General features: G+C 65.4%; 53 protein-coding genes, 1 tRNA gene and 2 pseudogenes (2 of these 56 running past the window's edge). 18 read left to right on the top strand and 38 right to left on the bottom strand.

Features of this window, described 5'->3' with window-relative positions:
* The 6 genes from D5041_RS16310 to edd all read right to left on the bottom strand — a co-directional run.
* Positions 1-905, bottom strand: the 5' portion of a protein-coding gene (locus D5041_RS16310; protein ID WP_010110301.1) for an ABC transporter ATP-binding protein. 85 nt of this gene lie to the left of the window's left edge; the window shows 905 of its 990 coding nt (coding positions 1-905); it begins with the start codon at positions 903-905; its stop codon lies beyond the left edge, outside the window.
* 30 nt (positions 906-935) lie between these two features.
* The gene (locus tag D5041_RS16315) at positions 936-1889 is read right to left on the bottom strand and encodes an ABC transporter permease (RefSeq protein ID WP_265280742.1); all 954 of its coding nucleotides are present in this window, start codon (positions 1887-1889) and stop codon (positions 936-938) included.
* Entirely contained in the window at positions 1886-2851 is a 966-nt protein-coding gene (locus tag D5041_RS16320) for an ABC transporter permease (protein WP_265256770.1), read from the bottom strand. Before D5041_RS16320 ends, D5041_RS16315 begins: the two co-directional genes overlap by 4 nt.
* 12 nt (positions 2852-2863) lie before the next feature.
* The gene (locus tag D5041_RS16325) at positions 2864-4438 is read right to left on the bottom strand and encodes an ABC transporter substrate-binding protein (RefSeq protein ID WP_265285221.1); all 1575 of its coding nucleotides are present in this window, start codon (positions 4436-4438) and stop codon (positions 2864-2866) included.
* Between the two features lie 191 nt (positions 4439-4629).
* Positions 4630-5274 (bottom strand): bifunctional 4-hydroxy-2-oxoglutarate aldolase/2-dehydro-3-deoxy-phosphogluconate aldolase, encoded by a 645-nt coding sequence (eda, locus tag D5041_RS16330; protein ID WP_265285222.1) that lies wholly within the window; start codon positions 5272-5274, stop codon positions 4630-4632.
* On the bottom strand, positions 5265-7046 hold the full coding sequence (edd, locus tag D5041_RS16335) for a phosphogluconate dehydratase (protein ID WP_265285223.1): 1782 nt from the start codon (positions 7044-7046) through the stop codon (positions 5265-5267). The genes eda and edd overlap by 10 nt, the downstream gene beginning before the upstream one ends.
* 72 nt (positions 7047-7118) lie before the next feature.
* On the opposite strand from edd, the gene D5041_RS16340 reads away from it, so the two are divergent.
* The 3 genes from D5041_RS16340 (at position 7119) to D5041_RS16350 (ending at position 11067) form a co-directional block, all read left to right on the top strand.
* Positions 7119-8024, top strand: a complete 906-nt coding sequence (locus tag D5041_RS16340; RefSeq protein WP_265285224.1) for an SMP-30/gluconolactonase/LRE family protein — start codon at positions 7119-7121, stop codon at positions 8022-8024.
* A gap of 59 nt (positions 8025-8083) precedes the next feature.
* Entirely contained in the window at positions 8084-8722 is a 639-nt protein-coding gene (locus tag D5041_RS16345; RefSeq protein ID WP_010104077.1) for a nucleoside/nucleotide kinase family protein, read from the top strand.
* Positions 8723-8820: 98 nt separating this feature from the next.
* Positions 8821-11067: a PhoX family protein gene (locus tag D5041_RS16350; protein ID WP_265285225.1), complete on the top strand. Its 2247-nt coding sequence runs from the start codon at positions 8821-8823 to the stop codon at positions 11065-11067.
* Positions 11068-11458: 391 nt separating this feature from the next.
* Here D5041_RS16350 and D5041_RS16355 read toward each other — a convergent pair whose 3' ends face one another.
* The 6 genes from D5041_RS16355 to D5041_RS16380 all read right to left on the bottom strand — a co-directional run bounded on the left by D5041_RS16355 (position 11459) and on the right by D5041_RS16380 (position 17357).
* On the bottom strand, positions 11459-12754 hold the full coding sequence (locus tag D5041_RS16355) for a hypothetical protein (protein WP_265256778.1): 1296 nt from the start codon (positions 12752-12754) through the stop codon (positions 11459-11461).
* Between the two features lie 8 nt (positions 12755-12762).
* Positions 12763-13500, bottom strand: a complete 738-nt coding sequence (locus D5041_RS16360; RefSeq protein ID WP_265285226.1) for an outer membrane lipoprotein-sorting protein — start codon at positions 13498-13500, stop codon at positions 12763-12765.
* 17 nt (positions 13501-13517) lie between these two features.
* Positions 13518-14741: an ABC transporter permease gene (locus D5041_RS16365; RefSeq protein WP_265285227.1), complete on the bottom strand. Its 1224-nt coding sequence runs from the start codon at positions 14739-14741 to the stop codon at positions 13518-13520.
* Entirely contained in the window at positions 14738-15424 is a 687-nt protein-coding gene (locus D5041_RS16370) for an ABC transporter ATP-binding protein (RefSeq protein ID WP_265256780.1), read from the bottom strand. The genes D5041_RS16365 and D5041_RS16370 overlap by 4 nt, the downstream gene beginning before the upstream one ends.
* 3 nt (positions 15425-15427) lie before the next feature.
* A complete protein-coding gene (locus D5041_RS16375) occupies positions 15428-16102 on the bottom strand; it encodes a hypothetical protein (protein ID WP_265285228.1) in 675 nt (224 codons plus the stop codon).
* 244 nt (positions 16103-16346) lie between these two features.
* Positions 16347-17357, bottom strand: coding sequence for an alpha/beta hydrolase (locus D5041_RS16380; RefSeq protein WP_265285229.1), 1011 nt, complete (start codon positions 17355-17357; stop codon positions 16347-16349).
* 201 nt (positions 17358-17558) lie between these two features.
* On the opposite strand from D5041_RS16380, the gene D5041_RS16385 reads away from it, so the two are divergent.
* The 5 genes from D5041_RS16385 to D5041_RS16405 are packed head-to-tail and all read left to right on the top strand — an operon-like array spanning position 17559 to position 27495.
* Positions 17559-18920, top strand: a complete 1362-nt coding sequence (locus D5041_RS16385; RefSeq protein WP_265285230.1) for an efflux RND transporter periplasmic adaptor subunit — start codon at positions 17559-17561, stop codon at positions 18918-18920.
* 15 nt (positions 18921-18935) lie between these two features.
* On the top strand, positions 18936-22028 hold the full coding sequence (locus D5041_RS16390) for an efflux RND transporter permease subunit (protein ID WP_265285231.1): 3093 nt from the start codon (positions 18936-18938) through the stop codon (positions 22026-22028).
* Positions 22025-25186, top strand: a complete 3162-nt coding sequence (locus tag D5041_RS16395; protein ID WP_265256785.1) for an efflux RND transporter permease subunit — start codon at positions 22025-22027, stop codon at positions 25184-25186. The genes D5041_RS16390 and D5041_RS16395 overlap by 4 nt, the downstream gene beginning before the upstream one ends.
* On the top strand, positions 25183-26643 hold the full coding sequence (locus D5041_RS16400; protein WP_265285232.1) for an efflux transporter outer membrane subunit: 1461 nt from the start codon (positions 25183-25185) through the stop codon (positions 26641-26643). Before D5041_RS16395 ends, D5041_RS16400 begins: the two co-directional genes overlap by 4 nt.
* 27 nt (positions 26644-26670) lie before the next feature.
* Positions 26671-27495 carry an undecaprenyl-diphosphate phosphatase gene (locus tag D5041_RS16405; protein WP_265285233.1) on the top strand — a complete coding sequence of 275 codons (825 nt, stop codon included), beginning with the start codon at positions 26671-26673 and terminating at the stop codon, positions 27493-27495.
* Between the two features lie 397 nt (positions 27496-27892).
* On the opposite strand, the gene D5041_RS16410 is transcribed toward D5041_RS16405, so the two are convergent.
* Positions 27893-28528 (bottom strand): TSUP family transporter, encoded by a 636-nt coding sequence (locus D5041_RS16410; protein ID WP_265285234.1) that lies wholly within the window; start codon positions 28526-28528, stop codon positions 27893-27895.
* A 48-nt stretch (positions 28529-28576) separates the two neighbouring features.
* Between D5041_RS16410 and D5041_RS16415 the strand changes: the two genes are divergently transcribed.
* On the top strand, positions 28577-28936 hold the full coding sequence (locus D5041_RS16415; protein WP_456119848.1) for a recombinase family protein: 360 nt from the start codon (positions 28577-28579) through the stop codon (positions 28934-28936).
* Between the two features lie 38 nt (positions 28937-28974).
* On the opposite strand, the gene D5041_RS16420 is transcribed toward D5041_RS16415, so the two are convergent.
* The 3 genes from D5041_RS16420 to D5041_RS16430 are packed head-to-tail and all read right to left on the bottom strand — an operon-like array spanning position 28975 to position 29743.
* Positions 28975-29145: a hypothetical protein gene (locus D5041_RS16420; RefSeq protein ID WP_236610616.1), complete on the bottom strand. Its 171-nt coding sequence runs from the start codon at positions 29143-29145 to the stop codon at positions 28975-28977.
* A gap of 17 nt (positions 29146-29162) precedes the next feature.
* On the bottom strand, positions 29163-29489 hold the full coding sequence (locus tag D5041_RS16425) for a type II toxin-antitoxin system PemK/MazF family toxin (protein WP_265256788.1): 327 nt from the start codon (positions 29487-29489) through the stop codon (positions 29163-29165).
* Positions 29486-29743: an AbrB/MazE/SpoVT family DNA-binding domain-containing protein gene (locus tag D5041_RS16430; RefSeq protein WP_010100470.1), complete on the bottom strand. Its 258-nt coding sequence runs from the start codon at positions 29741-29743 to the stop codon at positions 29486-29488. Before D5041_RS16430 ends, D5041_RS16425 begins: the two co-directional genes overlap by 4 nt.
* A gap of 203 nt (positions 29744-29946) precedes the next feature.
* On the opposite strand from D5041_RS16430, the gene D5041_RS16435 reads away from it, so the two are divergent.
* The 3 genes from D5041_RS16435 (at position 29947) to D5041_RS16445 (ending at position 31855) form a co-directional block, all read left to right on the top strand.
* Entirely contained in the window at positions 29947-30549 is a 603-nt protein-coding gene (locus tag D5041_RS16435) for a recombinase family protein (RefSeq protein ID WP_029554040.1), read from the top strand.
* Positions 30550-30897: 348 nt separating this feature from the next.
* On the top strand, positions 30898-31143 hold the full coding sequence (locus tag D5041_RS16440; RefSeq protein ID WP_010100475.1) for a hypothetical protein: 246 nt from the start codon (positions 30898-30900) through the stop codon (positions 31141-31143).
* Positions 31144-31567: 424 nt separating this feature from the next.
* Positions 31568-31855, top strand: a complete 288-nt coding sequence (locus D5041_RS16445) for a hypothetical protein (RefSeq protein ID WP_010100476.1) — start codon at positions 31568-31570, stop codon at positions 31853-31855.
* Between the two features lie 37 nt (positions 31856-31892).
* Here D5041_RS16445 and D5041_RS16450 read toward each other — a convergent pair whose 3' ends face one another.
* The 8 genes from D5041_RS16450 to D5041_RS16490 form a co-directional block, all read right to left on the bottom strand.
* Entirely contained in the window at positions 31893-32942 is a 1050-nt protein-coding gene (locus D5041_RS16450) for a C45 family autoproteolytic acyltransferase/hydrolase (protein ID WP_265280760.1), read from the bottom strand.
* 1 nt (position 32943) lies between these two features.
* Positions 32944-33672 carry a glutamine ABC transporter ATP-binding protein GlnQ gene (gene glnQ, locus D5041_RS16455; RefSeq protein ID WP_265285235.1) on the bottom strand — a complete coding sequence of 243 codons (729 nt, stop codon included), beginning with the start codon at positions 33670-33672 and terminating at the stop codon, positions 32944-32946.
* A complete protein-coding gene (gene glnP / locus D5041_RS16460; RefSeq protein WP_265285236.1) occupies positions 33669-34325 on the bottom strand; it encodes a glutamine ABC transporter permease GlnP in 657 nt (218 codons plus the stop codon). Before glnP ends, glnQ begins: the two co-directional genes overlap by 4 nt.
* Before the next feature lie 41 nt (positions 34326-34366).
* A complete protein-coding gene (gene glnH / locus D5041_RS16465) occupies positions 34367-35104 on the bottom strand; it encodes a glutamine ABC transporter substrate-binding protein GlnH (protein WP_265256793.1) in 738 nt (245 codons plus the stop codon).
* Positions 35105-35119: 15 nt separating this feature from the next.
* Entirely contained in the window at positions 35120-36460 is a 1341-nt protein-coding gene (locus tag D5041_RS16470) for an aspartate aminotransferase family protein (protein WP_265285237.1), read from the bottom strand.
* A 155-nt stretch (positions 36461-36615) separates the two neighbouring features.
* A complete protein-coding gene (locus D5041_RS16475) occupies positions 36616-36789 on the bottom strand; it encodes an NAD-binding protein (protein ID WP_265256795.1) in 174 nt (57 codons plus the stop codon).
* Between the two features lie 123 nt (positions 36790-36912).
* Positions 36913-37383, bottom strand: a complete 471-nt coding sequence (locus tag D5041_RS16480) for a beta-eliminating lyase-related protein (RefSeq protein WP_407702285.1) — start codon at positions 37381-37383, stop codon at positions 36913-36915.
* A 76-nt stretch (positions 37384-37459) separates the two neighbouring features.
* Positions 37460-38002: a Bug family tripartite tricarboxylate transporter substrate binding protein gene (locus D5041_RS16490; RefSeq protein ID WP_265256797.1), complete on the bottom strand. Its 543-nt coding sequence runs from the start codon at positions 38000-38002 to the stop codon at positions 37460-37462.
* Between the two features lie 262 nt (positions 38003-38264).
* Between D5041_RS16490 and D5041_RS16495 the strand changes: the two genes are divergently transcribed.
* The 5 genes and pseudogenes from D5041_RS16495 to D5041_RS16515 all read left to right on the top strand — a co-directional run bounded on the left by D5041_RS16495 (position 38265) and on the right by D5041_RS16515 (position 42144).
* Positions 38265-39143 (top strand): LysR family transcriptional regulator, encoded by an 879-nt coding sequence (locus tag D5041_RS16495; RefSeq protein WP_265256798.1) that lies wholly within the window; start codon positions 38265-38267, stop codon positions 39141-39143.
* Positions 39144-39289: 146 nt separating this feature from the next.
* Positions 39290-39916 (top strand): helix-turn-helix transcriptional regulator, encoded by a 627-nt coding sequence (locus D5041_RS16500; RefSeq protein WP_265256799.1) that lies wholly within the window; start codon positions 39290-39292, stop codon positions 39914-39916.
* A pseudogene (locus tag D5041_RS16505) lies at positions 39906-40433 on the top strand (ornithine cyclodeaminase family protein); the annotation flags it as partial. The gene D5041_RS16500 and the pseudogene D5041_RS16505, both read left to right, overlap by 11 nt.
* Before the next feature lie 2 nt (positions 40434-40435).
* Positions 40436-41131: a transporter substrate-binding domain-containing protein gene (locus D5041_RS16510; RefSeq protein WP_265256800.1), complete on the top strand. Its 696-nt coding sequence runs from the start codon at positions 40436-40438 to the stop codon at positions 41129-41131.
* Positions 41132-41220: 89 nt separating this feature from the next.
* On the top strand, positions 41221-42144 hold the full coding sequence (locus tag D5041_RS16515; protein ID WP_265256801.1) for a LysR family transcriptional regulator: 924 nt from the start codon (positions 41221-41223) through the stop codon (positions 42142-42144).
* A 38-nt stretch (positions 42145-42182) separates the two neighbouring features.
* Here the strand turns inward: D5041_RS16515 and D5041_RS16520 are convergent, their stop codons facing one another.
* From D5041_RS16520 to D5041_RS16560, 9 genes and pseudogenes are all read right to left on the bottom strand, one after another.
* Positions 42183-42986 (bottom strand): enoyl-CoA hydratase, encoded by an 804-nt coding sequence (locus D5041_RS16520; protein WP_265285239.1) that lies wholly within the window; start codon positions 42984-42986, stop codon positions 42183-42185.
* Entirely contained in the window at positions 42973-43923 is a 951-nt protein-coding gene (locus D5041_RS16525; protein WP_265280774.1) for a Bug family tripartite tricarboxylate transporter substrate binding protein, read from the bottom strand. Before D5041_RS16525 ends, D5041_RS16520 begins: the two co-directional genes overlap by 14 nt.
* Positions 43924-44016: 93 nt before the next feature.
* The gene (locus tag D5041_RS16530) at positions 44017-45195 is read right to left on the bottom strand and encodes a CaiB/BaiF CoA transferase family protein (protein ID WP_265285240.1); all 1179 of its coding nucleotides are present in this window, start codon (positions 45193-45195) and stop codon (positions 44017-44019) included.
* Between the two features lie 135 nt (positions 45196-45330).
* A complete protein-coding gene (locus D5041_RS16535) occupies positions 45331-46728 on the bottom strand; it encodes an amidase (protein WP_265285241.1) in 1398 nt (465 codons plus the stop codon).
* Between the two features lie 16 nt (positions 46729-46744).
* Positions 46745-48235, bottom strand: a complete 1491-nt coding sequence (locus tag D5041_RS16540; RefSeq protein WP_029554614.1) for an ABC transporter substrate-binding protein — start codon at positions 48233-48235, stop codon at positions 46745-46747.
* A gap of 77 nt (positions 48236-48312) precedes the next feature.
* Positions 48313-49203 carry an ATP-binding cassette domain-containing protein gene (locus D5041_RS16545; protein ID WP_265285242.1) on the bottom strand — a complete coding sequence of 297 codons (891 nt, stop codon included), beginning with the start codon at positions 49201-49203 and terminating at the stop codon, positions 48313-48315.
* Complete coding sequence (locus D5041_RS16550) at positions 49200-50219, bottom strand: ABC transporter ATP-binding protein (RefSeq protein WP_010108144.1); 1020 nt, start codon at positions 50217-50219, stop codon at positions 49200-49202. The genes D5041_RS16545 and D5041_RS16550 overlap by 4 nt, the downstream gene beginning before the upstream one ends.
* A gap of 21 nt (positions 50220-50240) precedes the next feature.
* A pseudogene (locus D5041_RS16555) lies at positions 50241-51118 on the bottom strand (ABC transporter permease).
* A 9-nt stretch (positions 51119-51127) separates the two neighbouring features.
* Complete coding sequence (locus tag D5041_RS16560) at positions 51128-52090, bottom strand: ABC transporter permease (protein WP_265280783.1); 963 nt, start codon at positions 52088-52090, stop codon at positions 51128-51130.
* A 165-nt stretch (positions 52091-52255) separates the two neighbouring features.
* Between D5041_RS16560 and D5041_RS16565 the strand changes: the two genes are divergently transcribed.
* Positions 52256-52513, top strand: a complete 258-nt coding sequence (locus D5041_RS16565) for a YfhL family 4Fe-4S dicluster ferredoxin (protein ID WP_265285243.1) — start codon at positions 52256-52258, stop codon at positions 52511-52513.
* Positions 52514-52528: 15 nt separating this feature from the next.
* Here the strand turns inward: D5041_RS16565 and pth are convergent, their stop codons facing one another.
* The 5 genes from pth to ispE form a co-directional block, all read right to left on the bottom strand.
* Complete coding sequence (gene pth, locus D5041_RS16570; protein WP_265256808.1) at positions 52529-53140, bottom strand: aminoacyl-tRNA hydrolase; 612 nt, start codon at positions 53138-53140, stop codon at positions 52529-52531.
* A gap of 62 nt (positions 53141-53202) precedes the next feature.
* Positions 53203-53853, bottom strand: coding sequence for a 50S ribosomal protein L25/general stress protein Ctc (locus D5041_RS16575; RefSeq protein ID WP_010105393.1), 651 nt, complete (start codon positions 53851-53853; stop codon positions 53203-53205).
* 109 nt (positions 53854-53962) lie between these two features.
* Complete coding sequence (locus tag D5041_RS16580) at positions 53963-54937, bottom strand: ribose-phosphate pyrophosphokinase (RefSeq protein ID WP_010105392.1); 975 nt, start codon at positions 54935-54937, stop codon at positions 53963-53965.
* Between the two features lie 46 nt (positions 54938-54983).
* Positions 54984-55060: transfer RNA gene (locus tag D5041_RS16585), tRNA-Gln, on the bottom strand.
* 32 nt (positions 55061-55092) lie between these two features.
* Positions 55093-55540, bottom strand: partial view of a 4-(cytidine 5'-diphospho)-2-C-methyl-D-erythritol kinase gene (gene ispE, locus D5041_RS16590; protein ID WP_010105391.1) — the 3' portion only. Its footprint extends 416 nt past the window's final position; the window shows 448 of its 864 coding nt (coding positions 417-864); its start codon lies off the right edge, out of view; the stop codon is at positions 55093-55095.

A 55540-nucleotide genomic window follows, 5' to 3' on the forward strand; every position in this document is an offset into this window, starting at 1 on the left:
CATTGCTCCGTGGCACGGGCGCAGCGCGGGTGGAACGCGCAGCCGGCCGGGCGCGCGTTCAGCCGCGGCATGGCGCCGTCGATCTGGTGCAGCGGGCCGGTCACCGGTTCGATCGAGGGGATGGCGTCCATCAGGCCGCGGGTGTAGGGATGCGCCGGGTCGCGCAGCACGTCCTCGACCGGACCGGTTTCGACGATGCGACCGGCGTACATCACCGCCACGCGGTCCGCCATCTCGGCGATCACGCCGATGTCGTGCGTGACCAGCAGCATGGCCGTTGCGTTCTCGCGGCACAGCGTGCGCAGCAACTGCAACACCTGCGCCTGGATGGACATGTCCAGGGCCGTGGTCGGCTCGTCGGCGAGCAGCAGCCGCGGTCCGGCGCACAGCGCCAGCGCGATCACGATGCGCTGGCGCATGCCGCCCGAGAACTGGTGCGGGTACGCGGTGAAGCGCGCTTCGGGCGCCGGGATGCCGACGGCGTGCAGCAGCGCCAGCGCGCGTTGCACGGCCTGCGCGTGCGACAGCGCAAGATGCGTGCGCATGGTTTCGACCAACTGCGCGCCGATTTGCAGCAGCGGGTTCAGGCTCATCAAGGGGTCCTGGAAAATCGCGCCGATTTCCTTGCCGCGCACGCGGCGCATCGCGCGCTGCGACAGCGTGTCGATGCGGCGCTCGCCCAGATGGATTTCGCCGCCGGCGATGCGCGCGGGCGGGTCGAGCAGGCCGAGGATGGCCATTCCGGTGAGCGACTTGCCTGCCCCCGATTCGCCGACAAAGCCAAGGATTTCGCCGGGCGCGATGGAGAAGGAAACGGCGTCGAGCGCGAGCAGCGTGCCGCGGCGTGCAGGGATCTCGACGCGCAGGTCGCGCACGCTCAGGGTGGGGGATGCGTTGGCGCCCATGGCGTGTGTCCCCGTGCCCTGCCCCGTGCCTTATCTGAGCCGGGGGTTGAGGACGTCGCGCAGCCAGTCGCCCAGCAGGTTGATCGCCAGCACCAGCAGCATCAGACACAGGCCCGGCAGCACCGTGACCCACCATTCGCCCGCGAACAGCACCTCGTTGCCGCTGCGCATCAGCGTGCCCAGCGAGGGCGAGGTCGGCGGCACGCCCAGGCCCAGGAAGCTCAGCGTGGCCTCGGTCAGGATTCCCAGACCCAGCGACAGCGTGGCGATCACCAGCACCGGGCCGAGCACGTTCGGCAGCACGTGGCGCAGCAGGATGCGCAGCGGTCCCATGCCGATCAGCCGGGCGGCATGCACGTAGTCCTTGGACTTTTCCACCAAGGTCGCGCCGCGCACCGTGCGCGCGTACTGCACCCAGGTCGAGACGCCGATGGCGAAGATCACGACGGGCAACGCCAGCCGCTCGTGCAGCGCGTGCGGCAGCAGCGTGCGCGCCAGGCCATCGACCAATAGCGCGACCAGGATGGCCGGGAAGCTCAGTTGCATGTCGGCCAGCCGCATGATCAGGTTGTCGATGGTGCCGCCGGCGTACCCGCTGACGAGCCCGAGCGTCACGCCGACGAACAGCGCAAACAGCGTGGCGCACACGCTCACCATCAGCGAGATGCGCAGACCGTACATCAGCACGGACAGCAGGTCGCGCCCCTGGCCGTCGGTGCCGAACGGGAACTGCATCCGGCCGGCCTCGATCCAGGCGGGCGGCAGGCGCGCGTTGAGCAGGTCGAGCGCTGCCGGGTCAAAGGGGTTTTGCGGCGCGATCCAGGGCGCAAGAACGGCCAGCGCAGCGAGCAAGAGCAGCACCAGCGCCGAGGCCAGCGCCGTGCGCGAGCGCCGGAAAGCGTAGACGAAATCGCTGTCGAGCAGGCGCTGCCAAGCCGCAGGCTCCTGCACGGCGGCTGCGGTTTCCAGGGAGCGCGCGTTCATGCCGGACGGACCCGGGGATCGACCCGGAAATACAGCAGATCCACGGCGGCGTTGATGCCCACGAAGAGCAGCGCGATGAGCATCAGGTACGCGGCGATCACCGGGATGTCGCTGAAGGTGATGGCCTGGATGATCAGCAGCCCCATGCCGGGCCACTGGAAGACGGTCTCGGTGATGATGGAGAACGCGATCAGCGCGCCGAGTTGCAGGCCGGCCACGGTGATCACCGGGATCAGCGTGTTCTTCAGCGCATGGTGGAAGTGGATGGAGCGCTCGGCAATGCCGCGGGCGCGGGCGAACTTGATGTAGTCGGTGCGCAGCACTTCGAGCATTTCGGAGCGCACCAGGCGCATGAAGAGCGTCAGCTGGAACAGCGCCAGCGTGATCGACGGCATGACCAGCGACTTCCAGCCGCTGAGCGTCAGCAGGCCGGTGCTCCAGGGGCCCCACTGCACCACGTCGCCGCGGCCGGAGGCCGGCAGCCAGTTGAGCTCGACCGAGAAGACCAGGATCAGAAGGATTCCCGTGAGAAACGAGGGCATCGAAATGCCGATCAGCGAGACCAGCTGCATGAGCTGCGCGATCCGGGAATCGCGCCGGATGGCGGCGTACACGCCCATCGGGATACCCGCACCCAGGGCCAGCGCTGCCGCGCAGAAGCTGAGTTCGAGCGTTGCCGGAACCCGCGACCAAAGCAGTTGCCCCACGGGCTCCAGGTTGCGGTAGGAGACGCCGAACTCGCCGCGCACGGCCAGCCCGAGGTACTTGTAAAAGCGCACGAGGAGCGGCTGGTCCAGTCCGAGCGAGGCCCGCAGCGCCTCCTTTTGCGCGACCGTGGCGCTCTCGCCCAACAGGTTGTTCACCGGGTCGCCGATGTAGCTGAACAGCAAAAAGGAGGTAAAGGACACCCCGAGCATCACCAGCAAGCCATTCCAGGCGCGGATCGACAGGAAGCGGAGCATCGGGAGGGGCCCTCACCCGGGGACGCTGACCAGCCAGAGGCGCAACTGGTTGTCCGGCCCCTGCCGAAGATCGACGCCCTTGCGCGCGGCCCAGGTGACGGGCTGCTGGTGCAGCGGCAGGTAGGCGAAATCGTTGCGCGCGATCGCGACGACCTCGGCGATGAGCGCACTGCGCCGGGTGCTGTCGAGTTCGGTGGCGATCTTGGGCAGCAGGGCGTCGAGCGCGGGGTTGGAGTAGCGGCCCGCGTTCAGGCCACCCTGCGTGTCCGAGCGGGTGGCGAGCGTGTCGAACAGCTGCGCGTAGGCGTCGGCCATGGGCAGGCCGGCGTGGCCGATCATGTAGAGCGACACGTCCATGGTGTTCAGGCGCACGTGAAACTTGCTCATGGGCTCGAGCTGCGGAGTCACCCTGATGCCCACGCGGCCGAGCATCGAGACGATGGCCAGGCAGATCTGCTCGTCGTACACGTAGCGGTTGTTCGGGCATTGCATGCCGACGGCAAAGCCCTCGGGGTAGCCGGCTTCGGCCAGCAGCTTCTTTGCCGCTTCGGCATGAAAGGGCAGCAGGCGGGTGTTCAACTCCCTGGGCGCTCCATTCAGCAGGGGCGACAGAATCATTCCTGCGGGCCAGGACTGGCCGCGCATCACCGAACGCTTGATGGCTTCGACGTCGATCGCCTGGTACAGCGCCTTGCGCACGCGCAGGTCCTTGAACGGGTTCCGGCCCTTGACGCCGGAGTAGAGCAACTCGTCGCGGAACTGGTCCATGCCGAGGAAGATGGTGCGCAGCTCGGGCCCCTGCACCACGGTGAACGCGCCCGAGCTGCTGATGCGCTGCGTATCCTGCAGCGGCACGCTGACGCTCGCGTCCAGCGCGCCCGACAGCAGCGACGAGGTGCGGGTGGCGTCGGACTGTATCGGCGTGAAGACGACTTCGCTCAGGTTGTGCCCGGGCTTGTCCCACCAGTCGGGGTTGGCGACGAGCACGGTCCTGACGTCCACCGCGCGCGACTTCAGCATGAAGGGGCCGGTGCCGTTGGTGCTGCGGTTGGCGTGGTTTTCCTTTTTCTGCTTCAGGTCGCTGGCCTGCGTGGCCTTGTTCTTTTCGCACCAGGAGCGGCTCATGATCACGAGGTTCAGGAGTTCGTTGAGCAGCAGCGGGAAGGGCGCGCGGGTCTCGACGTCCACGGTGAAGGCATCGACTTTGCGCACGTCCTTCACGTCGCCCAGATTCATCTTGGCGATGGAGCCGGGCGTCATGACGCGCTGCCAGCTGAACACCACGTCGTCGGCCGTCATGGCTTCGCCGTTGTGGAACTTCACGCCGCGGCGCAGCTTGAAGCGCCACAGGGTCGGGGACAGCGCGCTCCAGGACTCGGCCAGCGCAGGTTCAATCTGAACCTTGTCGTTGAAACGCACCAGCCCTTCGTATATGTTGCCCATAAAGGCATTGGTGAACGTGTTGTTCGTCGAATACGGGTCCATGGACAGCGCGTCGGACGATGCGCTCCAGGTGAATGTCCGTGCCTGCAGGCCGCCGACGCTGAGCAACAGCGCGGCGCCAAACGCCATCAGGTGTTTTTTCATGGGGGCTCCTGGGCCGGGAATCAGGGTTTGCGTTGCGCCGGTTCGCGGCCGGCGCTGACCTTGCGGCCGATGTTAAAAAGTGTAATTCCCGGCTTGCGCGCTTTACCCAGGGGTTTTCCCTAGGTGGACAGGCGCAGCCAAGTCGCCGTGCCCGGTGGGGCGACCCAGGCCGCCGAAGTGGCTAAGTCCAGTTACATGGCTCCGCGCAGCGCCTGCGCGGCGCGCGCCAGCGCGGTGATGCGCGCCCAGTCGCCAGAGCGCACGGCATCGGCGGGCGTGAGCCAGGAGCCGCCCACGCAGCGCACATTGGGCAGCGCCAGATAGTCGGGCGCCGTGGCCGGGCCAATGCCGCCGGTGGGGCAGAAGCTGACCTGGCCAAACGGGCTGGCCCAGGACTTGAGCAAGGGGATTCCGCCTGCCGCCTCGGCGGGGAAGAGCTTGAGGAATGAGAACCCGTCGGACAGTACGGCCATGATCTCGCTCGACGTGGCCACGCCGGGCAGCAGCGGCAGCTTCAGCGCCTTGCACGCGTCGCCCACCTGCTGCGTATAGCCCGGGCTCACGGCAAAGCGAGCGCCGGCCGCGCTCGCGCGGCGGGCATCGTCGGCGTCGAGCACCGTGCCCACGCCGACCACGGCTTGCGGCAATTGGCGCGCAATGGCTTCGATCGCGGGCAGTCCCGCGGCCGTGCGCAGCGTCACCTCAAGCACCTGTACGCCGCCGGCGAGCAGCGCCTCGGCGAGCGGCAGCGCGTCGTGCACGTGCTCGATCACGAGGACGGGAATTACCGGGCCATGGCTGGCGATGTCCAGCGGGGTGGCAGGGGTCACAGCCATGTGCAGGCTCCTTGTTCGGCGCCGCCCGCATGGCGGCGCATGTTGTGGAAGAGTTCGCGGCCAAAGCCGGTGAGCGCAGGCGGTGGGCCGGCGCAGGGGGTGCGCGCGGCCCATTCGGCCTCGTCGACGAGCACGTCCAGCGTCCCCGCGACGGCGTCCACGCGCACCACGTCGCCGTCGCGCAGCAGCGCGAGCGCGCCGCCGGCCAGCGCCTCGGGCGTGACGTGGATCGCCGCGGGCACCTTGCCCGAGGCGCCGCTCATGCGTCCGTCGGTCACGAGCGCGACCTGGAAACCCTGGTTCTGCAACACGCCCAGCGGCGGCGTGAGCTTGTGCAACTCGGGCATGCCGTTCGCCTGCGGGCCCTGAAAGCGCACCACGGCCACCATGTCCTGCCGCAGTTCCCCGGCGTTGAACGCGGCGAGCAGCGCCTCCTGCGAGTCGAAGACGCGCGCCGGCGCCTGGACCACGTGGCGCTCCTCGGGAACGGCCGAGACCTTGATCACCGCGCGCCCCAGCCGGCCCTGCAGCAGGCGCAGCCCGCCCGTGGCCGAGAACGGCCGGCGCACGGGGCGCAGCACGCTGTCGTCCCCCGGCACCGCAGGCGCGCCCTGCGCACCTGCGGCAATGCCGCCGGCGTTCACGCTCAGCACGTCGGCGTGCATGAGGCCGTTGTCCAGCAATTCGCGCAGCACCCACGCCGGGCCGCCCGCGGCCTGGAACTGGTTCACGTCGGCCTCGCCATTGGGATACACGCGGGCGAGCAGCGGCACGGCGCCGGAGAGTTCGTCAAAGTCCGACCAGTCGATGAGCACGCCCGCGCTGCGCGCGATCGCCACCCAGTGGATCAGGTGATTCGTCGATCCGCCCGTGGCCAGCAGCGCCGCCATGGCGTTGACGATGCAGCGCGCGTCCACCAGCCGCCCGATGGGCGTGAAGCGCGGGCCGCGCGCACCGATGTCGAGCACGGTGCGCAGCGCCGCGCGGCTGAATTCCTCGCGCGCAGCGCTGCCGGGCGGCGCAAACGCCGCGCCCGGAACGTGCAGGCCCATGGCTTCGAGCAGCATCTGGTTGCTGTTCGCCGTGCCGTAGAAGGTGCAGGTGCCGGGGCCGTGGTACGCGGCCGATTCGGCCCGGAACAACTCGTCGCGCCCCACCAGGCCCTGCGCGTACTGCTCGCGCACCTTGGACTTGTCCCGGTTCGACAGGCCCGTCCCCATGGGGCCGGCAGGAACGAAAACGCAGGGCAGGTGGCCGTAGTGCAGCGCGCCGATGAGCAGGCCGGGGACGATCTTGTCGCATACGCCCAGCAGCAGCACGCCGTCGAACACGTCGTGCGACAGCGCCACCGCAGTCGCCATGGCGATGGTGTCGCGCGAGAACAGCGACAGTTCCATTGCGGGCGTTCCCTGCGTGATTCCGTCGCACATGGCAGGAACGCCCCCGGCCACCTGCACGCTGACTTGCAGCCGGGCGGCCTCGTCGCGCAGCAGCGCGGGGTAGCCCTGGTACGGTTGGTGCGCCGACAGCATGTCGTTGTACGCCGTGACCACGCCGATGTTCGGCCCCTTCTCGGCCACGACCCGGAACTTGTCCGCACCGGGCAGCGCGGCGTAGGCGTGGGCCAGGTTCGCGCAGCCCATGCGCTCTTGCGCGGGCTTGCGCCGGAGCATGGCGTCAACGCCCGCGAGGTATGCGGCGCGGCTGTCTGCGCTGCGCCGGGTGATGCGCTGCGTGACGCGCGCGAGGACTGGATGCAGGGGATTCTCCATCGCTGGTTTGGGCCGGAGGGCCGACTGGACTGGGGCCTAGAATGTAATTCGATAACCTGTTTGCTTCAAGCCATGACCCTGCAAGCCCTGCCGCTGCCACCTTCCGAACTCGGCGAGTCGCCGTTCTGGCACCCCCTCGAGAAACGCCTTTACTGGTGCGACATCCAAGGGTTTGCAGTGAACGCCTGGGAACCCGCGACGGACCGGCGCTGGCAGTGGAAGATGCCCAGCGAACCCGGCTGCTGCGCGCCCGCGCCGGACGCCCGGCTTGTAATCGGGTTACGTGATGGTTTCCACCTTCTGCACACGCTGACGGGTGCGCTCGACTGCCTGGCCCGGCTGCCTGCCGAGCGGCACGACACCCGGCAGTTGCGCCTGAACGATGGTCGCTGCGACACCGCGGGCCGATTCTGGGCGGGTTCGGTGATCACGCCGCGCAGCGCGCCCGATGCGGCGCTGTGGCGGCTGGAGGCAGGGGCTGGCGGCTACCGCCTGGATTACATGGCGGGCGATAACTTCACGGCCAACGGCCTGGCGTTCAGCCCCGACGAGCGCTTTCTGTATTGGGCGAACACGCCCGAGCACCGCATCGACCGCTTTGACTTCGATGCGACCAGCGGAAGCATCAGCGGGCGCCAGCCCTGGGCCCGCTTTCCCCGCAAGGAGCCCGGCGAACCCTACGGCGGCCGCCCCGACGGCGCGGCGGTGGACGTGGACGGCAACTACTGGGTGGCCATGTACGAGGGCGCCTGCGTGCTGCAGTTCTCGCCCGCCGGCGCATTGCTGCAGCGCATCGCCACGCCCGTGCAATGCCCCACCATGGTCTGCTTTGGCGGGGACGATGGGCGCACGCTGTACATCACCTCGGCGCGTGCGGGGCGACCGCAGCAAGAGCAGGACGCAGCCATTCCCGCAGGCTCGCTGTTTGGCACCCGGGTGGCGATAGCCGGGCTGCCGGTGAATTTTTTCAAGCCCTGACGCCGACCGGGAGCGCAGGCGAAACGCACGGACCATCGATCCATGAACGGGCAAATTCCATGACGCAGCACGTACAAACGCTGACCCTCGCGCAAGCCTGCGGGCGGCTTCAGCTATTTCTCTCCCGCAGTTCCAGAACGATCCTGGGCATCGTCGGACCTCCGGGGGCAGGCAAGTCAACGGTTTCGCTGCGCCTGCACGCCCTGTACCCCCAGCAGTCGCAGATCGTGCCGATGGATGGATATCACTTGGCGAACAAGGAGTTGGATCGCCTGGGGCGTGCCGGGCGCAAGGGCGCACCGGACACTTTTGATGGCCATGGCTACCGGTCGCTGCTCGAGCGCTTGCGCAAACAGGGGGACGACGAGCTCATCTACGCCCCTGAATTTCGCCGGGAAATCGAGGAGCCCATCGCCGGGGCCATTCCCATCTTCCCCCATGCCAAGCTGCTCATCGCGGAGGGCAACTACCTGGCGCTGGAGCAAGGCGGCTGGGGCCACGTGGCGGCCTTGCTCGACGAACTGTGGTACGTGGAAGTCGATCCTGCCCTGCGGCTGCAGCGTTTGCTCGCCCGGCATATGCAGTTTGGCCGCTCCCGACAGGCCGCAGAGGATTGGGTAAGAGATATCGACGAACCCAACGCCCGACTCATAGAGTCCACGCTGGCGCGCGCGCACTTCAAAGTGCGTGAGGAATGACCGGGCGCATTGGAATGGCAGCGCGGGGGCTTGCGTAACGCATCTGTCATCTTGGCTCCATACCATCGATCGCACCCCGTTCGAACTTTGGAGAATCCATGAGCAGCCAGCCCCACGACAGCGGCATCCCCAACCACCTGGATGAAGACGAGATCAGCAACCAGTCAAGCAACCCCCATATCCAGGAAATCGTGGCTGCGCGCATGAGCCGCCGCGGCGTCCTCAAGGGAGGGATTTCCGTCACCACGGCAACGCTGTTCGGCAGTCTTGGCCTGAGCGCATGCAGTGGTGGCGGCGATGGTGGTGGCGGCAATGGAGGGACCGCTGGCGGCGGCGCTCCCGGTGGGGATGCGGCCCCCACCCCTACCCCCACCCCCACCCTCCGGTTCGAGGCCGTCCCCAAGAACAAAAATGACCTGGTCAGCATCGCTTCCGGCTATCGGGTCAGCATCCTCCACGCCCTGGGGGATCCCCTGCAGTCGGGCGACGCGGCCTGGGCCGACGATGGGTCGGAGACGCCCGATTCGTACAACCGGCGCATCGGCGACGGCCACGATGGCATGCACTACTTCGGGCTGTCGAATGCCGGCGCCTGGCAGGCGGACCGCTCTGACCGCGGCCTGCTGTGCGTGAACCACGAATACGTGGTGGGGCCCCATTGCCTGCACCCGAATGGCCGCACGGCCGGCAGCGTGCGCGTTGCCGCCGAAGTCGACAAGGAGATTGCCGCGCATGGGGTGAGTGTCTGCGAAGTCAAACGCGGCGCCGACATGAGCCTGTCCATGGTGCGCGACTCCCCGTTCAACCGCCGCATCACCTCCGCCACCCTGATGGATTTCTCCGGCCCGGCCAAGGGCTCGAACCTGCTCCGAACCAAGCAGTCGCCCACTGGCACCACGACGCGCGGAACGAACAACAACTGCGCCAACGGCTACACGCCCTGGGGCACGTATCTGACCTGCGAAGAGAACTACCTGAACGTGATTGGCCGGGCCGCCGACGACGACGCGGCGCGCAGCGCCAAGGAGGTCACTGCCCTGAACCGCAGCGGCCTGCCCCAGAACCGCAAGAGCCCCTACCTGTGGGACACCCCCGGCAGCAGCGACGACTACGCCCGCTGGAACGCCTCGGTCACCGGTGCCAGCGCCGAGGCGGACTTTCGCAACACCGCGAACAACTTCGGCTGGATCGTGGAAATCGATCCCTTCAGCCCCAGCTCGAATCCGGTCAAGCGCACGGCGCTCGGTCGCTTCAACCACGAGGGCTGCTGGCCCTGCAAGGCGGTCGCAGGCAGACCGGTGGTCTTCTACATGGGCGATGACGGCGGCAGCGAGTACATCTACAAGTTCGTCTCCAAGGCGAACTGGGATCCGGCCGACGTCGGCAAGGGGCTCGCCGCGGGCGCCAAGTACATGGACCAGGGCACCCTCTACGCGGCCAAGTTCAACGCCGACGGCAGCGGCAACTGGCTGGAGCTGACTTTTGGCAAGAACGGGATCGACAGCAGCCATACCACCTACCCCTTCGCCGACCAGGCGGACGTCCTGATCAACCCCCGCCTTGCGGCCGACAAGCTCGGCCCGACCAAGATGGACCGGCCGGAATGGGGCGCAGTGAACCCGTTGAACGGGGAGGTCTACATGAGCCTGACGAACAACAGCGCGCGCGTCGCGCCGACTGCCACCCCCACCGGCTACCAGCTCAGGCCCGACGCCGCAAATCCGCGCTACTACGAGGACCTGAAGAACGGCACGTCCGTGCAAAAGGGCAATCCCAACGGCCACATCATCCGCTGGCGCGAAGCCGGCGATGACCCGGCCGCGAGCGCATTCACCTGGGACATCTATCTGTTCGCAGCGCAGGCCGACGCTGCCGCCGACGTGAATCTCTCCAAGCTCACGGACGTGAACGACTTCTCCTGCCCGGACGGCCTGTGGTTCGATAGCCGCGGGATCCTGTGGATCCAGACCGACGACAGCGCCTACACCGACGTGACGAATTGCATGATGCTGGCCGCAGTTCCCGGCAAGGTCGGCGACGGCGGCGCGGCCACCGCGGCGGGAGGCACCTCGACCATCAAAGGCGCCAACGCCAACGGCACCACGGTGCGCCGTTTCCTCACGGGCCCGAAGGACTGCGAGATCACCGGGATCGCCATGACGCCGGACCGCAAGACGCTGTTCTTCAACGTGCAGCACCCGGGCGAGGCCGCGTCCGCTGACCACGGCGCCAAGGCGTACACCAGCTATTGGCCCGCCAGCCAAACCGACGGCGCGGCGAAGAAACGGCCCCGCTCCGCAACGGTGGCGGTGACGCGCAGCGACGGCGGGGAGATCGCCCTCTGAGAGCGTGTGAATTTTTCAATTTCAGCAATGGACCCGGTACAAGCCAAACCCATTCCGTTATGCACAAGTCATGAAAACCTATACAAATCAACAACTAAGTCAAGTCACGGTAATGACCAACAGGTTGCAAAGGGCCGGATAGGCGATCAAATTCAACATGAGAGGACTCGCCGCCTCTCTGCTGAGCCAAAAACCAGCGAAGAGCCCGGCGAGCCGCAATGAATTCGCTGCGTTTGTCTGCTCGGGCAATGTTGGCGGCACGCACCAACTCAGCCGATGGCAATGATTCTTGGCTACTTAACACTGTCGCTACTGCTGCAGGCCCAAGCACCCACACGGTGATCTCATTCGGACGCAGTCTGGGCGGCAGTAAGTGATCGAGTAGATCAGTCTAGTCAAAGAGATAACGTAGACCGACCTGCACCTGCGTTCGCGCCAGCGCTGAGCCGAACTCGGAGCCTTCACGACCAGCAGTGCGCTGAAATTCGATCCAAGCGTCCAGCCTTTTCCCTGCTGGACTATAGCGCAGACGCGGCTGCCACAAGACACTACGATCCCTCCCTACCAGAGCGCCAAGAGCTATGGAAAAATCATTGTCCAGGGGTCGGTCGATCCGTAGCAGAAAACTATCGCGCTGGCGGGCTCGCAGCGCTTGGGCGTCCCAAGCGATGTTGAAGGCTGCTGCCGTACGGTCTTGCCGCAGTAGGCTACGATGGAAATCAACGATTTGCCCCCATCGGCGGTAATCTTGAGGCGACATTCCGCTTTGATCATGCCGCCATTCGAAACGCAAATTCAGTTGCGTCTCACTCGTCCAGCCTATACCCAGCATACCACGGGTATACCAGCGATCCTCCATCAGTCGTGTTGCGGCATAGGAGCCACTGTTCGTATAAATATCGTCGCCCCCCAAGGGCGGTGCCCCATCAGGATAAATGTTGCGAAGCACTGGCTGCCGACTTCCGCGTTGAGAAAACAAGGCACCATACAACTGCATCTGTGCATTTGGAGTATGAACAAAGGCGGCACCAAAACCCGCGCGCATATCCGATGGCTTTTGTACCAGCGTGGTTACATCGGTTTCCTCAAAATTGACGCGGAGAACACCCAGCCATTGACGAATGCCTCGGTTAAAGTTTGGATTCTGACTGTTAAAGCGGTAAGTAGTGTTCGTGCTGCTATCGTCGCTGTAAATCAGATCTGCGCCCAAACGCTCTCCGTTGTAACTAAGCTTGGCAATGGGGAAGCCACGCACGCGGGCTGCCAGATCCTCTGTGTCGCTGGAGGTAATGTTGTCCTTGAGAAAATCCAGCACATGCGCGTAATGGGCGTTATCGAAGTTTTCATTGAACTTGCCCAAACGCAACGCCCAGCGATCCGACAGCAGAAACTTTGTGCGCAACTGTAGTAGTTGACCGCTACTACGTTCATTGTTGAAGACTGACCGTCCTTCGCTACCACGAACCTGGTCGTAGTCCAATCGGTAGCGAAAGCCAAGATCCTCCCATTTGCCGTCTATCACGGCGGCACCAGTATATTGTTTAGCTGGCACGCCAGATAGCCAACCAGGATCCAAGTCGCGACGAAGCTCGGTGGCCTGTCCAGTGAACACCAAAGCAGATTTAAGCTCCAGCGGGTCAGCGTGGGCAGATAGGCATGCACCCACCAAGAAGGTGCCCAAAAACATCCACCCCCTCATTCCATCAACCCATCAAGCGTGAACTTCTGACTGGGGAAGTCTTTGGCAGTGACCGATTCGATGATCATCTCGGTTTGTTGTGTGCTGTCAACTCCATCACTGAGAACGGTGCGCTGCGTCAGAACCCTGCTGCCAAGCTTGACTGGCTTGTCAAAGCGGGCTGTTTTGAAGAGCTTACCGCTCTTCAGATAAAACGCTGCCTGCACTGGCCAGCCACCGTCGCGTGCAACGTAGAGATCCATCTTGGCATAGGCTGCGGTCGGTTTGGCAGCCGTCAGGCTTAGCGCCCAAACCGAGATGTCATTTACAGTCTGCTCCGCGTTGACCTGATACTGGGCAGCGTAGTCATCTTGCCAGCGCAAGCGTCCCAGGTCACCGTAGCTGGCTTCGCCCATCAGACGCTGAATCGGTGTAATACGAATCGGCAAACTGGCACGCGGCATGCGCACCCACACAGCCTCTTTGCTCATCAACACGACTTGGCCAGCACTGCGCCCACTGAGCACTTCCACTAATGACAGATCTGCCCCCTTGAGCCGCACGCGCATCTCACTGTCACCATCTGGCTTTTGGTCTTTGGTACTCTTGAGTTTGACCCTGAGCTCGGCCGACTCATCTTGCTGCCTGAAATTATCGGCCTGCGCCAACAACGCCGAAGGGTGTGGACGCTCGGCAGCGAGCACAGCAGCACCTCCAAATACGCTGAGGCACAAAATCAAAAGAAGAAAACGCATAGTGCAATAACTCCCGCTCAAACGTGATTGAGCTTTTCTATGATGGATAAACGACGTATCACCCGATGTGGTGCCCAGGCAGCCAGCGCACTCAGCATGATGAAGGCCAGCCAGATCATCAAGCTGCTATCCAATTGCATAGCAATGATGAGCGGGTAATCAGTGGTGCGCCCAGGCGGTGGTGGCATGCGGATGTCGGAAAGATTAACCACCAGCGCTGTCAGCAACGCTAACACCAAGCCGACGCTGCCACCCAGCATGCCGATCATTCCACCTTCGAGCAGAAAGGTCTGTTGAATACGCCGATCTGGAATTCCAATGGCACGAAGCGTCCCAACTTCGCGGATGCGCTCCATGACGCTCATCAGCATGGAGTTGGCGGTGGAGATAAAAACCACCATCGCAATGATGATGCCCAGCACGGTGAAGATGATGCGGTACAGCGATACAACCTGATTGTAAAAAGGTGCCAGTTCAATCCAGCGCTTGATATCCAGATCTGGAAGCTGCGCACGCAGGCGTGAGGCCAATGCGTCGGTGGCATCGGTGTCGCGCAGCGCCAACACCAAGCGTGATATCTTTTGGGTCACCAACAATGACTGCACGTTTTGCAACGGCATCATGATGGCGCGGCGATCAAGATCCGGCACCCCTGTGCGATAGGTGCCAGCAACCACGGCATCGACCGCGTTGAGAACGCCGTCTTCGGTGGTCACCATGACGGTGATCGTATCACCCGGTTTGACCTGAAGGCTGCGCGCAAGATCGACGGCAATCAGGATCTGCTCAGGTCTGCTGGGGTCGTCGCTCAAACCATTGCCAGAGACAATCGGAGCAAACACGGTAGAGAGGCGGGACTCTTTTTCTGGCTCCACGCCCTGTCCTACAAAGGCCACGCTGCGACGCCCCGTGGAGAGCAAGCCCTCAAACAAGACGCGCCGAGTACTGAAGCGCAACCCGGACTCTTGCTGGAATTCGTCTTCCGCGGCCTTGACCTGCTGCGGACTCAGGCCATACTGCAAGGGCCTTTCTTCGTTACCCTCAAACTGGCCATGTGCGCCTATCTGGATGTGCCCTAGTTCGCTGCTGATGATGGATTCGCGCAGGCCATAAAAGGATGCCAGTACAAAGCCGATGCTCAGCAACAGCGCCATACTGCCGCAGGCAACAATGGCGGCAGAAAGCACAGTGCGGCGCCGGTTGCGTGCGACATTGCGCCAAGCGTAGACAAACCATTTCATGCCAATATTCTTCCGTCGGAGAGTGTGAACAACTTCTGAGCGCGCTCCACCACACGCGCATCGTGAGTGGAGAACAAAAAGGCAGTGCCCAGTTGCCGATTGAGCGACTGCATTAGATCGAGCAGTTGTGCAGCGGTCTGGCTGTCCAGACTGGCGGTGGGCTCATCGGCCAACACCAACAGTGGCGCGTTCACCAACGCCCGTGCCACTGCCACCCGTTGTTGCTGGCCGCCGGAAAGCTGCTTGGGCCGGTGGCCCATGCGATCAGCCAGCCCCACCGCATCGAGCAGACTCTCTGCACGCTCGCGGCGCTCGCTCGGCGACATGGATGTCATCAACAAGGGAAGCTCGACGTTTTCCCGCGCACTGAGCACCGGAACCAGGTTGAAGCTCTGAAACACGAAGCCCAAGCGACGCCGTCGCAATTGATCAAGCGCCTCAGTAGCTCCGTGGTCGACCGTCTTCCCGTCGAGCCAAATTTCACCCTGATTTGGTGGCTCCAACAATCCAAGCAAATTGAGCAAAGTGCTCTTGCCACTGCCGGAGGGGCCACACAAGGCAGCAAAGTCGCCCTGCTCAATTGTGATGTCAACCCCACGCAATGCGGCTACCGAGGTCTCACCCAATGCATACAACTTGTGCAAATTGCTGGCGCGCAGAACAACGGGAGACTCGACCACCATGGCTTACCTTTCTGCCCAAACGGCGTCTGCCGTGACTTTGTCTACTGCTCTCGCTGTCTTCAGTTGATCTGCGGCTTTATCCGCTTGGTTATCCCGGTGCGCATAGACAGCCAGCCAAGCGTAGACAGAGGCCTGATCCTGTGCCTTCATACCCTTGAATCCTGGGTTGCTGAGTACATTAGTGAAATCCCCCTGCGCCACCGAACCACGGCCGAAGATCGCTGGAATGCGCGCGCTGGTAAGCGCACGTACCATGCGCACTTGAAGTATCGTTTCGGGATTGACCGGAGCCCGCGAGGCGATGTCCAGAGCCTGATCCATCATGTCAATACCGTCTTTGAGGTAGCTTAGCTTGTTCCATGGCATCCAGGCGTCGCGCGCCCGCTGCGTGGCAAGGCTGCCTTTATAGACCAGGGCAATTGGATTGTTCGGCATGGCCTTGACCGTTTGTTCGGCCACACTGAAAGCAGCATCAAGCTTGCCAGGGTCTTTCGCAGCTTCAGCAAAGGCCTGGGTGAGGTGTTTCAGGGCCGGGTCGGAATGCTCGCCATAAGCTTGCACAGCAGAGGAGGCCAGTAGGCTAACGCCAACAACAATGTTCTTGATGAATTTCAAATGGGTCATGGGATTATCACAAAGGTAAGAATGGATGCTCAGAAAGACGTTGAAGTAACTCATCAGGCATGGTGCGCAGATTTCTTCCATGGGCAGCCAGACAAACCATCTTGGCCGCAATGGAGCACAGATGCACCTGACCATGCTCGATTCGGGTTTCCCACACGGAGTAGGCCTCGCGCAGTTGTCGTGTTGTTCTGTCTGCTCTTGCGCCCCGTCAGCCTGGATCGTCTCTGGGGAGTGCTTTGCGACCTTGCCCGACAGGTGTCAGTTGAGCGTCGAGCCACTGCGTGTGCGTGACCCGGATTCACTCCTTGCAGGCCCGTGCCACCGCGCGCACGGCCACCGCGTCCAGCGTCAACCCCATGTGCTGAACGCCGGGCACAAGGGTCACGGGAACTGGCTTGCCCGCCTCGGCGAACAACGCGGCGTAGCGCTCCGCGTACATCAGCTCGTCGTCCTGTCCGGCGACGATGCACAGCCTGCCCCGGGCGTTGCGGATGTCGCTCTGGTAGTCCCGATGCGGGCCGAAGCTCATCGCCAGGGTGTACGAATAGCTGGGGGTGAGCAGATGGTGTATCGCGGGCTCCAGGGCAAAGCGCAGCACCGGCAGATGGTTCCAGCGGGTGATGCCCGCGCCATTGAGCAGGGTCAGCGCGAGGATGCGTGGCAGGCCGACGGAAGCCCAGCCGCCGCTGTCGGGCCGCGACGTGGGGGCGCTCGGGCCCACATAGGGCGCGAGCAGCACGTAGCGCTCGAACAGTTCCTGCCTTGCGCTGCCCGCAAGGCGCAGCACCAGGCCCCCGCCGGACGAAAAGCCCATCAGCGTCTGCGGACCGGAATGGGGCACGGCGCGCAGGAAGTCCTCGACGTCGTCTTCCAACTGGCCGACGTACGCCGCCTGCCCGCGCGGACCCGATGCGCCGTGCCCGCGCATGTCGAGCGCCGCCACGGCGTAGCCTTCGGCCGCCAGGGCCTGCGCGAGCACGTGCATGGACTGCGCGTGCGCCGAGGAGCCATGCACCAGCAGCACCCGGCGCAGCGCGCTGCCCGCCACCGGATGCTCTGGGCCGTAGGCCCGCCACGCCAGCGCCGTGCCGTCGCGTGCGGTGTATTCCTGCGCGCGCGGTAGCTGGCTGTAATCCACATTTTCGAATGGCCTGCTGATGCTCGCGAGCGGCGCGATGTCCCCGGGGCCGCCCCAGGCGATAGCGGCGGCAAGGCCTGCGCTGAGTGCCAGCAGCAGGCATGCGGGGATCACGATGAGTCGTTGCATGGGCAGGTTGCGGCGCGCTGCGCGTCGGGTCGTCTGTGTCACGGTGCTGAGCCTTGGAGCGGGGGGTCGCTGACTGTGCCGCGAGAACCCGGGCAGCGCCAGCGCCGTGCGACGAAATACGCCCTGGCCGGCGCGAAATGCACAATGGCGGCGCGATCCGCGGGGTCGGCGGGGCGCTGCTCCCCCACAGGTTTACTTTTCTTCGCACGGCGTTCAAGAAGGGGGGCGGAGTCAGCCTCTACGATGCGCCACGCCCTGGGCCTGAAATCCGAGAACACGCACACCGCCATGATGAATCCGCAGGAAGTCAGCACGCCCCCACCAACGGCCTCATCCGCCTCATCCGCCTCATCGGCCTTATCCACCCTGCCGGCCCCATTGCCCTCGCCCGCCGCCGCCCCGCCCGCGCGGCGCTTGCGCTGGGTGGGGAGTCTGGTGGCGCTGCTTCTGGCGGGGCTGCTGGGCGTCGCCGCCTGGTATCTCGTCGGGCGCGTGCAGGGCGGGCGGGGCCAAGATTCCGGACACGGCCAGCCCCTGGTCACCGTGGGCGAGGCCACGGTGACCAGGGCGCAGCTGCCGGTGCTCATCGACGCGCTCGGAACGGTGCTGGCGGCGAGCACGGTGACGCTGCGGCCGCAGGTGTCGGGCATGCTCACGCAGGTGCTGTTCACCGAGGGGCAGATGGTGCGCAAGGGGCAGTTGCTGGCGCAGATCGACCCCCGGCCGTTCGAGCAGGCGCTGATGCAGGTCCGGGGTACGCGCCAGCGCGACGAGGCGCAGCTGGAGCTCGCCCGCCTCACGCTGGAGCGCTACCGCACGCTGCTCGCGCAGGACTCGATCGCGCGCCAGGAGGTGGACGGCCAGGCGGCGCTGGTCCGGCAGTTGGAGGGCACGGTGCTGAGCGACCAGGCGCAGGAGGGCACGGCGCGGCTGAATCTGGAGTTCACGCGCATCACGGCGCCGGCCGGCGGGCGCATCGGCCTGCGCACGGTGGACGCGGGCAACCCCGTGGGCCCGGGCGACGCGGCGGGAATTGCCACCATCACCGGGGTGGCGCCCATCGACGTGCGCTTTGCCGTGCCGCAGGACCGTGTGGGCGAAATCCGCGCGGCGCAGCGCGGCGCGGCGGCGCTGACGGTGACGGCGCTGGACCGGGCGCGCCAGACGGAGCTCGACACCGGCCGCTTTTCCACGCTGGACAACTTGGTCGATACCACGACCGGCACCGTCAAGGCCAAGGCGCATTTCGAGAACGCTGCCGGCGCGCTGTTTCCGAACCAGTTCGTGAACGTGCAATTGCTGCTGCGCCATGTGAGCGCGCTGGTGGTTCCGGTGACTGCCGTGCGCACCGGCGCGCAGGGCGACTATGTGTACGTCATCGGCGCGGACCGCCGGGTGTCGCTGCGCCAGGTCCGGCGCGGGCAGGCGAGCGCGGAGCAGGTGGCGATCACCGAGGGGCTCGCGCAGGGCGAGCGCGTGGTGACCGAGGGCGGCGACCGCCTGCAGGACGGCATGCTGGTGCAATTGCCCGGCGCACGCGGCGGCGCACAGGGTGCACGGACTGGAGACGGCGCGCGCCGCCAGCGCCCGTCCCCGAAGCCCTGAGCGCGGGCAGCCGGCATGAGCCCCTCGCGTCCGTTCATCGAAAGGCCGGTGGCCACCGCGCTGCTGATGCTGGCGATCGTGCTCGCGGGCCTGCTGGGCCTGCGCTTCTTGCCGCTGTCGGCCCTGCCCGAGGTGGACTACCCCACGATCCAGGTGCAGACCCTGTACCCGGGCGCGAGCCCCGAGGTGATGGGCCGCACGGTGAGCGCACCGCTGGAGCGCCAGTTCGGCCAGATGCCGGGGCTCGAGCGCATGGCTTCGCGCAGCTCCGCGGGGGTGTCGGTGATCACCTTGCAGTTCAGCCTGGGGCTGGCGCTGGACGTTGCCGAGCAGCAGGTGCAGGCGGCCATCAACGTGGGCAGCGCGCTGCTGCCGGCGGATCTGCCGGCGCCGCCGGTATACGCCAAGGTCAACCCCGCGGACGCCCCGGTGCTGACGCTGGCGATCAGCTCGCAGACGCTGCCTCTGAGCGCGGTGCAGAACCTGGTGTACACGCGCCTGGCGCCGAAGATCAGCCAGGTCAGCGGCGTGGGGCTGGTGTCGCTCGCGGGCGGGCAGCGCCCTGCCGTGCGCATACAGGCCGACACCCGGGCGCTGGCGTCGTACGGGCTGGGGCTGGACAGCCTGCGCACGGCCATCACCGCGGCGAACGCGAACGGCGCCAAGGGCAGTTTCGACGGGCCGCAACGCGCCTACACCATCGACACCAACGACCAGTTGCTCACGGCGCAGGACTACCGGGACCTCATCGTGTCCTGGCGCAATGGCGCGCCGGTGCGCATGCACGCGGTGGCGCGGGTGCTCGACGGCGTCGAGAACGAGCGCCTGGGCGCCTGGGCGAATACGACCCCGGCGATCATCCTCGACGTGCAGCGCCAGCCGGGGGCGAACGTGATCGCCACGGTCGAGCGCATCCGCCAGCTGCTGCCCGCGTTGCAGGCCGACCTGCCCGTGGCGCTCGAGGTCCAGCTGCTCGCGGACCGCACCACGGGAATCCGGGCGGCCGTCGAGCACGTGGAGTTGGAACTGGTCCTGGCCGTGCTGCTGGTGGTGCTGGTGATCTTCTTTTTTCTGCACAGCCTGCGCGCCACGGTGATCGCCAGCCTGGCGGTGCCGATCTCGCTCGTGGGCAGCTGCGGCGTGATGTACCTGCTCGGCTACGGGCTGAACAACCTGAGCCTGATGGCGCTGACCATTGCCACGGGCTTCGTGGTCGATGACGCCATCGTGATGCTCGAGAACATCGCGCGCCACCTCGAAGCGGGCGAGACGCCCTTGCAGGCTGCGCGCAAGGGGGCGGCGCAGATCGGTTTTACGATCGTCTCGCTGACGGTGTCCCTGATCGCCGTGCTCATCCCGCTGCTGTTCATGCGCGACGTGCTCGGGCGGCTGTTCCGCGAGTTTGCGGTCACGCTGGCCGTGAGCATCATCCTCTCCGCCGTGGTGTCGCTGACGCTCGTGCCCATGCTCGCCGCGCGCTGGCTGCACCCCGAGCCCGCAGGCAGTCCGCGCGGTCTGGCGGGGGGCATACGGCGCGGCTTCGAGCGGCTGATCGCAGGCTACGACCGCTGGCTGCAATGGGTGCTGCGCCACCAGGGCACGACGCTGGCGCTGGCCTGGGGCACGCTGGCCCTGACGGCCCTGCTGTACCTGCTGATCCCCAAGGGCCTGTTTCCCACGCAGGACACGGGGCAGTTGCAGGCGCGCATCGAGGCCGCTTCGGACGTCTCGTTCGCGCGCATGGCCGCGCTGCAGCAGGCCGCCGTGCACGCCATCTTGCAGGACCCGGACGTGCGCTCGGTGAGCGCCTTCGTCGGGGTGGACGGCGTGCACAACACCCTGCCGAATACCGGGAGCATGCTCATCAACCTGAAGGAGCGCCACGACGCGCAGCAGCGCATCATGGATCGGCTGCGCGCGCGCGTGCAGGCGGTGGCCGGCGTCACGCCGTATCTGCAGCCCACGCAGGACCTGCGCATCGACACCGAGACCGGGCCCACCGAGTACCGCGTCTCCATCGGCGGCGTGGACGCGCAGCAGGTCGATGACTGGACGCGCAAGCTGGTGCAGCGCCTGCAGGGCGATCCCCGGCTGCGCAACGTCAGCACCGACGCCGGCGCGCAGGGTCTCTCGGCCTACGTGGACATAGACCGCAACACCGCGGCGCGCCTGGCGCTCACGGCCAGTTCCGTGGACGACACGCTGTACAGCGCGTTTGGCCAGCGCATCGTGTCCACCATCTTCACCGAGACCAACCAGTACCGCGTGATCCTGGAGGCGCAGCGCGAGCAGCTCGACAGCGCCGCAGCGCTGGGCCAGTTGCCGCTGCGCACGGGCTCGGGCCAGTCCACGCCGCTGGCGGCGGTGGCCCGCGTGGACGAACGGCTGGCGCCGCTGCAACTCACGCGCGTGGCGCAGTACCCGGCGGCGACGCTGGACTTCGACAAGGCGCAGGGCGTGTCGCTGGGCAGCGCGGTGGACGCGATCCGCTCCGCGGCCAGGGAAATCGGCATCCCGCGGGGCCTGTCGCTGGAGTTCCTGGGCGCCGCCGGGGCGTACGAGAAGTCGCTGTCGAGCCAGCTGTGGCTCATCCTCGCGGCCCTGGTCTGCGTGTACATCGTTCTCGGGGTGCTGTACGAGAGCTACATCCACCCGGTGACCATCCTCTCGACCCTGCCCTGCGCCGGGGTCGGGGCCCTGCTCGCGCTCATGCTCTCGGGCAACGAGCTGGGGGTGATCGGCGTCATCGGGATCATCCTGCTCATCGGCATCGTCAAGAAGAACGCGATCATGATGATCGACTTCGCCATCGACGCGCAGCGCCGGCAGAACCTGGCGCCGCAGCAGGCGATCCACCAGGCCGCGCTGCTGCGCTTTCGGCCCATCCTCATGACCACGCTGGCGGCGCTGTTCGCCGCGCTGCCGCTGATGTTCGGCTGGGGCGCCGGCGCCGAGCTGCGCCGCCCGCTGGGGCTGGCGATTTTTGGCGGGCTGGTCCTGAGCCAGCTGCTCACGCTGTTCACCACCCCCGTGATCTACCTCGCGTTTGACCGCCTGGGCCGGCGCTGGACGCGCGCAGCGCGCGTGCCATCCGGGGCCGCGCCATGAACCTGTCGCGCCCCTTCGTCGAGCGGCCCGTGGCCACGGTGCTGCTGACGCTCGGCGTGGCGCTCGCGGGCATTGCGGCGTTCTTCGTGCTGCCGGTGTCGCCCTTGCCGCAGGTGGACTATCCGAGCATCTCCGTTTCCGCGAACTTGCCGGGCGCGAGCCCCGAGACCATGGCCGCGAGCGTGGTCACGCCGCTGGAGCGGCGCCTCGGCCTGATCGCCGGGGTCAACGAAATGACCTCGGTCAGCTCCAACGGGTCGGCCCGCGTGAGCCTGCAATTCGACCTGGAGCGCAACATCGACGCCGCGGCGCGCGCGGTGCAGGCCGCGATCAACGCGGCGCGCGCCGACCTGCCCGCGACGCTACGCAACAACCCCGGCTACCGCAAGCGCAACCCGGCGGCGGCGCCGGTCATGATCCTGGCGCTGACCTCCAAAACGCGCAGCACCGGCGCGATCTACGACGCGGTCTCGAACGTGGTGAGCCAGCGCCTGTCGCAGGTCGATGGCGTGGGCGAGGTCGAGATCGGCGGCGGATCGCTGCCCGCGGTGCGCGTGGAACTGCTGCCCTTTGCGCTCGACCGCTATGGCATCAGCACCGAGGACGTGCGCGCCGCGATCCAGGCGGCGAATGCCCGCCGGCCCCAGGGCGTGGTCGAGGGGAACGGACGCCGTTTGCAGATCTACACACCCGAGCCGGCGCGCGTGGCGGCGCAGTACGCGGCGCTGGTCATCGCCTGGCGCAACGACGCCGCGGTGCGCCTGGGGGACGTGGCGCGCGTCGAGGACGGGGTGGAAAACAACCGCACCGTGGGCCTGTTCAACGGCGCGCCGGCGATCATCGTGCTGGTCACGCGCCAGCCCGGCGCGAACGCCATCGAGACCGTGGACGCGGTGCGCGCGCTGCTTCCCGACCTGCAAGCGCAGCTGCCGCAGGACATCCAGGTGGCGGTGGCCTCGGACAGCACCCACTCCATCCGCGCGTCGCTGCACGAAATCGAGTTCACGCTGCTGCTCTCGATCGCGCTCGTGGTGCTCGTGGTCGCGCTGTTCCTGCGCCAGGCGCGCGCCACGGTGATTCCGGCGCTGGCCACGGTGGTGTCCCTGCTCGGCACCTTTGGCGTGATGCACCTGCTGGGCTTCAGTCTGAACAACCTGAGCCTGATGGCGCTGACCGTGGCCACGGGCTTCGTGATCGACGACGCCATCGTGGTGCTGGAGAACACCATGCGGCACGTCGAGGCCGGAATGGCGCGCATGCAGGCCGCGCTGCAGGGCGCGCGCGAGGTGGGCCCTACCGTGCTCTCGATCAGCCTGTCGCTGGTGGCGGTGTTCATCCCGCTGCTGTTCATGGACGGCCAGATGGGGCGATTGTTCCGCGAGTTCGCGGTCACGCTGTCGGCGGCGGTGCTGATTTCGCTGCTGCTCTCGCTCACCACCACGCCCATGCTCTGCGCCTGGCTGCTGCGCGCGCAGGCGCCGGGCGCAGCCCCCGGGCGCTGGGCGCTGCGCGCCGAGCGCGGCTACCAGATGCTGCTGCGCGGCTACGCGCGCGGCCTGGACTGGGCGCTCGCCAACCAGGCGCTGGTGCTGCTGCTGCTGCTCGCGGTGACGGGGCTGAACGTCTACCTGTTTGCGCGGATTCCCAAGGGCTACTTCCCGCAGCAGGACAATGGCCAGATCAACGCCGGCCTGCGCGCCGACCAGAGCATCTCCTCGCAGGCCCTGGCGCGCAAGCTGCGCCAGGCGGTGGACACCATCCGCCACGACCCTGCGGTCGATACCGTGGTCGGTTTCTCCGGCGGCAGCCGCGCCGGGGGCGGCTTCATGTTCGTGAACCTCAAGCCGCCGGCGCAGCGCAGCGTCAGCACGCCCGAGGTCGTCGCGCGCCTGCGCCCGCAGCTCAACCAGATCACCGGCCTGCGCGTGTTCCTGAACCCGGTGCAGGAGCTGCGCATGGGCGCGCGCGAGAGCAACTCCAGCTACCAGTACACGCTCAAGAGCGACAATCTGGCCGACCTGCGGCGCTGGGCGGGCCGGCTCGCCGACCGCCTCAAGGACGAGCCCCTGCTCCAGGACGTGGACACCGACCAGGCCGAGAACGGCGTGCAAACCCGGGTCGAAGTCGATCGCGCGCGCGCCACGCAGCTGGGTGCGAGCAATGCCGCCATCGGCAACGCCCTGTACAACGCGTTCGGACAGCGCCCCGTGGCGACGATCCATGATGCGCTCAACCAGTACTCCGTGATCATGGAGTGGGCGCCCGAGTACACGCGCGGACCGCTGGCGTTGCAGGACGTCCGTGTCGCGGCGAACCCCGACGGGACCACGGGGAGCGCCGCGAATCCGGGCCAGCGCGCGGCCTCCACGGGCCAGGTGCTCAGCACCACGGCGTCGACCATGGTGCCGCTGAGCGCCATGGCGCGCATGCAGGAGCGGGCCGCGCCCAGCTCCATCAGCCACCAGGACGGCGAGCTGGCCACGACCATCTCGTTCAATCTGCCCCCCGACGCAACGCTGGATCAGGCGCAGGCCGCCATCGCGCAGGCGCAGGCCGACATCACCATGCCAAGCAACGTGCGCGGCAGCTTCCAGGGAAGTGCGCTCAGCGCCCAGCGCTCGCAGGGGCAGCAGATGTTTCTGATCGGCGCGGCCATCGTGGTCATCTACCTCGTTCTGGGCATGCTCTACGAGAGCCTGATCCATCCGCTCACGGTGCTCAGCACGCTGCCTTCGGCGGGCGTGGGCGCGGTGCTCGCGCTGCTGCTGTTCGACATGCCGTTCGGCACCATGGCGCTGATCGGGGTGTTGCTGCTGATCGGCATCGTGAAGAAAAACGCGATCATGGTCATCGACTTTGCGCTCGAGGCCGAGCGCGCGCGCTCCCTCACGGCGCAGCAAGCGGTGCGCGCGGCCTGCCTGCTGCGCTTTCGCCCGATCCTCATGACCACGCTCGCGGCGGCGCTGGGCGCCTTGCCGCTGGCCATCGGCTTTGGCCAGGGCTCCGGGCTGCGCCAGCCGCTGGGCGTGGCCATCATCGGCGGCCTGCTGATCAGCCAGTTGCTGACCCTGCTCACGACCCCGGTGGTGTACGTGCTGCTCGACAGGCTGCGCCGCCCCGCGCCCGATGAACGCCACCTGAGCCGCACGACGCCATGACACCTTCCCTTGCACCCCGCGCCTCCCCCGCCGCCGCGGCGCGGCGGCTATCCCTGGCGCTGGCCGTGGCCTTGCTGCCGGCCTGTTCGGTCGCGCCCCCGTACCAGCGCCCGGAGATTCCCCTGCCCGCGGCTTTCAAAGAGGCGGGCGCCACCTGGGCACCTGCGGTGCCGGCCGAAGCCCTGGAGCACGGCGCCTGGTGGGAGGCCTTCGGAGACGCCGAACTGAACCGGCTGGCGCAGCAACTGCAACGGTCGAACCAGAACATCGCGGCAGCCGTGGCGGCACAGGCCCAGGCGCAGGCCGTGCTGCGCCAGCAGCGCGCGGCGCTCTGGCCCGCTGTCGGCCTGTCGGGCCGCTCCACGCGCTCCGGGGGCGCAGCGGCCAACCGCTCCAGCGATAGCGCAAAGGCCACGCTGGAACTGGACTGGGCGCCCGACCTGTGGGGACGGCTGAGCAGCGGCCTGAACCAGGCGCAGGCGAGCGCGCAGGCGAGTGCCGCCGACCTCGCGGGGGCCCGCCTCGCCGCGCTGGGCAGCCTGGCCGCGGCGTACTTTCAGCTGCGCGCGGCGGACGCCGAAATCGATCTGCTCGACGCCACGGTGGCGGGTTATGCGCGCAGTCTGCACATCGTGCAAAACCGCTACGCCGCCGGCATTGCTGCGCAGACCGACGTGCTGCAAGCGCAGACCCAGCACGCGAACGCCCGCGCCGACCTGGCAGCGCTGCACCAACAGCGCGCGCAACTCGAACACGCCGTGGCCGTGCTCACCGGGCAGGCGCCCGCGGCCTTCGCGCTGCCGCGCGCGCGCTGGATCGTGCAACTGCCCGAAATCCCCCCGGGCCTGCCGTCCACGCTGCTGCAACGCCGGCCCGACATCGCCGCTGCGGAACGCGCCGTGGCGGCGGCGAACGCGCAGATCGGCGTGCAGCACGCCGCGTATTTCCCCAGCCTCAGCCTGAACGCGTCGCTGGGCGGCTCGGGGTCCGGCGTCGCCGAACTGCTGCGGGCCCCGGGAACGCTGTGGTCGCTGGGGCTGACGCTGGCGCAGGCCCTGTTCGACGCCGGCGCGAACGCCGCGCGGCAGGAACAGGCCCAGGCCGCGCACGGCGCGCGCGTCGCCGTCTACCGCCAGACGGTGCTCACGGCGTTCCAGAGCGTGGAAGACCAGCTCACCAGGCTGCACACGTTGCAGGAACAAGAGCCGCTGCGCCGCGAGGCGACCGCGGCCGCCGAACGCAGCGCGCAGCAGATGCTCAACCGCTACCACAGCGGCCAGCTGGGCTATACCGAGGTGGTCACGGCCCAGGCAACGGCCCTGTCCGCGCAGCGCGCGCTGCTGCAACTGCAACTCGAGCGGCAACTCGCGGTGGTGGCCTTGATACAGGCGCTGGGCGGCGGCTGGCAACTGCCCTGGCAGGAGCCGCCGGCGGCGGCAGACGCGCGCGGCGGATAATCGCGCGCTTTATTTCAAGGAGCAGGGGTGGATATCGTATTGCTGGCCAAGGCCGCCATCATGGGGGTCGTCGAGGGGCTGACCGAGTTCCTGCCCATTTCCTCCACCGGGCACCTGATACTCGCCGGGTCGCTGCTCGGTTTTGACGGCGCCAAGGCCAGGGTCTTCGACATCGCCATCCAGACGGGCGCCATCTTTGCCGTGATCCTGGTGTACGCGGACCGCATCCGCGCCACGCTGCGCGCCCTGCCCCACGAACGCCAGGCGCAGCAGTTTGCCCTGAACCTGGGAATCGGCTTTTTTCCCGCCGTGGTCCTGGGCCTGCTCTGCGGCAAGGCCATCCAGGCCCATCTGTTCACGCCGATGGTGGTCGCGAGCGCGTTCATCGCCGGGGGCTTCGTCATCCTCTGGGCCGAGCGCCGGGCGCCGGGCACCACGCGCATCCACACGCTCGACGCCATGACCGCGCTCGACGCGCTCAAGGTCGGCCTGGTGCAATGCCTGGCCATGATTCCCGGAACCAGCCGCAGCGGCGCGACCATCATCGGGGGCATGCTGTTCGGCCTGTCGCGCCAGACAGCGACCGACTTTTCGTTCTTCCTCGCCATGCCCACGCTCATCGGCGCCGCTGTCTACAGCCTGTACCGGGAGCGCGCGCTGCTGTCCCTGGCCGACCTGCCCATGTTCCTCACCGGGCTGGTCTTTTCCTTCTTCAGCGCCTGGCTGTGCGTGCGCTGGCTGCTGCGCTACATCGCCACGCACGGCTTTACCCCGTTTGCGTACTACCGCATCGCGTTCGGGGTGCTGGTGCTGCTCACCGACTGGACGGGCTGGGTGCGCTGGGCGAATTGAGTACCGCGGATGCGGGCGCGCGTTCCGGGTAATTTCTGAAGCGACCCCTTCGTCAGCTGTCTCATATGCTGCCAGCAATCCATCGGTAGACAGGGTGCATTGGATCCAGCATGAGCTTGAAGGCAATGGCACAACAAACCACCATGAGCAGCGGGCGGATGAGCTTCGCGCCAACTCGTATGGCCAATTTGGACCCTACCTGCGCACCGATGAAGGCTCCCAACCCATTTCGTTATACACAAGCCCGCTTTCAACCGATGCCGCTGGCGATGAAGTGTCGTAAGTGCTTGATTTGTATAGGATCGACATGAACCGCTCACACGGCGGTCAACAGCTGTAAGTTGTTGATTTGTATAGGTTTTCATGGCTTATGTATAACGGAATGCTCCCAACCCCATCACCACGCCGATGCGCCAATGCACCAGACCCTGAAAGACATAGATGGAGAGCGATCCCAAAATGGACGCGAGGTTGACGACCCGGTTCCGGGGCCAAACGCGCCATCGTAGAAACCGATTACAACGGCTGCGGTCGCACAAAAAGCAGCCATGGAAACTCTTTGTTCGGCATCGTCGTCGGTCATCTTGGGCGACAAGGCGAAATAGAGTGCCATGATGATCAGGAGAAATGGCAGGCCGGTCTTTACCAGTTGCTGAGGGACCGAACTGACCACCAGCGCACCCATGATGGAACCCAGGCAAGCCAAGACGGTTGCGGGCCAGATCCGCTCCCACTCGATCAAGCCAGCCCGCGCAAAGTTCTTGGTCGCAGAGATGGCGCCAAGGGTCGCTTGCAACTTGCTCGTTGCAATGGCGGAAACGGGGTCAAGACCCGCAATAACAAGTGCGTGGACAGTCACCAACCCGCCGCCTCCCGCGATTGCGTCGAAGGCTCCCGCCAGGAATGCAACACCCGCAAGGATGCAAAGGATGAAAAGCGAATGCTCGCCTGCCAGAAAGCTGATCATGTCCATGAACCGAATAGCGGAGGCTGAATCGCCGCGCAGTATCTCGTTTAACGCTTCTGTCTCCAAGACTTGATTCCCACCCGCTGGGAATCAACGTGCTTTTCTCTCTTCGTCTTGACGACGATATCCTTGGATGGCGACCCGCAGCCCGGCGAGATTGTGGTCGCCGAGAAGATCGATCGCATCAGCCGCCTGCCTTTGGTCGAAGCGGAAAAGTTGGTGGCCTCTATTCGAGACACGGGCGCACGCCTGGCGATCCCTGGCGTGGTCGACCTGAGCGGGCTGGCGGCTGGGGCCGATGGCATAGCCAAGATCGTTTTGGAATCCGTGCAGGACCTACTGCTGCGCCTGGCCCTGCAGATGGCCCGGCGACGACTACGAAGATCGCCGCGAGCGGCAACGGCAAGGCATCGAGTTGGCGAAGAACGCCGGCCGCTACACCGGATGTCCGCTCGATCCGGGTTGGGGTTGTAAGCCGGAACCCCAGAAAATTCCGTTGCCCGTCTCGACGATCAACCAGCAATCTGCCTGATCCGCTCGGCCAAGCGTCCGAACGCTTCGTTCACGTACTCCAACACCTTGGGTTCAGCGCCCTGCTTACATAGAGCACTTTTGAAGCTGTCCAGATCGGACAGCCATTTGCATGTGCTGATCGATCTTCGCTGCCAGTCGGCGGAATTCATTCATGCTCATGCTTTGCTCACTCGAAGAGCGTGGCGACCTTCGCCAGCACCTCATCCATGATCGATGCTGGCAGCGTGTCCACCTTGCGGGCATGTCTGGCGGCCAGGTCAATCACGCGCGGCTGATCGCAGCGCACGACGCCGGTGGTCTTGATGCCGGTCACGGGCACTGCGAAGCCCAGGCGGCGGGCGAACTCGCCGCCGTTGGTAATCGGCAGGATCACCGGCAGCTTGGTCGCTTCGTTGAACTCGCCGGGCGATACGACCAGAACGGGACGGCTGCCGCTTTGCTCATGCCCTGCGGCCGGGTCGAGCGACACCAGATAAATGTCGCCGCGCCTCATAGCAACTCGCCACCTACAGCGGGCGCATCGACCCATTCGCGTTCCTCTGCGGGTTGCGCCTGCGAATAGTCCGAGACAGCCAGCAACTCCGCGAGTGTGTAGCGCGGCCGTGGTCTGGGGTTGACCACCAGGCAGCCGTGATCGATGGCCAAGCCGACCGTCGCACCGACTTGCAGGTGCAGTTGTTCAAGGAACGCGGGCGGGACGGCCAACATGATCGAGCCGCCGACCTTGCGCAGATTGGTTGTATGCATGATGCACTCCCAACGAGTTAAGTTATATTGAAGTATAACTTCAATTGCCTTGGGCTGCAAGCCGTGCATGACGGAAAACAAATGTTTTACGACGAATCTGTAACGGCCTGTCGAAGCGCGCTCTAAACGACCTTAAAATTGTGCGGAAAACCTTGTCGCCATATGCGATCATACGGAAACCTATTTTAGATGGTTATTCGGCTATGTTAGTTGGTTACATGCGCGTGTCGTCGGACTCCGACCGGCAGAGCACGGATTTGCAGCGCGACGCGCTGCTGGCCGCCGGCGTCGATGCCCGGCATTTGTTCGAGGATCGTGCTTCCGGCGCGAAAGATGATCGAACCGGCTTGGCTCGGGCGCTCGAATTCGTCCGGCCAAGCGACGTGCTGGTCGTGTGGAAGCTCGACCGGCTCGGCCGTTCGCTGTCGCACCTGCTAACCATCGTGACCTCACTCAAGGACAGGCAGGTGGCGTTCCGCTCGCTGACGGAGGGAATGGACACCACCACGGTGTCCGGCGAGTTGTTGTTCCACGTGTTCGGCGCACTCGCGCAGTACGAGCGTGCTTTGATCCAGGAGCGTGTCGTCGCGGGTTTGGCCTCTGCTCGCAAGCGCGGGCGGATCGGCGGACGGCCGCAGGCGATCACCGGCGAGAAATTGGATGCCATCGTCGCTGCGCTGGACGGCGGCATGTCCAAGGCAGCCGTATGCCGCAACTTCGGCGTAAAGCGCACCACCTTGATCGAAACACTGGCGCGAGTGGGATGGTGTGGAGCAGGAAGAGCGGCCAATGGGCAACAAGAATAAGCTGCTCGCCATCTTCTCGGATGCCGAGCAGGAAGCCCTGTACGGGCTGCCGGATTTCGACGATGCGCACGGCCTGGCGGCACATCCTGCTGAACGGGCACTACACCTTCCAGAGCGACGGAAAGATGATCGACTTGGACTCGCTCGTGGCCGGGCTGGAATTGGGATGACGGAAATTTCTGGGATTCCGGCTTACAACCCCGGGTTGGGTGCTGCTGCTCGGCGTGCCAAAGGACGGGCAATGACTCGCGCCGACGTGCACAGGCAACGGAGTAGTTGCCAAGAGTAAGGGTTTACCCTATAGTTCGCTCTGGCAACCCTGCCACCCCGGCCCCTGAGGAACGCCCAATGACCACCGCCACGCTCACCCCTTCCGCCCGTCCTTCCACCACCCGGTTTCTGACACCCATTCGCCAGCTATTGGCCCATTGGCTCAGTGCGCAATTCGCTGCATCGGCACCCCGCGCGTTGACGGCCTTTGAAGAAGCCGAACAGGTACGGGCCATGGCTGTGGGCCTGATGAACGATGATCCGGCCTTCGCCGCCGACCTGTTCGCCGCCGCCGACCGCCACGAATTCGGCGCCCAGGCCTGATTCCCCCAGGTCCAAACACCTGTAACGCATCGGGGGCGATCCCCGAGCCTGCGGACACGACGGAACCGGCGTTGCCGGGTCTGTAGCGGCGTGGGCAGGATCAGCAGCGAACACAAAAAATTACACGAAGTTGCGCTGACACCCGCACATCCGCCGATATTTACGCCAAGTTACGTGTAGACTCGGGCGGGCGCAAGGGTCGATAAAGTCCCTCAGGAGACATCCGCCCAAACGCGCATCGTGCACTGCAGCTCTGGCGCAGACCCACTTCAGAGCGTGATCACGCCGGGCTCCGGTGCATCCGATTCATTCACCAACTTATTGAAAGGACATGGGTCAATCTGGAAGGCCAGCGGGTTCTGCCTGCCATCCGGGATGCATCCATAAAACATCTATGTCAGAAATACCAGCGGAGTCTGCAGAAATGTCCATTGGAAAAGGCGTTGCCATTTATGCAGGTGCCTTGCTCGGGTTCATTATCCTGATCGTGCTCACAGTGACGGTTTCATGGTTTCCTGGCTTTGTTCTGTTCTTCGCCTATTTTGTCTTTGGCTTCATACTGAACCGCATTGTGCTGCGCAGCCTGATTGAATGGCATGCGGTGTACAACACGCTCGGCAACGTTTCCAGCAGCAAACTGAGCGCTTTTCTTTTCTGGCCCTTCTCCTACCCTGCGTTGTTCTTCCGGTTGGGGGTGGTAAAGCACTTGTAAGAGCGCAGTCCGATCGGCTGCGCAATGCCGCGCTGCCTCAAGCCAAGCCAAGTCCTCTGTGAGCAGCACGTGCACCCCGCATATGAAAGCATGGCGGCCTTGCAGGATGCTCGTAGACCTGCCATTCGATACACCCCGTGTGGATGGCGATGTCTGCCGTCGCCAGCGTGCTCTCTGCGCCGCTGTTCAGAGAGGCGGTGCGCAGGATCGGAAATCGGGCGTCCCCGGTGTCGGCCAGGACCTGCAGCGCGTCCAGCCCCGAGTCGCCCGCGAGCAAGGCCGTGCCGCGCTGCTGCCGATACCGCGAAGAGGGGGTGATGGTCTGCGGCAGCGCGCGCAGCGGCAGGTGCAGCGCGTGGTTCGTGTGCAGCGCCCGCCGGGATGTGCAGACCGTTTCCACGGCGCAGGCCTGCGCACTGAACTCCACGCTGAGCAGCGCGTGCTCGTTGCGGTGCGCGAGCGTCAGGTGAAAGCTGCCTGCGCGCTCGGTGCCTCGCACCAGGGCCAGCGCCTCGTCCAGCCCCGCGACCTCGAGCAAGGCCCGCGCCAGCACCATGCGCGGGACGCCAGGCTGCACCGCGCGGCAACGCAGGCTGTTCACTGTCATCGCCAGGCCGCCATCGGTCACGGCAAAGGTATGGCCCGCAATCGACCCGGGGTAGACGAAGGCCGCAAACGGCACTGCGCCCGCGACGGCACACGCGGCGATGGCGCAATGGCCGGCGAAGGCGGGGTCGCCGTCCTCGTTGTGCGTGATGCGCCGCACCTCCCCTGCCTGCTGCACGGTGGTGCAGCCATCGGGCGCCATGGCCCAGAGGTCGCCGCGGCAGTTCCACAGAAACAGATCGTCGAACGGCAGCCCGATGCCGACGGCCATGCCCTGCAACTCCTCCCAGACACGGGGAAAGCGCGTGCGCACCTGATGCGCCATGCTGGCGGCAAGCGCCGAGCCCCGCAAGCGCATGGCGCGGGCCCAGACGGCGGAACGCCGCGCGTAGTCGTGCAGCGCCGCAGCGCCGAATTCGCCCAAGGCCCGGCCGGCGTCGAAAGGCGTGCCCCGGATTTCGATGTAGCTCAGCCCGGCCATTTCATTCCCCGTCCTTCAGAAAGTCGCGCAGGCGCTGGTCCGAAGGGGTGTCCAATAGATCGGCAGGCGATCCATCGACCGCGATGCGTCCGTTTTCCATGAACAGGAGGCGCGTTCCCACCCTGCGGGCAAACTGCATTTCATGCGTCACGACGAGCATCGTCATCCCGTCCTCGGCGAGCGCCTGCATGACGCGCAGCACCTCCTGGCGCAGCTGCGGGTCGAGCGCTGAGGTCGGTTCGTCGAAGAGCATCAGCCGGGGCCTGAGCGCGAGTGCACGCGCGATCGCGACGCGCTGCTGCTGCCCTCCCGAGAGTTGGCCCGGGTAATGCCCGGCGCGCTCAGCCAGCCCGACCTTGGCCAGCAGTTCCCGGGCCTGAGCGCGCGCCTCGGCCCTGGACGCGCCGCGCACGTGGCGGGGACCGAGGGCCACGTTCTCCAGCGCCGTCATCTGCGGAAACAGATTGAATTGCTGGAACACCATTCCCGCTTCCTGGCGAATCTCGCGCGCCGCAGCGGCTCCGGCGCGCACGCTCAGGCCGCCGACGAGCAGTTCCCCGCCGTCGATCTGTTCGAGCACGTTGATGCAGCGCAGCAGCGTTGATTTTCCGGAGCCTGAAGGGCCGATCAGCACGACCACTTCGCCTGGGCGGATTTGCAGATTCACCCGGTCGAGCACGGTGTGGACGCCGAAATGCTTTTCGACGTTCCTGAATTCGACGATGTTCATGGGATCCGCATTCTTCCTTCGAGCACGCGCAGACCCAGCGTGAGCACGCCGATCAGGAGCAGGTAGATGAGCGCGACGGCACTCCAGATCTCGACGGCCCGAAAATTCGCAGCCATGATTTCCTGGCCCTGGCGCGTCAACTCGCCGACACCGATGACGATGAACAAGGACGTGTCCTTGAGGCTGACGATGAACTGGTTTCCCAGCGCTGGCGTCATGCGCCGAAAAGCGATGGGGCCGACGACGAAGGCCAGCACGCGCCAGCGCGGCAATCCCATGGCCAGTCCCGCTTCTTCCAGACCCCGCGGCACCGACTGGAACGCACCGCGGACGATCTCGGCAATGTAGGCGCCCGAGTTGATGACGATCGAAGCAATGGCCGCGCTCATCGGCTCCACGCGCACACCCAGCAAGCCGGGCAGTGCAAAGTAGATGAACATGACCTGCACCACGATGGGCGTGCCACGCACCAGCCCCACATAGGCAAAGCCCAGGCTGCCGAGCAAGCGGTTTCCGTAGGTCCGCATCAGCCCGAACAGGACACCGAGCAGCGTCCCGCCGACGAGCCCGGCCACGGTGATGAGCACCGTGAGCCGGGCTCCCCTGAGCAGCGCGGGCAGCGCGTCGGGGATGACCGACCAATCAAAGTCCACGCGCTGCTCCTTGCCGGCAATCGGTCCCTGTTTCGAGGCTGTCAGGGCTTTTGCGGATCGGTCCTGAACCATTTTCTGTAGATTGCCGCGTAGCGGCCGTCGGCCCTGATCTTCGCCAGCGCGCCGTTGACCCGGGGCACCAGCGCACTGCCCTTGGGAAAGCCGATGCCGTACTGATGCGCCATCATTTGGGCTCCCACGGCCCTTGCCTTGCCTGCGCCGACGGTGGCGATGTAGTACAGGACGTTCGGGGTATCGTGCATGGCGGCGTCAACGCGGCCGGTCATGAGTTCCAGGTAGGCGTTATCGATGTTCGGGAACTGGCGCAGTTCGGTCCCCGCGAAATGCGCCTTCGCGTAGTCGGTCGCGGAGGTGCCGGTCTTGAGCGCCAGCGTTTTTCCCTTGAGGTCGGCGACGCTGCCGATCTTGCTGTTGGCGGGCACCATCAGGATGAAACCGCTGTCGTAATAGCCATCGGAGAAGTCAATGACTTTCTTGCGCTCATCCTTGATGGTGATACCCGCCAATGCGAGGTCCACGTTTCTGGTTTGCAGCGCCGGCAGGATGCCATTGAAGTCCATGGGGCGCAGCGTGTAGCCAAGCTTCAATTCCCTGGCAATGGCGTCCCACAGATCGATGTCAAAGCCCACATAGCTGTCTCCCCGTTTGAATTCAAACGGGACAAAAGCGGTATCGACGGCGACGAGCAGTGGCTCGGCTGCAGCCGCGGGGGTGCACAGCGACGCGGCGGCAAACAGTTTGCAAAACAGGTTTTTCATCACAGTCCTTCCATGTCAGGCTGCCGCATCACATGCCCGGGTCGCCGCGTCGATCGATGCGCTCAGCAAGCGGGTGATTTCCTGCAGATCGTCGCGGCTGGCGATAAAGGGCGGCGCCAGAAGCACATGGTCGCCGTCAACACCGTTGACCGTGCCGCCCATCGGGTAGCACAGAAGTCCGCGGGCCATGGCGTCTTTCTTGATCGCTGCGTGGAGTTTGAGCGCGGCGGGAAAGGGTCGTTTGCTGCCACGATCGGCCACCAGTTCCACGCCCCAGAAGAAGCCGCGGCCCCGGATGTCCCCGACCCGCGGGTGATCGCCCAGCGCCTGCTGCAGCATCGCGCCAAAGGCCTCGCCATCTGCGCGCACCTTGGGCAGCAGCCCGTCGCGCTGGATCACCTTCTGCACCGCCAGGGCCGCCGCGCAGGCCACCGGGTGACCCAGGTAGGTGTGGCCGTGCTGGAAGAAGCCGCTGCCCTGCGACATCGCGTCGACGATCTTCCCTTGTGCCAAAACCGCGCCCACCGGTTGGTAGCCGCCGCCCAAACCCTTGGCGATCGTCAGCAGGTCGGGAACGACGCCTTCCTGCTCGCTGGCGTGAAGCGTTCCGGTGCGGCCCATGCCGCACATCACCTCGTCGAGGATCAGCAGCACCCCGTACTTGTCGCAGACCGCGCGCACCGCTCTGAAATAGTCCGCAACCGGCGTGAGCACACCGGCCGTTGCGCCCCCCACCGTTTCAGCGACGAAGGCGATGACGCGGTCCGCGCCTTGCGCGAGGATGGCCGCTTCGAGTTCCGCCGCGAGCCTCAGAGCGTACTGCGCGGGCGCTTCGTCGGCGCGCTGCTCGCGGTACGGGTAGCAAGGCGCCACGTGCGTGGCCGGCACCAGCAGAGGCGCAAACGGAGCGCGCCGCCACGCGTTGCCACCGACGGCCAGCGCGCCCAGTGTGTTGCCATGGTAGCTTTGGCGGCGTGCGATGAAGTGCGTGCGCTGCGGCTGGCCGATCTCGACGAAGTACTGGCGCGCCATCTTCAGCGCCGCTTCCATCGCCTCCGACCCGCCGCTCACGAAATAGGCATGGCTCATTCCCGCGGGCGCGCTGCGCATCAGTTCGTGCGCCAGCTGCTCGGCCACCTCGGTCGTGAAAAAGCCCGTGTGCGCATAGGACAGACGGTCGATCTGCGCGTGCATGGCCGCCAGGACGTCGGGGTGGGCGTGGCCGAGCGCGGACACGGCGGCACCGCCCGACGCGTCGAGGTAGCTGCGGCCGTCCGCGTCCCGGATGCGCATGCCGGCAGCAGAATCGGCAACCGGCGGCGTGCTGCGCAGATGGCGATGGAAAACATGCGTCATGGGGCGCCTTTATATGTAACCATCATACCGTGGCAGTTATCAGATGGGACATTTGTTCCGTCGTGCGCAGCACATTCCCCGAACCTGATGCGCTCAGTCCACGGTCACGGCGGCGGCGCGCACCCGTTGGCCCAGGCGCTGTGCAGCGCTGCGGATCAGGGCCGCAAAGCGGCGCGGACGTGCGGGAGCAGGCGCTCGCGGTGCGCGGCCCGGAACTCGACCCCCGTGACCCGGGCGCCGCCGCGGGCCAGCACCACGGCCACGTCGGCCCCCATGGTGCCGCCGCCCACGATCACGGTGCGCGCGTTGGCGGGTGAAATCGAATCCATGGCGTGTTTCCTGGTTGGCTGGTTTGCGGCGCAGTCCAAGGGGCATGGATTGCGTGGTCCAGCCGTGTTTTTCGATAGGCTGATCGGGTGGCCCTATATTTCATAATTTTTAGGCCAAGATACTTAGGCAATCCGCTCGGCCACAGCCGTGAACCCTGCCAAGGCAAGGTCGATTTCCTCTGCTCCCACATGCCGATGCGTGACGCAGCGTAATCGCTTCCGGCCCCAGGGACGCACCAGAACGCCAAGGCGCCGCAGGGCAGACTCCCATTGCGTCGCATCGAGCCCCGTGGCCCCCACATCGACCTGCACGATGTTGGTTTGAGGCCGCTTGGCGACAAGCCCCGCAATGCGGCCGATGCCCTCTGCAAGCCGCCGGGCAGCGAGGTGGTCGTCCGCCAGTCGCTCCACCATGGTGCTCACGGCCACCAGGCCCGCCGCGGCCGCGATGCCGACCTGGCGCTGGCTACCGCCCAGCATTTTCCTCAGCGACCTTGCGCGCTGAATGGTTGCATCTCGGGTTGCTTTCGCACCTTTGCCGGGGCGCAAAGCTTCTGCACGATCCGCTCCTATCTGGACACTGCTCGCAAGCATGGGGTTGGCATGCTTGAGGCACTACGGGCTGCGTTCAATGGTGCTCCGATGGAGTTTGTCGGTAGCGGCTGAATAGTCACAAATCGACCTGCCCACCCAGCATGTCGGTCATCGCCGGGCCACCCCCCTTGTAGGGTACGTGCAGGAGGCTGGCACCGGTCGTGACCCGCAGTTGCTCGGCCACCAAATGACCCACCGTGCCGTTGCCCGACGACGCATAGGCCAACTGCCTGGTTTTCGCCCCAGCCAGTAGCGACGCCAGGCTGTTGAAAGGGCTGTCGGCGTTCACGACCAGCACGGATACCCCGGTGCCCACCAGCGCAACGGGCGTGAGGTCCTTGACGGGATCGAAAGTCAGCTTCTTGTAGAGGAACTGGTTGACCGCCAGATTGCTGGTCTCGCCGACCACGGCGGTATACCCGTCCGGCGGCGACTTGGCGCCGAATTCCAGGCCGATGTTGTTCCCGGCGCCGGGCTTTGTGTCGACGATCACCTGCCACTTGGCCTGCTCGCCCAGTTTGGCCGCCAGCAGGCGGGCGACGGCGTCGGTGCCACCGCCCGGGGGGCTGGGCGACACGAGGTGGATGGTCCGCTCGGGAAAGGCCTGTGCATGAGCCACTCCTGCCGCCGCAGCCAGGATGAGGGCACCTACACGTCGGGTGAGTCCGCGGGCGCGGAAAACAGAGAGCAGCGCGGGAAATGGGCAAACATGGATCACTTGGACAACTCCTGGCCACCGGGGCCATTGGAAGAACCTTGCGGGAATGGCAGGCGCCACCTTGGGATGCGGTCGCGGGCCTCTGCGCCCGGCGCTGGGGAAAATGTCCGCGATGGAGTAGATTAAGTAAATCGAATCTTTGATAGTTGTCGATTGAGGTTTTATGAATCTGGCAATGCTCACCACGTTGCAAGCCATCATCACCCAGGGCAGCTTCGTCGCTGCCGCCCAGAAGGTGGGCTGCACCCCCAGCGCAGTGACCCTGCAGGTGCGCCAGCTCGAAAAGTTCTTTGGCCGCCCGCTGTTCGACCGATCCTCGCGCATCGTCAGGCCCACGCAGCTCGCGTTGGAAGTCGCGGGCGTGGCCAAGGACTATTCAGAACGCTTGGCAGCGCTGCGCACCCACGCCACGTTCAGCGTATCCGGCGTTTTGCGGCTTGGGGCCATTACGAGCATCCAGACGGATGTGTTCCCGCATATTCTCAAGCGCTCCCTCGATGCGCATCCAGCACTGCAGTTGCGCATTTCACCCTTGAACGACAGCGAAGATCTGCTGGATGCCCTCAAGGCCGACCGACTGGATGCCGTCATCGTGTCGCGGCCCGACGGCGGCGGCACGCGCCGCCTGCAATGGGCCGATCTGGCCCGGCAGGACTACGTGATGATCGCGCCAGCGGCAACGGCGTCCCTGGTTCCAAGTGCGTTGCTTGCCGACTACGGCTGGATCGCCTACGACACGGCGCTGCCCGGAGGTCGCAAGGCTGCGCAGTACGTGCGCCGGCGCTTTCCCGCTGCACGCAGCCACATGGAGATGCGAAGCACGGATGCCATCGTCTCCATGGTGGCGCTGGGCTTGGGTGTGAGCATCCTGCCCCGACCCCGCGCGCCGCTGTTGGATGCCTACGGGGTACAGGTCGTCGCTCTTGGCGACGAAGCGCCCTATCGCCAGATTGCGCTCGCCTGGCGAGAAGCTGATGCGGCCCACCGAAGCATAGCGGCGGTGCTGAACATCGCACGGAGTGCGTTCAATGGGTCGGGATAAGGACTCTGGAACTGCGCGGCTTGACTGATGCGAGACGACAGGCATATGGCCAGAGCGCGCCCTCTACGGCCCCCTGCCGCCCGGCGTCCGAGATCGAACAATTTGCAACGCTTGACACAAAGTATTATTCTGGATCATCATTCTGAATGGCAAAAAGCACAGCGGAACACCGAGCGCTTCTGGATCAAATTCAGCAGATCGCCGAAGGCATCGGCGCGACCTTCGCTCCTTTTTGCGAGGTGGTGGTCCACGACCTGTTGGACCCGGAGCACGCGATCGTTTCAATCCACAACAACCTGTCGGGCAGGGAGGTCGGCGCGCCGGCCACGGAACTGGGTCTGGCGCGCATTTCCGATCCGGAGTACCCGCAGCTGATCGCGAACTACGCCAACCATTTCGCGGACGGACGGCAAACCAAAAGCACGTCCATCGGAATCAAGGATGCCCACGGCAAGTACATCGCAGCGCTGTGCATGAATGTGGATCTCACCCTGTTTCGCGGTCTGCAAAACGTGCTGGGACAGTTCAGCCGTGTTGAAGGGGCTCCCTTGCAGGAGTCGCTCGATCCGACCGGTGCCAACGAGATTCGGGAACGCATTGACCAGTTCGCGGCGCGACTGGCGACCACACCGCACGCTTTGAAGTCGGAAGACCGCAGAGCGTTGATACGCGAGCTCAAGGAGTCGGGCTGCATGGAAATTCGCCACGCCATGGCGATCGTGGCACGCCACCTTGGCGTTTCGCGTGCAACGGCGTACAACGATGCGAAGTGACGCGCAGTTGCTCTTGCTCGACAAGAGCCCAAGTGCATGCCTTGTTGCAAACCGACGATGTTCTTGACGCCGTGCGAGAAGCCTTCGTCTTGCACAGTCGGCAGAAAGGGCGGGTGTTCCCGGTCATCAGGGAAGCGTTGCGATCGAATGCGGTTTTCGGCATCAAGGCAGGCAACGTTCCCTCCGAAGCGCTGCTCGGCTTCAAGGCCGCCGGATTCTGGCCGGACACAACCGCCGGATCGGGGGCGATTCGCACCAGGCCACGATCATCCTGATCGACCCCGCTACCGGACGCCCCGTTTGCATCATCGATGGAAATGCCGTCACGACTTTGCGCACTGGTGCGGCGGGCGCACTCGGTTTGCAGCAGTTGGCACGCGTCGAAAGCACGCGGCTCTGCCTCTTCGGAACAGGCGTGCAGGGACGTATTCAGCTCAAGTTTGCACTGCGCACCATGCCGAATCTTCGCCATCTGCTCTACGTCAACGCGGCAGGCCGCCCGGATGAAGCGTTTGAAGTATGCAGCGTGACCTCAACCTGCCAAAGTTCACGACCAAGTTCCAGGTGGTCACATCCACCAACCGCATCCCGTTGGTTCAAAACGGCACCGTCGATATCGAATGCGGTACCACGACGAACAACTTGGCGCGGCAAGAGCAAGTTGCGTTTGCATTGACGACCTATGTGACCGAGATCCGGATGGTCGTGAAGGCGATCTCCGGCATCCATTCGATGAGCCAACTGAAGGGTCGCCCTGTGGCGACAACGGCAGGTTCGACGGGTGGCAAGGCGCTCAGGATCTATCGACGCTCTACAGGACTCGATGTCAACGAGTTGGTATCCAAGGACCATGCCGAGAGCTTTCTGCTGTTGGAAAGTGGACGCGCAGATGCGTTCGTCATTGACGACAACATTGCCGCAGGCAACATCTCGATGGCAAAAAACCCGGATGAGTACAGGTTGACGGGAGAAGTCTTGAGCGTGGAGCCCATTGCATTGATGATGCGCAAGGACGACCCCGGGTTCAAAAAGGCAGTGGACGATCAGATTCGCAAGCTCATGCTCAGCGGTGAATTCGCGAAGCTTTATGACAAGTGGTTCGTCCAACCCATTCCTCCCAAAGGCATTGCCGTCAATTTGCCGATGGGCAGCACGCTGAAAAGTCTGATCAGCAGTCCGAGTGACAAGGCGGCGGAGACCTACGAGAAGATGTGACGAGCGCACGGCCAAGCGCATCTCCGAGGCGTTGGGAACGGCCACTGTCGATGGCCTGACTACCGATAATGGACAGGAGACAAGACACGATGCGTTACGAACTGACGGACCTGCGGCTTTTCCTGGCGATTGCCCAGGCGAAGAGCCTCTCTACAGGCGCCTGTGCAGTGCACATCACGGCTTCGTCGGCGAGTTACCGACTCAAGAACCTTGAACACGCGCTGGGCACGTCCCTGTTCGTGCGCAATGCGCGTGGCATGGAACTGACTCCGGCAGGCGAGGCGGTGCTCGCGCACGTTCGCGAATTGTTCGAGGGGGTCGAGCGCATGCACGAAGATGTGGGTCGGTTCACTTCAGGCCTCAAGGGGCATGTTCGATTGACCGCCAACAGCAGTGCACTGAACGGTTTCATCACCCCAAGTCTGGGGCGTTTTCTGGTTCTCCATCCCCATGTTGACGCAGACATCGAAGAACGCCAAAGCGAAACCATCCCTGCCGCAGTGCTCGCGCGCGAGGCGGACATCGGCATCTTCGCGGGGGAGACGGGCGTTGCCGGGTTGGACCTGCATCGGTACGCTTTGGATCAGCTTGTCATCGCAGTTCCTCCCGCCCATCCCCTTGCGCGAGAGCGCGAGATCAAGCTGGGCGCGGCACTCGATTTTGAGTTCGTGTGCATGAACCGCAGTAGCAGCAACTTCCTGTTCCTGCGAGACATGGCCCAGAAAGCAGGTCGCCAACTGCGCGTGCGCCTGCATACCCACAGTTTCGAGGCCGTGCTGTCACTGGTTGAGGCCGGTGTGGGTGTTGCGTTGGTTCCCCGAAGCATCATTGCCATAGCGCCCGATGCGCGCGCAATCACCATGCTTGCGCTCGCTGAAACGTGGGCGGCTCGAGAACTGAATCTTGTCGTGCGCGCAGACGCCCGCTTGCCGACGTTTGCGAAGGCGTTCATGCAGTCCCTGCTGGACGATCCCCGTGTGGCGGTCACGCGGGAGCCCCCTGCGTCAGAATAGTTCAGGCCTCCATAGAGAAATAGGTACGGCCCCGCTCGTCAGGCTTGCGCAGCCGCCTTCTTGTCCACGAATGCTTGCATAAAACGCTGCGGCTCACCCGTCGCAAACGCACTGGCGAACTCGCCGACGCCATTTTCGATCGCCCTATCCAGGGGATCTTGTTTCCATTCCCGCAGCAACCTCTTTTGCTGGCGAAGCACGGACGGTCCATAGGACGCGAATTGGCTTGCTACGCGCGCGACCTCTTGGTCGAGTTCCTCAAGACTGACCACGGTGTCAACCAGGCCCCACGCTGCAGCCTTGGCGGCATCAATGTTGTCCCCGGTCAGCAGCATCCAGTTCGCGCGAGCATTTCCGATGAGGCCAGGCATCAGCGCGGCGTGGATGATCGACGGAATGCCGACCTTTACTTCAGGCATCCCGAAATGCGCCTGGCTCGCCGCGATCCGGATGTCGCACGCCATCGCAAGCTCAAGTCCACCGCCCAGGGTCCACCCCGGAATTCTGGCGATGACGGGTGTCGGAAACTGGCGCACGGCTTCGCACAGCTGCCTGAGATTGTCGATGAACAGCTTCGCCGTTGCCGTGTCCAGCGCGCCCATCTCCCTGATGTCAGCACCTGCGACGAATGCCTTGTCCCCTGTCCCGCGAAGAACCACGGCGCGCACGCGCGAATCGCCGGCAAGATGGCGCAAGCCATTGATCAGGTCCGTGATGACGGGTGTCCCAAGGATATTGAGCGACCCCGCTTCGCGGATCGTGAGGGTGGCCACCCCTTGGGGGTCCACGCCGATTGCCGCATGCTGCAGCTTGGGCGCAGCGCCCGTTTCAGAGTTTTTCAAAACCGATCTCCCGGATGATTTTTTTCCAGAGTTCGTTCTGGCTTGCGACGAGTTTTCCGAAGTCGGTTCGAGACATGGGACTTGGAATCGCCCCCTGCTTCTCGATGGCGGCGATTACTTCGGGATCCGCAAGCGCTTGGCGCACCGCTTCATTGAGCTGATCGAGAATTTTTGACGGGGTGGCTGCCGGTGCCCCGAGGCCGAACCATGAGGGGTTGTTCATTGCCGGCAGACCCGCCTCCGCATAGGTCGGAACCTGCGGCAAGAACTTCAGCCGCTGCTTGGCCGCGACCGCCAGAGGACGAATCTGACCCGACTGGATAAGGCCGGCAGAGGAAGGGATGTTGTCGAACACCAGGTTGATCTGCCCTGGAATCAAGTCCGCCAGCGCCGGTCCCAAGCCCTTGTAAGGCACATGCAGCATCCTCGTACCGGTCACGTTCTTGAACAGTTCGCCATTGATGTGGCTGAGTCCGCCGTTGCCGGAGGAACCGAACGCATACCTGTCCGGATGGGCTCTGAGCTCGCTCACCAGTCCTTTCAGGTCATTCGCCGGAAAGCCCGGGTTGACAACCAGCACGTTCGGCACGTCGGCGATATTGCTGATCGGCGCAAAGTCCTTGACGGGGTCATACGCCGCCTTGGTGTAGACGTTCGGGTTCACCGCATGTGAACTCTCCACCACCATCACCAGGGTGTAGCCATCAGCGGCTTGCTTGGATGCGTACGCCGCGCCCACCGCTCCGCCAGCACCCGGACGATTCTCCACGACGAATGGCTGCTTCAAAATGGCCCCCAGCTTGGTCCCGATGATGCGGGCCAACAGATCGGTCGTACCGCCTGGCGCGTACGGGACGATGAGTTTCACGGGCCTGTCCGGGTAGTCCTGAGCGAAGGCGGGCGTCGATGCCGCGATGCAGAGCAGACCGAACGCCATGAGGCTTCTTCTATTCATGTTGCTGTTCTTTCCTGGTTTCGGTGGCTCGTCCGCGGGGTTGGCGTTCGCTTGCATTGAAGCGAGACCGGAGCATCAGGACCACGACGGCGGCTCCGTCGATGGCGCTGCCAATGAAGGGGGCGCAGCCACCCGCGCACTGGAACGCGTGTGCGGCGACGACAGCATGGGATTGCGGACTGTCCGTATCTGGCCCAAGCCAGGGTGATTCAGCGCCTGGACCATCTGGCGATGCTGGACCTGGGGATCGTTGAACACCTCCTCCAGGCTATTGATCGGACCCCATGGCACACCCGCTTCATCGAACGCGTCGGTCCAGCTGCGGCGTATCCGCGTCTTGAACAGGTTCGTCAGCAGTTCGCGCAACGCGGGAAGATGCGCGATCCGGTTTGAATTACTCGCAAACCTTTCATCCGTCGCCAGTTCCGGTGCGCCAGCCACCTGGCAGAAGCGCTGAAACTGTGTGTCGTTCCCGATCGCCAGAATCACATGCCCGTCGGCGCACTGGAACACCTCGTAGGGCGCACAGTGGGGATGCGCGTTGCCACTGCGCTGAGGATTCACGCCAGAAAGCAAATAGCTGGCGCCCTGATTGGCATTCAGCGCAACGGCCACGTCGAGTAGCGCGATGTCCAGATACTGCCCTTGTCCGCTGCGCTCGCGCTGAAGCAGGGCGGCAAGCACCGCAGATGTGGCATACATCCCGGTCGTCAAATCCACTACGGCAACACCCGTGCGCAGCGGCCCCGCACCAGGGGCGCCATCGGGCTGCCCCGTATAACTCATGAGTCCGCCCATTCCCTGAAATACGTAGTCGTAGCCCGGCTTGTCCGCCATGGGGCCCGTTTGACCGAATCCCGTGATGGCCAGGTAGATCAGCCTTGGATTGATGCGTCGTACGGATTCGTAGTCCAGCCCGTAGCGCGCAAGAGTGCCTACTTTGAAATTCTCGACGAACACGTCAGCGTCTTGAACCAGCGTACGGATCGCCTGCGCACCGGCCTCGCCGGCGAAGTCGATTGCCACGGACCGCTTTCCCCGATTGCAACAACTGAAGTAGGACGACAGCCGCTCGCCGCCCTCCTCCTCTTTGGTATGGAGAGGCCCCCATTGCCGCGTATCGTCGCCACGTCCGGGGTGTTCGACCTTGATGACCTGCGCACCCAGGTCGGCAAGATTCTGGGTACACCAAGGCCCTGCAAGAATCCTCGAAAGATCGAGGACCTTGATGCCGGCAAGCGCCTGATCGAGCATTTCGTCTCCACTTCATGAAAGCAGAGAGCAGTCTATGTACGCGCCCTTCGTGCATCCAGTCGAATGTTTCGAAACGGGACTTCGGGAAATTCGAACGGCGCGCCTCCACGCCGGAGCACACCGGCCATGAACCCTTCAGGCCGGCCGGGGCCAGGCGCGCTGCGGTTCGCGGATCGATTCGAATGCATGCGCCAGTTGCAGCACGCCCAGGTCGTCGAAGCGGGCGCCGACGATCTGCAGGCCGATGGGCAGGCCGCTGGCGGTGTAGCCGCAGTTGACCGACGCGGCGGGTTGTTCGGACATGTTGAAGGGCACGGTATAGCCGATATGTTCGAGCGGGCGCAGCGGGTCGTTCGTCGGCGAAGGCAGTTCGGCCTGGAAGGCGGGGATCGGGGCCACGGGCGAGATCACGTAGTCGAAGGCATTGCAAGCCCGGACGGTGTGCACACGGGTCAGGTGGAACTGCTGGCTCGCGTGGAAGACTTCGGCGCCGCCCATGCCGGCCACGCTGTCGGCCCAGGCGAGGATATAAGGCAGTACCTTGGCGCGCCGCTGCGGCGGCAGGGCCTGCAGGTCGATGTGCGTGCGCATGCGCCAGAAGCGGTCCATGCCGTCGAGCATGGCCTGCGTCATGAAGGGCTGCATGGGGGAGACGATCGCGCCCGCAGCCTCGATGCGCCACGCAGCACGTTCCACGGCGGCCTGCACTTCGGGGTCCAGCGTCAGGCCGCAGCCCGCGTCGAGCAGCAGGCCGATGCGCAGACCGCGCAGGCTCTCGGCGCCGGCGGAGAAGCGGCTCCAGGCGATGTCCTGCGCCGGCAGGCTCATGCTGTCGCGGGCGTCGGGTTGGCTGAGCACCTGCATCAGCAAGGCGGCGTCGGCGACGGTCCGGGTCATGGGGCCTGCGGCGCGGCCGGTATAGGGCGGGTCGATCGGGACGCGGCCCAGGCTTGGCTTGAGGCTGAAGATGCCGCACCAGCTGGCGGGCAGGCGCAGCGATCCGCCGATGTCGGTGCCGATATGCAGCGGGCCGTAGCCCGCGGCCGCAGCAGCAGCGCCCCCCGCGCTGGAGCCGCCCGGGCCCTTGGTCAAATCCCAGGGGTTGCGCGCGAGCGGGTGAAAGCTCGACAGCCCCGAGGACAGCATGCCGTAGTCGGGCATGGTGGTCTTGGCCAGGATCACCGCGCCGGCCTCGCGCATGCGTGCGGCCGGGGGCGCGTCGGCGGCCGCGGGCCGTGGCTCGACGGCCGCCGTTCCCAGCGGCATCGGGTCGCCCCGGGTGGCGATGTTTTCCTTGATGGTGCAGGGCACGCCGTCGAGCGCGCCCAGGGGCGTGCCGCGCAGCCAGCGGGCCTCGGACGCGCGCGCCTGCGCCAGCGCGGCGTCGGGGCGCAGCAGATAGGTGGCGCGCAGCTGCGGCTCCCAGCGTTCGACGTGCGCCAGCACGGCCTGCGTGACCTCGACGGGCGAGAGACTGCGCTGGCGGTAGGCGGCGATCAGGGTGTGGGCGGACAGGTCGTGGAGCGCGCTCATGGCGGGGGTCTGCGCTTCAGGTCCAGGAGAGCGCGGAAAGGTCGTTCACGAACACCGGCATGTCCTTCCACAGACCCTTGAGGTTCTTGTTCGCCACCGTGACCCACTGGTTCTGGTAGAGGAAGACATGCACCGCGTCCTCGGCCAGCAGGCGCTGTGCGTCGCCCAGCAGGCGCGCGCGCTCGGCGGGGCGCGCAGTGCTTCTGATCTGCTGGAACAGTTCGTTGAACCGGGGCGACTGGTAGCCCCAGTAGTAGTCGGGTTTGGCAAAGTTGCCCAGATCGAAGGGCTCCACGTGCGAGATCAGGGTCAGGTCGTAGTTCTTGTTGCCGTAGGTTCCGCTGAGCCACTGCGCCCACTCCACGTTCTGGATCTTGGCGATGATTCCCACCTTGGCCAGTTGCGCCGCGATCACCTCGCCGCCCAGTCGGGCATACGCAGTCGGGGGCAGCGTCATGCTCAGTTCCAGCGGCGTTTTGATTCCGGCTTCCGCGAGCAGTTTCTTGGCCTTTTCCACGTCGTACGGGTTCACACCGGTCGTATCCACGTAGCCGAAGGCGCCTGGCACGTAGTGGCTGCCGATGGGGGTGCCATAGCCGTTGGCAGCGGCCTCGATGACGGCCCTGCGGTCCACCGCGGCGGCGATCGCGCGGCGCACGCGCAGGTCATTCAGCGGCTTTCTGGCGTTGTTCATGGCCAGGATGGTCTTGGCGCGCGAGCCGTTGACCGTGACCTGAAAGCGCGGGTCGCCCTTGAACTGTTCGATACCGCGCTCCGTGGTGCGCGGGAATACGTCGATATCGCCCGCGAGCAGCGCCGCAATATGGGTGGCGGAGTTCGGGATGAAGCGGAAACTGGCGCGTTTGATCCGGATCGCTGCCGGGTTGCGAAAGCCTTCCCAGGCCGTGAGCACCACCGACGAGCCCTTGTTCCAGGCGCCAAGCCGGTACGGGCCCGTTCCCACGGGCTTGGTCGCGTTGCTCTCCGCGCTCTTGGGCTCGACGATGATGGACACGGCTTCGCCGAGCATGAAGAGCAGGTCCGGGTCGATGTCCTTGTTGAGCAGCACCACGGTGTGCTCGTCGATCACCTGCGTGCTGAGGCTGGCAAAGGACGGCTTTCTCTTGTTGCTGCTCTGCTCGCCGCCCGCGCGGTCGAACGAAAACTTCACGGCCGCCGCGTTGAAGGGTTCGCCGTTTTGGAACTTCACGCCGCGGCGCAGCCTGAAGGTATAGGTCTTGAGGTCGGGCGAGACCTCCCAGCTCTCGGCGAGCAGTGGCTTCACGCTGCCGTCGGACTGGATCTTCGTGAGCGTCTCGAAGATGTTGTACTGCACGATTTCCGCGATGGCCGACGCGGCGCCGGTGCTCGGGTCCAGGCCCGGGGGTTCGAGCACCATGCCCAGCACCACACTGTCTCTGCGGCTCTGCGCCAGGGCGCAGAGCGGGAGGGACAGGGGCAGTGCAGCGACGGCGCCAGTGGCAAGAACGGTACGGCGATTTGGCATATCGAAACGCTCCAGAAAAAGCAGATGCAAGAACAAAATCCCCGGCAGCGCCATGTGCTACCGGGAGGCGCAGCAGCCTACACCATCGGGGGGGTAGCTGCTGCGCTCCCTGCCGCGGCCGCCGCACGCCGGGCCCGCGCGCGGCCCGGCTGCACCTGCGGCACGGCGGCGACCAGCGAGCGGGTATAGGGGTGCTGCGCGTTCCGGAACAGCTGCGCCGGCGAACCCCGCTCGACGATGCGGCCCTGGTAGAGCACCACGACCTCGTCGCACAGATGGCTCACCACCGCGAGGTCGTGGCTGATGAGCATGTAGGTGACACCGAATTCCTGCTGCAGATCCTGCATCAGGTTCAGCACCTGGGCCTGCACGGAGACGTCGAGTGCGCTCACGGGCTCGTCGGCGACGATCAGGCGCGGGCGCGTGATGAGCGCGCGCGCAATGGCAATGCGCTGGCGCTGGCCGCCGGAGAACTCGTGCGGGTATTTTTCCAAGTCGTTGGGGCGCAGCCCGATCTGCTCCAGCACCTGCACGGCGCGTGCATGCTGCTCGGCGCGGCTGCTTGCGCGCAGGGCCTGCAGCGGTTCGGTGACGATGCGTTCGACGCTCTGGCGCGGGTCGAGCGATCCGTAGGGGTCCTGGAACACCATCTGGAAATCGCTGCGCGCCTGGCGCAGTTCGGCGGGGGGCAGCCGGTGCAGATTGCGGCCCAGCAGATGCACCGTTCCCGAGGTGGGAGCGTCCAGGGCCATGACCAGGCGCGCCAGCGTCGATTTGCCCGAGCCCGATTCGCCCACGACCCCCAGACTGCGGCCGCTGTGCACCGAAAAGCTCACGCCATCGAGCGCCTGCACCTTGCCCGGGGGGCGAAAGAGATGCTCACGCGGCAGCGTGTACGCACGCACCAGGTCTTGCACTTGGAGCAGGGCAGCGTCTTCGCTGGGGCTGCCCTGGTGTTCCAGGGTCATGCGGCTTCCTCGGCCCATGCATCGCGCACCTGGGCAATGGCCTCCTGGCGCAGACAGCGCACCTCGTGCCCGGCGTCGGCGGCGACCCGCGTCGCCCGGGGGCGTTCGTGGTAGCAGTCCGCCGCGGTGTAAGCGCAGCGCCCGGCGAACGGACACCCCGCGGGCAGGTCGGCCAGTTCGGGAACCATCCCTGCAATCGTCGCCAGGCGGGGGCGCGGGCCCTGCGCGGGCCCGGCGCCCAGATGCGGGCGCGCGGCAAACAGTCCGCGGGTATAGGGGTGCGCCATGGCCGAGAAGACGGACGCGGTGGGGCCGCTCTCGACCACGCTGCCGCCGTACATCACGAGCATGCGGTCCACATTCTGCGAGATCACGCCCAGGTCGTGCGAGATCAGGATCAGCGCCATGTTGCGCTCGGCAACGAGATCGCTGATGAGGTCCAGGATCTGCTGCTGTATGGTCACGTCGAGCGCCGTGGTGGGCTCGTCGGCGATCAACAGGTCGGGCCCGCAGGCCAGCGCCATGGCAATCGTGATGCGCTGGCGCTGCCCGCCCGAGAACTGGTGCGGGTACGCGCCGAAGCGCCGCGCCGCGTCGGGGATTCCCACACGATCGAGCAGCGCAATCGCCGCCGCGCGGGCCGCGGTCGCGTCCATTGCGCGGTGCAGGCGCAGCGGCTCGGCCACCTGGCGACCGATGCTGTGCACCGGGTTGAGCGCCGTCATGGGTTCCTGGAACACCATGCCGATGCGGTTGCCGCGTATCTGGCACATCTGCGCGTCGCTGCGGCCCACGAGTTCCTGGCCATCAAAGCGGATGCTGCCGCCGAGCCCTGCGCCCTCGGGCAGCAGGCCCATGAGCGCCATTGCGGTGATGGACTTGCCGCAGCCCGACTCGCCGATCAGGCCCAGGGTTTCGCCGCGCGCCAGAGAAAAACCCAGGTCCCGCACGGCGTCGGCCGGGCCCCGGTGGGTTTGCAGACGGATCCGCAGCTTGGAGACTTCGAGCAAGGGCATGGGCCGCGCTGCGTGCATGTTTCAGCGCTTGCGCGCGAGGCGCGGGTCGAGCAGGTCGCGCAGGCCGTCGCCCAGCAGGTTCAGGCCGAGCACCACCAACGCAATCGCCAAGCCCGGCCACACGGCCAGCAGGGGCGCCTGGAACATCCGCTCCTGCGCCTCGCTGAGCATGCGGCCCCACGAGGGCTGCGGTGGCTGCGTTCCCAGCCCCAGGTAGGACAGCGCCGCCTCGGCCAGGATGGCGATGGCGAACCGTAGGCTCACCTGCACGATCAGCACCGACAGGATATTCGGCAGCACGTGCTCGAGCGTGATGCGCCAGCTGCCCTTGCCGCAGGCACGCGCCGCCAGGATGTATTCGCGCGACCACACGGCGTTCGCCGAGGCGCGGGTGATCCGGATGAAGATCGGGACGTTGAAGATGCCGATGGCAATGATGGAGTTCACGACTCCGGCGCCAAACACCGCCGTCAGCATGATCGCCAAAATGATGGCCGGAAACGCAAAGCTGAAATCGGCGAGCCGCATGATGAGCTCCTCGACCCATCCGCGCCGGGCCGCAGCCAGCAGCCCGAGCGCCGTTCCCAGGCCCAGACCGATGCCCACGGCGATCACGCCCACCAGCAGCGAGTTGCGCGCGCCCACCAGCAGCAGCGAGGCCACGTCGCGCCCGAAGGCGTCGGTGCCCAGCCAGTGCGCGCCCGTGGGCGGTTGCAGCTTGGCAGGCAGGTTCATCTCGTACGGTGACCAGGGCGTCCAGACCAGCGACAGCATGGCAGCAGCGGCGAGCAGCAGCGACAGCGCGGCGCCGATGACGAGCTGCGGTGGCGCAGCGCACGCCACAGCCAGCCAGGGGCCGTGGCGCAAGGGGGGGACAGGAGGCTGGGGGCGGCGCTCATGGGGGTGGATCAGATGTCGCTGGCCTTGACGCGCGGGTCGATCACGGCGTAGAGGATGTCAACCACGAAGTTCACGGCAACCACCATGGCCACGAGCAGCATCACGCAGTTGCGCACCACGATCAGGTCACGGTTGGAGATGGACTGAAAAATCAGGCGCCCCAGACCCGGCAGGTAGAACACGTTCTCCACGACGATGGTTCCCGCGAGCAGGTTGGCAAACTCCAAGCCCACCACGGTGACGACGGGGATCATGGCGTTGCGCAGCACATGGCCCCAGAGCACGGCACGCTGCGAGAGCCCCTTGGCCCGGGCGGTGCGCACGAAGTCCTCGCGCAGCACCTCGAGCACGGCAGAGCGGGTGATGCGCGCGAGAATCGCCGCCTGCACCACGGCGAGCGCGATGGCCGGAAGCAGCAGCGCCTTGAGGGCTGCGAGCGGACTGCCGCCCGCAGCCTCGGTCCAGCCCGGAAAGCCGCCGGCGGAAAACCATCGCAGCTTGACCGCAAACAGCAGGATCAGCAGGATGGAAAACCAGAAGTTGGGGAGGGCAACGCCGATCTGCACGAACCCCATCACGCCCACGTCGCCCATCCGGTTGTGGTGGGCCGCAGCGTAGACACCCGCGGCCAGGGCCAGCGCCATGGCCAGGAGCATGGCCATGAGCGCCAGCGGCACCGTGAGCGCCAGCCTCTCGAGCACCAGTTCATGCACCGGCGAGCCGTAGGCATGGCTGTTGCCCATGTCGCCCACGACGAGCCCGCCGACCCATTGCCCATAGCGCAGGCTGGCGGGTTGATCGATCCCCAGTTTGGCGGCCAACGCCGCCACCGCCTCGGGCGACGCGTCCGGCCCCACCAGCATCTCGGCGGCATTGCCCGGCAGGATCTCCAGCACCAGAAAAATGACGATGGAAGCGCCGATGAGCGTGGCCAGCAGGGTGATGAAGCGCTTGAGGAAAAACAGACCCATGGGGGATGAGTGGGAGTGGGGAGCACGTCGGAATATGCGCGCGCAGCATAGCGGTTATGTGCTGCCGCAGGCAAGACGCGTGCGCGACGGGATAATACAGGCCATGCACGCCGCCCTGCACCTCTTCTTGGCCGCCGTTTGCGGCGCCGCGCCCCGGGAGCTCGTATGGCGCTGATGATCACCGACGCCTGCATCAACTGCGACGTGTGCGAACCCGAGTGCCCGAACCAGGCGATTTACCCCGGGCCGGAGATCTACGAGATCGACCCGGGCCGCTGCACCGAATGCGTGGGACATTTCGCCGAACCGCAGTGCGTGCAGGTCTGCCCCGTGGCGTGCATCCCCGTGGACCCGCAGCATGTGGAAGACCACGAGACCCTGTGGCAGAAATTCCAGCGGCTGCACGCAGCAGCGCCGAATTGAATCCGGTTTCTCCGGCTATGGCAGCTGCACCGGGCGCGGTGGTTTGGGGCGCGGGGGTTGGGTGGTGTGGATGAGCAGGCTGGCCTTGTCCATTTCGCCGGCGAGCAGCGCCGGGTACGCCCGGATCGAATGCGCGATTGCTTCCTCGATCAGCCTGCGCTGGTCCGCGGAAGGCTTTTTGAGCACCCAGTCGGTGACCTCGCTCCGGACTCCCGGATGGCCTATGCCCAGGCGCAGGCGCCAGTAGTCGGGCACGCCGAGTTGCGCGTGGATGTCGCGCAGGCCGTTGTGCCCTGCGTGGCCGCCGCCGCGCTTGAGCTTGACCTGGCCGGGGGCGATGTCGAGCTCGTCGTGCACCACGAGGATCTCTGCGGGCAGGATCTTGAAAAAGCGCGCCAGCGCAGCGACCGAGCGGCCCGAGAGGTTCATGAAGGTCTGCGGCTCGAGCAGCCAGACGTTCTGGCCGTGGACCGTGGTGCGGGCGAGCAGACCGTGGCAGCTGCGCTCGGGCAGCAGCGGGGTCCCGAGTTCATGCGCCAGCGCGTCGATCCACCAGAAGCCGGCGTTGTGCCGGCTGGCTGCATAGCCCGGCCCGGGGTTTCCAAGGCCCACGAACAGCTTGATCATGCGCGCGATTATTCCTGCGGCAGTGAAACCGGAGCCGGCCGCGCGCGGGGCCGGCTCGCGGATTACTTCTTGCTCTTGGCCTTGGCCTTGCCCTTGGCGTCGGCTGCTGCGGCGGGAGCCACCGCGTCGGCGGCAGGGACCTCGGCGACCACCAGCGGCGGGACCACGGAAACCAGAACCGGGTTGTTCTGGCCGCCCCGGATCACGGGCGCCACGCCCCGGGGCAGCTTGATGTCCTTCAGGTGCAGGGACGCGCCCTTTTCCAGCTTCGACAGGTCCACGGCGATGAACTCCGGCAGGTCCGAGGGCATGCAGGTCACGTCCAGTTCGTTCACGATCGGATTGACCATGCACTTGTCGACCTTCACGGCGCTGGACTCTTCCGCGCCGCTGTAGTGCAGCGGCACCTTCATGTGCAGCCGGGTCTTTTCGTCCACGCGCTGGAAGTCGATATGCAGCACGAGCTGCTTGTAGGGGTGGTATTGCACGTCACGCAGCAGAACCTTGCTGGTCGTGCCGGCCAGTTCCATGTCCAGCACGCTGGAGTGGAAGGCCTCTTTCTTGAGGGCGTGCCACAGCGCGTTGTGGTCGACCTCGATCCGTTGCGGTTCGACCGAACCGCCGTACACGATGCCGGGCGTTTTTCCCGAATTGCGCAGACGGCGGCTCGCACCCGTACCCTGCTTGGCGCGCTCAAAAGCGACGAAGTTCATAGTTGGCTCCCGAAAAGGGCCGGCCGCGACCAGCCGTGCCCCTGATTGAAAAAGGCCCGCCGCGCCATGGCTGCGGCAGACCCACGCGATGCTCCCGGATGCAGGTCCTTCAGAACAGACTGTCCTGGTCCGAGAACAAACTCATCACCGAATCCCCTTTGGCAATGCGCTGTATCGTTTCCGCGATCAGCGGGGCCACGGAGAGTTGGCGAATCTTGGTGCATCCCTTGGCGTTTTCGCTCAAGGGAATGGTATTGGTGACCACCACTTCGTCGAGGACCGCGCCCTGGGCGATGCGTTCGATGGCGGGGCCCGAGAAAATCGGGTGCGTGCAGTAGGCGTAGACCTTGCGGGCGCCGCGCTCCTTGAGCACTTCGGCGGCCTTCACGAGCGTTCCGGCGGTGTCGATCATGTCGTCCATGATCACGCAGTTGCGGCCCTCGATCTCGCCGATGACGTGCATGACTTCCGACACGTTGGCCCTGGGGCGGCGCTTGTCGATGATCGCCAGATCGCAGTTGAGCTGCTTGGCCAGGGCGCGTGCGCGCACCACGCCGCCCACGTCGGGCGAGACCACGATCAGGTCCTCGTAGTTCTTCTGGCGCAGATCGCCCAGCAGGACGGGGGACGCGTAGATGTTGTCCACCGGAATGTCGAAAAAGCCCTGGATCTGGTCGGCGTGCAGGTCCATGGTCAGCACGCGGGCAACGCCCACGGTCTGGAGCATGTTGGCCACCACCTTGGCGGTGATCGGCACACGCGTGGAGCGCGGCCGGCGGTCCTGGCGGGCGTAGCCGAAGTAGGGGATCACGGCGCTGATGCGCTCGGCCGACGCGCGCTTGAGCGCATCGACCATGATCAGCAACTCCATGAGGTTTTCGTTCGTCGGCGCGCAGGTGGACTGCACGACGAAGACGTCGCGCGCGCGCACGTTCTGCTTGATTTCGACGGTGACCTCACCGTCCGAGAAGCGCCCCACGGCGGCAGCGCCCAGGGTGGTTCCGAGGTATCTGGCAATTTCAGCCGCCATGCCAGGATTGGCATTGCCGGTGAAAACCATGAAGTCAGGGGGGGTGGCTTGCATGAGCGTCCCAGCAGTCTGAAAAAAGGCCCGTCCGCGAAAAGAAATCTGGCAGGGGAAGAAGGATTCGAACCTTCGCATGCCGGAATCAAAATCCGGTGCCTTAACCAGCTTGGCGATTCCCCTACACAGGCCGGCTACCGAAAGTGGCCCACCTCTCAACCCTCGTCCGATGCCCAACCTGCCAGAGGGTGATGCATCAGATTCCCGCATGCCCTGACCTGCCAGCCTGGTGGGGCCGTACCCAAGTCGAACGCATGCGGCATTTGTGCAAACACCGCGCTTCCCGAGCCCGTCATCCGGCCTTGCAATCCGTGGGTCCCGAGCCATTCGATGGCTGCGGAAACCTCGGGGCACAGTGCCTGGGCAACCGGCTGCAGGTCATTTCGGCAAGAACCAAAGTGCCGGCCAAAATCGAAGTGCTCTGCAGCAAAGCCGGCGATTGTAGCACTGCCGCAATCGGGACTCCAACCCAGCGACGAGAAAACGGCCCCTGTCTCCAGCCCCGCAGCGGGCTTGACGACGGCAAAGCACGCCGGCGGCAATTGCTGCGGCGTGAGCGTCTCCCCGACCCCCTCAACCCAGGCGTTGTGGCCACGCAGAAAA

Origin of the sequence: Verminephrobacter aporrectodeae subsp. tuberculatae (assembly GCF_026127385.1) — a bacterium.
Classification (GTDB): Bacteria; Pseudomonadota; Gammaproteobacteria; order Burkholderiales; family Burkholderiaceae_C; genus Acidovorax; species Acidovorax aporrectodeae.

What these genes read in the sequence shown, in the direction of transcription:
- D5041_RS16315 (WP_265280742.1), bottom strand. Translation starts at nt 1,889, where the DNA reads ATGAACGCGCGCTCCCTGGAAACCGCAGCCGCCGTGCAGGAGCCTGCG.
- D5041_RS16320 (WP_265256770.1), bottom strand. Translation starts at nt 2,851, where the DNA reads ATGCTCCGCTTCCTGTCGATCCGCGCCTGGAATGGCTTGCTGGTGATG.
- D5041_RS16325 (WP_265285221.1), bottom strand. Translation starts at nt 4,438, where the DNA reads ATGAAAAAACACCTGATGGCGTTTGGCGCCGCGCTGTTGCTCAGCGTC.
- eda (WP_265285222.1), bottom strand. Translation starts at nt 5,274, where the DNA reads ATGGCTGTGACCCCTGCCACCCCGCTGGACATCGCCAGCCATGGCCCG.
- edd (WP_265285223.1), bottom strand. Translation starts at nt 7,046, where the DNA reads ATGGAGAATCCCCTGCATCCAGTCCTCGCGCGCGTCACGCAGCGCATC.
- D5041_RS16340 (WP_265285224.1), top strand. Translation starts at nt 7,119, where the DNA reads ATGACCCTGCAAGCCCTGCCGCTGCCACCTTCCGAACTCGGCGAGTCG.
- D5041_RS16345 (WP_010104077.1), top strand. Translation starts at nt 8,084, where the DNA reads ATGACGCAGCACGTACAAACGCTGACCCTCGCGCAAGCCTGCGGGCGG.
- D5041_RS16350 (WP_265285225.1), top strand. Translation starts at nt 8,821, where the DNA reads ATGAGCAGCCAGCCCCACGACAGCGGCATCCCCAACCACCTGGATGAA.
- D5041_RS16355 (WP_265256778.1), bottom strand. Translation starts at nt 12,754, where the DNA reads ATGTTTTTGGGCACCTTCTTGGTGGGTGCATGCCTATCTGCCCACGCT.
- D5041_RS16360 (WP_265285226.1), bottom strand. Translation starts at nt 13,500, where the DNA reads ATGCGTTTTCTTCTTTTGATTTTGTGCCTCAGCGTATTTGGAGGTGCT.
- D5041_RS16365 (WP_265285227.1), bottom strand. Translation starts at nt 14,741, where the DNA reads ATGAAATGGTTTGTCTACGCTTGGCGCAATGTCGCACGCAACCGGCGC.
- D5041_RS16370 (WP_265256780.1), bottom strand. Translation starts at nt 15,424, where the DNA reads ATGGTGGTCGAGTCTCCCGTTGTTCTGCGCGCCAGCAATTTGCACAAG.
- D5041_RS16375 (WP_265285228.1), bottom strand. Translation starts at nt 16,102, where the DNA reads ATGAGTTACTTCAACGTCTTTCTGAGCATCCATTCTTACCTTTGTGAT.
- D5041_RS16385 (WP_265285230.1), top strand. Translation starts at nt 17,559, where the DNA reads ATGCGCCACGCCCTGGGCCTGAAATCCGAGAACACGCACACCGCCATG.
- D5041_RS16390 (WP_265285231.1), top strand. Translation starts at nt 18,936, where the DNA reads ATGAGCCCCTCGCGTCCGTTCATCGAAAGGCCGGTGGCCACCGCGCTG.
- D5041_RS16395 (WP_265256785.1), top strand. Translation starts at nt 22,025, where the DNA reads ATGAACCTGTCGCGCCCCTTCGTCGAGCGGCCCGTGGCCACGGTGCTG.
- D5041_RS16400 (WP_265285232.1), top strand. Translation starts at nt 25,183, where the DNA reads ATGACACCTTCCCTTGCACCCCGCGCCTCCCCCGCCGCCGCGGCGCGG.
- D5041_RS16420 (WP_236610616.1), bottom strand. Translation starts at nt 29,145, where the DNA reads ATGAATTCCGCCGACTGGCAGCGAAGATCGATCAGCACATGCAAATGG.
- D5041_RS16425 (WP_265256788.1), bottom strand. Translation starts at nt 29,489, where the DNA reads ATGAGGCGCGGCGACATTTATCTGGTGTCGCTCGACCCGGCCGCAGGG.
- D5041_RS16430 (WP_010100470.1), bottom strand. Translation starts at nt 29,743, where the DNA reads ATGCATACAACCAATCTGCGCAAGGTCGGCGGCTCGATCATGTTGGCC.
- D5041_RS16435 (WP_029554040.1), top strand. Translation starts at nt 29,947, where the DNA reads ATGTTAGTTGGTTACATGCGCGTGTCGTCGGACTCCGACCGGCAGAGC.
- D5041_RS16440 (WP_010100475.1), top strand. Translation starts at nt 30,898, where the DNA reads ATGACCACCGCCACGCTCACCCCTTCCGCCCGTCCTTCCACCACCCGG.
- D5041_RS16445 (WP_010100476.1), top strand. Translation starts at nt 31,568, where the DNA reads ATGTCCATTGGAAAAGGCGTTGCCATTTATGCAGGTGCCTTGCTCGGG.
- D5041_RS16450 (WP_265280760.1), bottom strand. Translation starts at nt 32,942, where the DNA reads ATGGCCGGGCTGAGCTACATCGAAATCCGGGGCACGCCTTTCGACGCC.
- glnQ (WP_265285235.1), bottom strand. Translation starts at nt 33,672, where the DNA reads ATGAACATCGTCGAATTCAGGAACGTCGAAAAGCATTTCGGCGTCCAC.
- glnH (WP_265256793.1), bottom strand. Translation starts at nt 35,104, where the DNA reads ATGAAAAACCTGTTTTGCAAACTGTTTGCCGCCGCGTCGCTGTGCACC.
- D5041_RS16470 (WP_265285237.1), bottom strand. Translation starts at nt 36,460, where the DNA reads ATGACGCATGTTTTCCATCGCCATCTGCGCAGCACGCCGCCGGTTGCC.
- D5041_RS16475 (WP_265256795.1), bottom strand. Translation starts at nt 36,789, where the DNA reads ATGGATTCGATTTCACCCGCCAACGCGCGCACCGTGATCGTGGGCGGC.
- D5041_RS16480 (WP_407702285.1), bottom strand. Translation starts at nt 37,383, where the DNA reads ATGCTTGCGAGCAGTGTCCAGATAGGAGCGGATCGTGCAGAAGCTTTG.
- D5041_RS16495 (WP_265256798.1), top strand. Translation starts at nt 38,265, where the DNA reads ATGAATCTGGCAATGCTCACCACGTTGCAAGCCATCATCACCCAGGGC.
- D5041_RS16500 (WP_265256799.1), top strand. Translation starts at nt 39,290, where the DNA reads ATGGCAAAAAGCACAGCGGAACACCGAGCGCTTCTGGATCAAATTCAG.
- D5041_RS16510 (WP_265256800.1), top strand. Translation starts at nt 40,436, where the DNA reads ATGCAGCGTGACCTCAACCTGCCAAAGTTCACGACCAAGTTCCAGGTG.
- D5041_RS16515 (WP_265256801.1), top strand. Translation starts at nt 41,221, where the DNA reads ATGCGTTACGAACTGACGGACCTGCGGCTTTTCCTGGCGATTGCCCAG.
- D5041_RS16525 (WP_265280774.1), bottom strand. Translation starts at nt 43,923, where the DNA reads ATGGCGTTCGGTCTGCTCTGCATCGCGGCATCGACGCCCGCCTTCGCT.
- D5041_RS16530 (WP_265285240.1), bottom strand. Translation starts at nt 45,195, where the DNA reads ATGCTCGATCAGGCGCTTGCCGGCATCAAGGTCCTCGATCTTTCGAGG.
- D5041_RS16535 (WP_265285241.1), bottom strand. Translation starts at nt 46,728, where the DNA reads ATGAGCGCGCTCCACGACCTGTCCGCCCACACCCTGATCGCCGCCTAC.
- D5041_RS16540 (WP_029554614.1), bottom strand. Translation starts at nt 48,235, where the DNA reads ATGCCAAATCGCCGTACCGTTCTTGCCACTGGCGCCGTCGCTGCACTG.
- D5041_RS16545 (WP_265285242.1), bottom strand. Translation starts at nt 49,203, where the DNA reads ATGACCCTGGAACACCAGGGCAGCCCCAGCGAAGACGCTGCCCTGCTC.
- D5041_RS16550 (WP_010108144.1), bottom strand. Translation starts at nt 50,219, where the DNA reads ATGCCCTTGCTCGAAGTCTCCAAGCTGCGGATCCGTCTGCAAACCCAC.
- D5041_RS16560 (WP_265280783.1), bottom strand. Translation starts at nt 52,090, where the DNA reads ATGGGTCTGTTTTTCCTCAAGCGCTTCATCACCCTGCTGGCCACGCTC.
- D5041_RS16565 (WP_265285243.1), top strand. Translation starts at nt 52,256, where the DNA reads ATGGCGCTGATGATCACCGACGCCTGCATCAACTGCGACGTGTGCGAA.
- pth (WP_265256808.1), bottom strand. Translation starts at nt 53,140, where the DNA reads ATGATCAAGCTGTTCGTGGGCCTTGGAAACCCCGGGCCGGGCTATGCA.
- D5041_RS16575 (WP_010105393.1), bottom strand. Translation starts at nt 53,853, where the DNA reads ATGAACTTCGTCGCTTTTGAGCGCGCCAAGCAGGGTACGGGTGCGAGC.
- D5041_RS16580 (WP_010105392.1), bottom strand. Translation starts at nt 54,937, where the DNA reads ATGCAAGCCACCCCCCCTGACTTCATGGTTTTCACCGGCAATGCCAAT.